Source organism: Flavobacterium chuncheonense, assembly GCF_042686145.1.
Classification (GTDB): Bacteria; Bacteroidota; Bacteroidia; order Flavobacteriales; family Flavobacteriaceae; genus Flavobacterium; species Flavobacterium chuncheonense.
Genome location: NZ_JBHUPC010000012.1, coordinates 1 through 57,671, shown reverse-complemented (window position 1 = coordinate 57,671; position 57,671 = coordinate 1). Strand labels below are relative to the sequence as shown.

Sequence of the window (57,671 nt, the reverse complement as noted above, 5' to 3'; positions counted from 1 at the left end):
ATGTTCGTACTTTTTTAGACCATAATAGAATTTGGGAAGAACCAAAAATAAAAACGAATGGAGTAAGCATTTCGTCAGGTGCATTTGCTCATAGAGGTAAAAGAATTTCAAATAATGATGTTGAAGCGAATTTATTTGAACATTTTCAAAAATGGGCACCTTATGTAGAACAATTCGGATTACTAATTATTGAGCTGCATACGATCTCACCTGATTTAGCAGTAGCTAATATGGGAAGTACCGCAGCCACAGCTTATGATGCAACACATGGTTTTTCCGACCAGTTTATTGTTGAAATTGAGGTTTTACAAAAAGTAGCCGAGCAAGCGGGATTACATCCTAATCCTATGTTTTTTAAAAAATTTCCCAATACCGATTATGCAACCATAAGTATTAATTTACTATCTGGAAATTGAAAAAATATGTCAGTAATTCATTTTTTTTAAGAATAAAGTATTAACATTTAATACGTTAGATTATGAAAGATCATCAGCAAAAAGTTAAAATTTCAAAAGGGAAGTTGCTTAAAATTTTTGCACTAACATTAAGTTTTAGTGTATTATTTTCAAGTTGTAAAAAGGACAAAGTAGAAGAAGTTGTTCATGAAGAGCAAATTGCTCAAGATTGGTTGCCTTCTTTTAATGAAGGAACTGCAAAAGCTTCTATTGTAAAGTTTGTTTCAGAGGTTACTGACTCGACGAGTTCAAAATTTGTAAAGCCAGAGGATCGTATAGCTTGTTTTGATAACGATGGTACTTTATGGGTGGAACAGCCTTTACCTTCTCAATTGTTTTTTGAATTGAAAAGAATCGAAGATATGGCTGCAGATCATCCAGAATGGAAAAATGAAATGCCATTTAAAGCGATTATAGAGAAAGACACGGCAGCTATGGGTAAATTTGGTATGCATGACTTTTTAAAAATTATCGGCACAGCAAATGCAGTTTCAAATGTTGACGATTTTGATGATATTGTAAATCAATGGTTGCAAACCGCACAACACCCTGTAAAAAAGCGCCCATATACCGAATTGGTTTACCAACCGATGTTAGAATTAATCGACTATTTAAAAGCGAATGATTTTAAAATCTATATTGTTTCAGGAGGTAGTATGGAATTTATGCGTGCTTGGGCACCAGAGGCTTATGGAATTCCAAAAGAAAATATTATAGGTAGTTCATTCAAAAGAGAGACCAAACAAGAAGGAGATAAAATTGTTGTCTCACAGACGGGTGAGTTTGAATTTAACGATGACCATTTCGGAAAAGTTATTAGTATTGATAAATTTATTGGTAAAAAACCAATTTTAATAGGAGGAAACTCTGATGGAGATTTGGAAATGATGGAATATGCAACAACCGATAATCCGTTACCAACTTTAATGTTATATGTAGATCATACGGATGGAGAGCGTGAATTTCGATATACTGATCAAACACCTATGGGAAGACTTGACAAAGGAAGAGAAGTTGCCAATAGAAAAGGTTGGACACTTATCAATATGAAAACAGATTGGAAAACGGTTTATCCAAATTAAACACAAAAGGGCTCAAACGAAATAAAAACAATTTATGAAGAAAATTGGTTTTTCATTAGCGGTATTATTATTTATCGCTTGCAAAACAAAAACAGAAGAAAAACAATTCGTAAACAATTTGGATAAGTATTCTTGTCATTTTGTTTCCGATTCATTGGTAGGAAAACAATATTTAAATGAAACCTACTTGAAAAATATTGACAACATAACTACCAACGAAGATTCTTTAAAGAGTAACAAGAACATGGTGTTTATAAAAGGAGGTGTTTTCAATATGGGAGCGGATAAGCCACCTGGATTTGAGCAAATGGAAGCTTCTGCACTTCCTCAAGCAGATGAATATCCAAAACATAAAGTTGAGCTTTTTGATTTTTTTATGGATACTCATGAAGTAACTGTTCGCGAATACGCAGCTTTTGTAAAGGCTACAGGCTATAAAACGGTTGCCGAATACGATATTGATTGGGAGGAAATAAAAAAGCAATTGCCTCCGGGGACTCCAAAACCAAACGAAGAAATGTTAAAAGCAGGAGCATTAGTTTTTAATTATGTGCCTGAGAATACGCCCAAGGACGATTTGGGGAATTGGTGGACTTTTACCCCCGGGGTAAATTGGAGAAATCCTGATGGGAGTATACCTGATTTGAATGCAATTTTGGATATGCCAGTAACGCAAATTTCATGGTATGATGCATTGGCCTATGCAAAATGGGTTGGAAAACGTTTACCTACTGAAGCAGAATTTGAGTACGCTATGCGTGGTGGAAAAGAAGAGGCGATGTACCCTTGGGGGAATGATAAACTTGTAGAAGAACGCATAAAGGGTAATTTTTTACAAGGCAGTTTTCCATATCACAACACTGGAAAAGACGGATTTTTATACACAGCACCGGTAAAATCATTTGAACCAAATGCATATGGTTTGTACGATATGGCTGGAAATGTTTGGGAGTGGACTATGGATTGGTATGGAGCCGATTATTATAATACTTTGAAAGGTGTAACAATTAACCCTACAGGGCCAATTAAAACTAATGAAGTCTACGACGCTAATGCTGTAAATAAAGTAGTTCGCGGTGGTTCTTTTTTATGTAATGATGGTTGGTGTTCAGGGTATCGAAATTCAAGAAGAATGCGTTTGAGTCCGGATACAGGTATGCAACATCTAGGATTTCGTTGTGTAAAAGATGCAACGAATTAAATTTTGAACAATGAATTTTCTGAGACGAAATATTATAATTGTTATATTTTGTTTTGCATTCTATGGGGTTCAAGTGTGGGGTCAAAAGGATTTTTTTCACGACATAAGTTTTCAAACTAATTTATTACATAATGAAAAAATAACAGTTTTGTCCGAGAGCAATTGGATGCATAATTATAGCGAATCACGTTGGCATCGCCTAGGGTTTAATGTTGAGGTTTTGCGAAAACTTGAAAATTGGACTTTTTTAGGTGGTCTAGTCAATAATTATACTTTTGATGAACAGATTGATAATTTTTATGAATTGCGACCGTGGTTAGGAATAGCTTTGCAAACCCCAATTACAGACAAACTCTTTTTAAAACAACGTTTAAGAATCGAGAATCGGAACATTTTTTATGGCGATAAAATAAAGTATCAATCGATTTTACGTACACGATTTGATGTAGCCTTGGAATATAATTTTCCGAAAAGCAAAGTAAGAACAGATATTGAATGGTTTATCCGAAAGGACCCTGCTTTATCCGATCGTTATAACAGCAGGAGATCTTATAGATTACAGTATAGCTATTTTGGGTTTAAGAAAATGATATTTTCAATAGGTTATAAATATCAACGCTTTAATAGGAAATATAACCCCGAAGCCAATGATGGGCACACCATTGAAATAATAGCTAAAATTTAAAAGTATTGTAGGTAGGTAGTAAAAAAGGTATCAATAATATTAAGTGATACCTTTTTTTATAGTCTTGTTTGCTAAATTCTTATTTTGCAATTGTTCTTCCCAATACAAACATAGTAGGTTGGTTGCTGTCGATTACAATTCTTTCGATATTGTTTTGCATGGCAATATCTAAAACGTCTCTAGCAGGAATTGAAGCAAAAGGTTTTGTTTCAGTAGCCCAAACCGTTAATGTAGCTTGCGAAGTAAAAGCGCCTAGCACTTTTTGCCCTTCAATTTCAAAAACAGAGGTAAAAGCCATTTTTGTTCCTTTTTCAATAGTTGACCAACCATTTTCATCTTTTTCGGCACCCATTACAGGTTCTGTAGTAGGAATGATTAAATAAGCATTATTGCCTTGTAATTCTTCTAAAACCGCCATAAAAGTTTCTTGATTTTGATTTTCTTGAAATGCATTTATAGTAGCTAATAAATTAGTATTATTAGGTTGAAATTCTATTTCCTGATTCTCCATAAATATTATTTTTTTGCATCGCAAATTTACACTTTTTTGATAAACCCTTTTAAAACATACTTGTTTGGATACCTGTTGAAGGAAATTGACTAAGGAAAGGGTATGATTTGATTACGTCAAATTGTTTTATTTCGGGATTAAAACGACGTAAGTAAATAGCATCACAAATAAATGATTCGTGAATCGACGTGAACATTTGCATGGCTTTTTTAAGTTGTTCCGGATTTAGTTTTCTGGCAATTGACAAATGAGGATCACTACTTTTATGTTGGTTTTTTACAGGTACTGATGTGGTAATCGATTTCATGATTTCTTTTAAAACCTTTTTAGATTCTATATCAGGAGTGATGTAGAAAGCACCATTTGGATAATGATCAAAACCGATGAGTTCTACATTGAAAGGAGTAAAAGTAGCAATAGTAGCACTAACTTTTTTCTCCATTTGTTCCCAAGTACTTTCATTTAGTGTAAACTCACAAATGGTAATATGAGCCAAAGAATTCTTACTGTTGAACCAACCTATTTTATCAGCCAAGTTGAGTTTCATTGTTTTTACTTTTTCAATGATTGGTGCATCCGGCATAAATGCTAAAGAATATACTGCTTCCATACTTTGGAGGGAATTTTTAATCAATGTTATGGTAAAATTACAGAAATTTTAAATAATGCTTATGGTCACAAATTTGAGTATTTTAAAAGAATTAATGACTACTTTAATAGATTTACTCAATTTAAAGTTTAGTTGGTCTAAATTATTAATTTTGATTTTTCAAATGAATTCGTAAGATTCAAATTAATCTAAAGAAACAAAAAGATGTATTCTGCTAAGTATATTTATTGTTTGGAAGCGGTACCAGATGTTACTAATGAACATAGAACCGCAATATTACCTGCCTTGGAAAAATTGGCTTTTAATTTTGGAATAACCAATGTTTACAATACTTGTGATAGTATTGAAGGGTTAGAGGAAAATTTGAGTACGTTACTTTATGAAGATAAGGATTTTAAAGATTATGAAGTATTGTATTTGGTTTTTAAAGGAGAAGGTAATTCAATAGTTATTGATCATTACAAGTATACTTTAGAAGAAATTGCAGAGTTTTTCGAAGGGAAACTTACAGGAAAAATTATTCATTTTGCCAATACTATGCGATTGGATTTAGATAGCGAATCGGCACAATATTTTTTAGATGTTACAGGAGCTAAAGCAATTTCGGGTTATGCAAAATCAGTACCGATTTTAAGTACAATATTAGACAATGTCTATTTTTCATTGTATCAAGAATATGATGACGTGGTGGAGTTAGTTGAAATACTATATGAAAAGCAATATACTTTGTGTAAGAGCATGGGATTTGAATTGTATTACTAAATATTTACACTAAAAATCTTTTTTAAGCATCCAATTTTAACTACAAAATTCTCTTTACTATTAAGTTATTTGGTTGAGGTTGAGATTGAATTCAAAATGTAGTATCTTTATAACAGGTTAATTTTTTACTAATCGTAAGATATCATGATAGATTTGCATGGATTTCTTAAGACAAGTACCAATTACAAAAAAATACAAGTAAACGAATTACTTTTTATCGAATACAAATGTTTGGTAGAAGAAACTAAAGCCGGTATTTGGTCAGATGCCAACTACTTTGTTTTTGTCACTTCAGGTAAAAAAATGTGGAGGAGTATTTACAAAGATTATGTAGTTGAAGCTGGAGATTCGTTGTTTGTTAAGAAAGGTGCTAATTTAGTTCATCAGTATTTTGATGAAGATTATTGTGCCTTAATGATTTTTATACCCGATGATTTCATAAAGAAGTTTACCTATAAATTTTCTGAAATTTCACAGCAAATAAATTCAATACCTGAAAATACTACAGATACGGTGATTCGAATTCAGTTGGATCAATATTTACAGGGCTACATTAATTCCTTGGAAAGTTTTTTCAACACACCAATTCAGCCAAACATAAATCTTTTAAAGTTGAAATTTGAAGAGCTTTTACTCACTATTCTGACCAATCCTATTCATGCTAAATTAGCCCAATATCTTTTATCAATACACAAAGAGCAAAGTGTTCATTTGCAACAGATAATGGAAGATAATTTTGCCTATTGTTTGAATTTGGACGAATATGCCAATTTGTGTCATATGAGTTTAAGTACTTTTAAGCGAAATTTTCAAGATATTTATAAAACTACTCCTGGTAAATGGTTGACGGCAAAACGTTTGGACTTAGCTTGTCATTTTCTTAGAACAAATGATAAGCCCATTAATGTAGTTGGCTTTGAATGTGGTTTTGATGAACCTTCTAGTTTTATAAGGGCCTTTAAACAAAAATTTTTAATTACTCCTTTACAATATAAAACAGCTACAGTTTGATGTCAATATGTTTAGGATTTTGATAAGTTCAGGCTGAAATAAGCTCCTTGAACTTAATTGCATATGATATGAGCTTTTGCGACTATCTCATAGGGTAATAACCGTAATACCTTTGTAATGTACAAATTAATAAACTTAAAATTATACATTATGAAAACGGTAAACAAAACAGTAAACGGATTTAGTCAAGAGGCAATTGCAGAAGTGGTAACTGCACTTCAATCAAACCCAGAAATTGGAAATTTTGAACTTCGTGCAACTAACCAATGGCTAGGAGGAGGGCATAACAGAAGTTATATTCAAGGTTTTTATGGAGCATGTCAAGAAGATACTTCTAGAACAGAACCTTTTGTTTATGATAACGATGAACCGCCAGTTTTACTTGGTGATAATAAAGGAGCAAATCCTGGTGAAGTATTATTGCATGGATTACTAGGTTGTATGACAACAGCAATGGTTCTTTTAGCAGCAGCAAATGGAATTGAAATTGGCGATGTTTCTTCTAGGATAGAAGGCGATATCGATATCAATGGATTTTTAGGATTAAATCCTAATGGTAAAAAAGGTTTTTCACAGATTAGAGTGTTTTTTGATATTCAAGGAGTAGATGAAGATTCCAAACAGGTATTGTTACAATTAGCCACACAATCACCACTTTTTAATTCATTAATTAATCCAACAGACGTACAAGTAGCATTACAACGTTAACAACAATAAAGAAAAGCCAGAGAACTTCTAAGATGTTTTCTTAAATGAACTTTATAAACAAACTAATGCTGTAATTTTTTAAATAGTGCAAGAATAGGTTCAGTATCTTAATCTACGTAATTTATTTAACACAAGGGAATAGGATGGGTTATTTAAACTGCATGTTTCACGTTCATGTTAATGAGCGTGAAATTTTATTTTTAGTCTGATTTTTAGTGTTTTATGTTTTTTAAATTGTAATTTGTAAGGATTTAAATGCATTAACATTTTTGTTAATACGCTTATTGTTGATAATGACTCACTTTTTAAAGGTATTTAGAAGAAAAGTAATTGCACAAAACAAGCTTGGTATATACCTAAAATATGCAATTGGAGAAATCGTATTATTAGTGATTGGGATACTTATTGCATTAAATTTGAACAGTTGGGATGCAAAAAAGAAATCACAAAAAGAAATTAATCGTTACTACGCTGAAATTTACAAGGAATTAAATGTGAATAAAAGTTTAATTGATACTACTTGCATAGAGTACTCCAAATACAAAATAGATATAAGTACTAGAATAATTAATATCGTTAATTCAAGAAGTGTCGATTCGCTTGAAGTTTTAAAAACGTATATTGGAGAGATTGCAATTAATCTTCCGCTTACTCCGGTTGAGTTTCTCACGGTTGATGAATTTATAGATCTAAAATATTTATCCCATACTCAAAATGATTCTATAAAATTTCTGTTTAATACTTTAGAGCAGTTTAGAACCTATAATTTGCAATTATTAGAAAAGGCCGAAAAATTTCAACGAGAGTTTATATATCCTTTTGTAATAAAGAGAATGAATTACAGTCGAATAGTACCGTCTAATATGCTTTTGCCAGTTGGAGGTCCTGAAGTTGAGGTTAAAGAATTATATGATGATTTGGAATTTTATAATCTTGTAATTCTCAACATTGAAACATACATGTATTTCAAAACCTTTTTTGAATATTATGAGCAACATCTTGAAAAAATGATAGTTTTTTTTGAACGCAATAATTTAGTTACCTTAGAAAAAGAGACACAATAGCGTTTTTTTTGTTTTTGATAAATAACTGATAGTTAAGTTGTTGCTTTTTTTTGTAGATGAATAAGTTTTTACTTGTTAATTGGTTTTTTTATAATAATTCAAATTTGAGAGTATTATGAAAATTAAATTCTTGTATTGTTTTGCTTTAATTTGATTTTTTTACTGCTTGTAAGAAAAAAGACGAATTAGCTGATAATGAAAAAAATGCAGAAATACTGTTTACCTAAAAACGTTTTATCAATAATTATTCTATCCGAATAAGTTTCATCTTGATTCTTTGGAGTTTCTGTAAGTTGCCTACTGTTTTTTTTGGATGTGATTTGTTTAAAATTAACTAACCAAAATAAGTTTAACAGTATTGTGAAAGCAATGTTAATTATTGGAATCGCATGGTTTTCGCTATTCGTAATTTGTATCGTCGTATTTTTTGAGTACCATCATGAAATTTCATTTTTATTTGGGGTTATAAGAATACTTTATGCCTTCTCCTTAGCCTTAGTTTGGTATTACACAATTTAGTAAAAGAATGTTCAACCATTATTTAAATGTTACTCCAGAGCTTTTTAAATTAAATGAGTTAAGAGGAAAATAAATTTCAAAATGGAAAAGTCAATTTTGTTAAATATGTAATCAAAATGTATTTGATAAAAAGAGCAGTAGTATCAATTCTACTGCTCTTTTTTACTTTATTGTTCATTCACAATTTGAACTTGCTTCACGATAGACAAAATTGGTAAGCGTTATATAGATTTTTCCATTTTCGGTATTATGACGTATTTTATATTTTGTTGGATAATAATTACTTTTTTGAAAATTTACGGGCTGTGTATACTCTCCCTCATAATCCACACCAGATTCCAAAAAAGGTAAAGAAACTTGTGTTTCTACAAATGCAATTTTATAATTATAGGTTCCATAAGTCATTAGGTGTGTAAGTTGTGGTGATGGAAGAGGTAGAGGAGGAACCCAGTGTTTACCTACTTTAGCATAATTACCACCATTAGGATTAACATTTATTGGTACTATAAAGTAGCCGTTAGGTAAAAAACAATTGTCTGGAAAATTATTAAAAAGTTGAATGCTTTCTACTGTGGTATCTTTGTAAATAGCTTCTCTCTCTGCAAACGATATGAAATAGAAATGAATATCAAAGTGTGGCACTTTAAAGAATCCAGTAGGGCTCATTCCTCCATATGGAGGTGGACCAAAATGTCCTTGTCCTTCCCAGTTAATTCCAATGTGATCCAAAGCCGTGATTTTTTTTGCTAACGGATGGGGAGTTGTATAAATAGGATTGATGTGTTCTTCTCCATCATTAGACAACCCTGTTAAAGCAGATGCAGTCATTTCGACACCCAATTCTTGTGGAGTATTAGTTTGTAAATTTAGTGTAAACCAAGATCTAATCATTCCGTTACCGATATGTCGTTCAGGGCCTCTTAAGATGGTAGCTCCTGAACTAGTTTTTTGTAACATCAAATCACTTTCAGAAGTTTGAACCGAAGTAGTGGCATTTTCTGAACCTTCAATAATTTCTGTTTCTTGACTACAAGAAAACATAAATAAAAATGCTGAAAAAGCAAGCATTTTTTTAGCGTGTAGTTTTGTTTTTTTCATAATAAAATTGTTAAATGGATACTATTGAGGTTAAGTTTTCCATCTGGGCTACTACGCAAAATAAACTGTGTAAAGTTAATTATTAATAAATTTATGTGTTATTTTTAACGGTTAATATATTGTTATATAGTGAGTTAATTTTTTTGTTTAAAAAATGTTACGATAACACATTAACGAAATAATTTGCCATTGATAATATTTTTGGAGCGAATTGAGTATATAGGACATCTTTAACTTAACGATACAGGAAATTAAGAAAGTCCTATTGGCGGGATGTGGCAAGTGGAGGTACACGCGAAATACAAAGTTGTAAAAACGACTGCGAATTACCCTAATAAAAATTAGCAATGATTTTTTACATCAGAACATCGTTGGATAATTCTCCAATAGTTTCTCCAAATGTATAAAAATATATTTTTTAATCACCTACTTTAATCACAATTAGAGTGTCCATAAGGGAGTATTTTTTATTATAAAAATGAAATTTTTTAGGATTAAACAATTTTTAAAAAGATTTATACAAATAAGTTTAATTTTTTTATTTAAACCGTTAAACGATAATATTGACACTTTGTCGATATTGTAAGGTTTTCGCTATAGTGCAAATACTTAAACGTTATATTTGAAATCCAATTTTTAGTAAATATGTTATATTTAATTGAAGATATTTACTAGTTGTAGCACATTTAACCGAACCAATGAAAATAGGAATTTTAATCATAATTGTAATCTTAATTTTGGTTGTTGCATTTTTAGTTTTGAGAAATAAATCAAAAAATCTTGAAAACACTATGACTGAATTTGTTCGACTTGATTCTCAATCTGAATCTACCCAACATCTTCCTTTATTGCCTGAAAATTGGATATCTGAAATTGAGCAAAAATGGAATGATAAAGAATGGGGAGTTTATGACAATGAACATTATGACATTTGTGAGAAAATTTGCAATGACATTTACTCAACAAATAAATATTGGGAAAAGAATCAAACTCACGCTGATTTTTTAAATGAGCTGACTAAAGAACAGAGGATTTATTTCACTCTAATAAACTTTGAATCTCAAGTCAACAACGGAGGAGTTTACCAATTTTTGTTTAATTACCCAGAATTGTCAATACTTGCATTAGAAGGAATGCAAGTAACTGGAATGGAAAAATTGGCTACGGATTATAAAATAGTTTTGAATGAATATTTTGGTAAGTTCGATACAATTCAAGATTTGTATTCAAAGTTTCAGAATAATAAAAGTGATTGGAATAAACGATTTACAGCATTCGCAGAAGGATACAAAGTACTTCCTTCGGCTGAAAAAATAGAAGATTATTTTTACGAGGAAAGTTTTGTCAAAACATATCAGCAGGACTTGACGAAATACGTAAAAGCGAATAGAGATAAATTTTATAAGACAAAATAAAAAAAACGTGCTACAACAACGGCTATAATTCATTGCTGCGGATTTTCCTATCGGAAAATCCTCTCGCTTTTGCTATCTTCGGTTTACGGCGGAAAATCCTCGCGGATTTTCACGCAACGAAACCATAGCCAAACCGTTAGCGGCAACCCTAACAAGACACAGCAACCAATAAACTGAAAATGAGAATTAGAAAAATACAACTAAAAAACGGCTACAAAAGATTTCACGACTTGACAATTGACTTAGGTTCTGAACCCAAAAGAATTATTGCTCTTGTTGGACCAAATGGTTGCGGAAAAAGTAGTGTTTTAGACGGTTTGCTATACATAAACAATGTTCACGGAATGCTTGGGAATCAAGACCGAAAAGACCATAATTATCATTCAATGACACAAACGCCAAATTTCAATTGGCAAAACATTCAAGTTGATTTTACCACAAACAACTTTCAATCTGTTAGACAGCAAAAACAACAATTAGGAAAAGAGAACACTATATTTTCATTCCGAAGTCCATACCGTTACAATAGTTATTTAAAAGTTACTCAGTCTCAAGCAACATCTGAGATTAGACTCAATAATTATGGTGCTTCAACATCATCTGACTTAGATGATAAAATGATTGAAAATTACAGACGCCTTTATATAAAATACAATAAATACCTAAATCAAACAGATTGTAAACCAAGTGAAGCAAAAGCTAAAATAATAGGAGACTTAAATAATTCCTTGAAAAATTGTCTTGACTTGGAAATAACAAGTATTGGAGATATTGAAGCCAATCAAGGAACATTATATTTCAAGAAAGCAGACCACCCAAAGGAATTTGAATTTAATGTATTATCGTCTGGCGAAAAGGAAGTTGTAGATATTTTACTCGACTTATACTTAAGACAAGATGAATATAACGATACGGTTTTTTTAATAGATGAACCCGAACTACACATTAATACTTCAATACAAAAAAAGTTACTTCTTGAAATAAATAAATTAGTTGGTGTAGACTGTCAAATTTGGATAACAACTCATAGCATTGGATTTTTAAGAGCACTTCAAGACGATTTAAAAGATGAATGCCAAATTATTCAATTCCAAAAAGGAATAAATTGGGCATCGACACCTCAAGTTCTTATTCCAATTAAGAAATCGTTAGCTAAATGGAAAGAGATTTTTGAAACTGCCTTAGACGACTTAACAGGATTAGTAAGTCCAAAACGTATTGTTTATTGTGAAGGTAAAGACAGACCTGGTGCGAGTGGAATGGAAAAAGGGTTTGATGCAAAGGTTTTCAACAATATTTACGGAGAGAAGTATCACGATACATTATTTATTTCAAGTGGCGGAAATACAGAACTCGACCAAAGAAGTGAAATAGCTTTAGCAATTCTCACAAAGGTATTTTCTGAAATTGAAATACTTGTTTTAAAAGACCGAGATGTTTCTTCTGGAAAGCAGAACAATGAAAACGATAGACAACTATACCTACAAAATAATCCACAGCATTTCAGAATTATGAAGCGTTGGGAAATTGAAAATTATCTTTATGACAAAGAAGTATTATTTGCTTATTGTGGCAAGAATGGACTGACATTCAATGAAACTGAATATGATAAATTCGTAACTAATATTACTGACCAAAATTTGAAAGACGAAACCGGACGAATTAAGAACTATTGCGGAATTACTACAAGTATAAATCCTGAAATATTCAAACTAACTTTATCACAATATGTGACAGAAGAGATGGAAGTTTACAAAGAATTAGAACAATGTATATTTCACAGACAGTAGAAAGAGCAACAAAAGAAAGGGCAGCCGCTAACAAGGTATTGCCAAAAGCGGGGTTGAGCGGCTTCGATTGGACATTTGTGCAAGGTTCAACTTTCGTTCTTCGATTGAACATTTGTGCTAAAAATCCCCGCCTTCGGCAATACCCAAACCGTTGTGCGTCATGCTAAAAAGACAGCGAACATGAATGAATTTAGAGAACAAATGCTAAAAGATAGAGAGAACAATGACATAGAATTGTTTGAAAAAATAAAGAACAATCCTAAGCCAGACATTCTTGACCTTTGGGCTTTATCAGAAGAGAGATTTATTGAATGGCGAAAGTTAAATGACTTTCCTGTCTTACTTGCTCATTTTGACAAGACTCTTTTGCTTTTCAAGGAATGGAAAGCAGACAACAAGTTAACAAACGAGATAATAATAAGCACAGGGACAATAACTCCTTTTCTCGAACGAAAGAAATTAGCGAAAAAGGATAAAAAACTCTACCTCACAAAGCAGACATGGGACGACAATGAAAGAACCATTGTAGCTTATGAAAAATTGGAAGGTGATAAAAAACACTTTGATACAACTTTTAATTATCAATGTATTCAAATCTTTACACCATACTTAGACTGGTTAAAAGCAAGAGGTAAAAATCAAGAGATACTTTATATAAACTCACGTCATGCTCCCAATCATGAAATGGAGAGGGTTTTTATACATGCTGATGTTTACGCAAATAAAAGTGATTTTGAACTTCTTAAAATGGGAGGAATTCAAATTCCAGTTAATGGATTTGGAATGCTCTATCGTGGTAAACGCTTAGAATTTGTAAACTTATGTGGACTTAAATTTTCAGGAGATATTGTTTTTGGTGAACTCGGCAATTTGAGTTGTTCATATTGTGCTTGTGACAATTGGGTAGCGACAGACTTTAGTATGCCTTTAGTTTCACTTGAACACTGCACAGTAACCAACTTCACATTGTTAAACTCTAAGTTGCAACAATGGAAATTCTATGACTGTAATGTATCGGGTGACTTCTTTAACACGAAACTTTATAGTAATCGCATATTTGGTGGCAATTTCAATCCAATTATGCAGGACTGCACTTTGGGACAAACCCACATAGAAGATGACCCAAACATTGAGGACAATAACTATCAAGGCTATAAAGCTTTCAAAATAATATATCAGCAGCAAGGTGATGACGATGTGGCAAAATTATACTTCATAAAAGAGAATGAATTTTTACGAAAAAGACTGAAAGGTTTTAACTACCTGACCAAAACTTTAAGTTATTACTATTGGGAGTATGGACGAAAACCACATAGAATCATTTATTACTCATTAGCAACAATTGTAATCTTCGGACTAATATTTTGGTTAAACAAAAACCTGATAAACTCAACAGCTATTGACATTAAAGACTTTCATTTTGGACATGGTCTTTATTTTAGCACAATTTCTTTTACGACAATGGGTTTTAGTGACTTAGTTCCTATTGGTTGGGCAAGACTCTTAGTTTCAATTGAAGGATTTTTAGGACTTTTAAATATGGGCTTTTTAATCGGAGGTTATGCAAACAATAAGTATTGACAAAGCACGAACGCACAACACGGGTTTTGCGTCAGGCGGGCTGAAGTGCATAATTCAACGGCAGTTTTTCAATTAAACATTAGTAATAAAACCAGCTTTTGTGCTTCGAAATCCCGCCCGAACGCAAAGCATGAAAACGTTATATGCCATTTTAAAATCCTGCTAAAAATGAAGAATCTAACAATATTGATGGTTATACTTTTCACAAGTATTTCATTTTGCCAGAAAACAATACTTTCAGGAGAATATGATTTTGAATTGAAACTTGCATTTAACTCAAGCACAAAGAAAGTAACTGGTTATTATGAAAATTCAACTGGAGAAGACAATAAATTTTCTTGCATATTTTACATTGAAGGTATAGTTTCAGGAAATCAATTTAAAATTCAAACCTATTTTCCAAACGACAAATCCGAAGATTTAATTGAAGGAACAATGGAAATAGTAAATTCTAAATCCATAAAAATAAAACTTCCCGAAGAACATGGAGGATGTTGGAATGTTGAACATTTTGCTGATAAACCTGTGGATTTTGAATTAAAGAAAGAGGCCAACTGGATTCAAATTAGTTATATTATTAAAGAGAAATCATATTTTTTCAAGGAGAAAAATGAAGGAAAAAAAATGAAATCATATTTGGTTAAAAATGACTTTGTTTGCGTGGAGAAAATTGAAAACGAATGGGCTTATTGCTCATACTTTGGCCAGAGAATAACAAAAGGTTGGATAAAAGTGAAAGACTTAAATCAACTCTAAAAAAAACGGCATATAACAGCCGTTTTGCCGCATTTGGGCTTTAGTGGAATTACCGTAAACCAAGAAAAAAAACATTTAACAGAAAATACTCAGCTATCAACTCCCAAACGCAGCAAAGCGGCGGGACGTTGGCAGTAATTTTACCAAAAAAACACGAAAATGATACAAAAAGGAAGTAGAGTTAGACACAGAAATGAAGAAATTGATAAAGTTAAAGGAATTATGCTAGTTTTTGAAATTAAAAACGGTTATGCAGTTTGCGGTTATGGAGATTTTGCAAGATTAGGTCAAGGAATGGAAACATATAGCATCGCAGATTTAAAGTTAAGCGAATAAACAAATGGTAGAATTTACACAAGAATTAGTTAATGAATACATCCAAAATTGGATTGGAGTTTCAGCGATAGCAAGAGAAAATAATACTCCAGGTTTTTTTAGATTATATTTTCCAAATCAACAATCTGCATTTAAGTCTTTTGTTTTCATAGACGGTTGGCAAGAATGGTTGCCTGAACACAAAATGGTTTTATCCATTGTAAAAGAAAACGAAAAAGAATATACTTTTTACATTTATAAAGAAACAAGAACAGAATTCATAAAAAGCACCTTCTCTAGTGAAATCAACTTAAATATAGAAAACTTGGAATCTTTTATGGCAAGTGAAAAAAACGGAAAGTTTGTTATTCTAACAAGTTATCCGAACGAAAACAATGATATTGTTGATGGTGTTTCTCAAAAAATTGTAGTTTTTGAAAAGTTAAAATTCGCAAATAGAAGCGAAATAAAAAGTTATGAAATAGAAAGTGTATAAAAACTACTGCCAACACACGTTTGGCGCAATTGCGAATTTTGTGGTAAATTCAAGTTAACGTTTCGCAAGAAATATTATATTAGTGGAAAATAATCAGTTCCGAAGTTCGCAACTGACGCCAAGCGCGGGAACGTAGGCAAGGCTGACACCGAAAAAAGACATCAAATCTCATAGAGAATATTTTCATATGTAAAATTCCATAAGCCTAGCCTACAACAGCAACTACAGTACGTTCAAACGAAAAATAAAGCTAACACTATTAAAATATATAAATGAAAATGATATTTTTAGAAGATAAAATAAGGAAATACTTTTTTTCCGAAAATTTGAAATCACCAAGTGACATTATTTATAAGGAAATTTTGGAATGTATAAGGAATCTAAAGACTAAGGAAGAGCTTTCTGGAGATTTAATATCAAGAAAGAAAACCGTTATATTAAATCACTTCTCATCTTTTTTTAATTTTAAAAGTGTTGAATCACAAAAGATTGAAATTGAAAAGGCCTTAAAAGTAATTAATGAAATTATTGAAAATTAGTTAACAGAAATATTTAATAAATAAAAGAGTAGTATGAATTATTTTGAGTTTTTAAAAAGTAAAGCTAAATTAATAGTTATTTGGTTTATAGTTAATGGATTAGCACTTTTTGTTAACATTTTTGAGATAAAGGGTAGAGTATATTTCAAAAATAGACATGGCGGATATTTATCTGGTAGAGATAACGATACAGTTAACTTTTTCACTACTAATACATATCAGAATGATTTTTGGCCATTTGTTGATTTTTTTGATAATGCTGATAATTTGAATAGAGGTTTTATTTTTAGAGGTATATTCTTAAATTATGATATTTCAGAATTTATCGCGTTTAGTTTGCTGATTTTCATTATACTGTATTTTAATTTCGAAGCTAAAAATAAAAAATAAAATCTTTAAAATGTTTTATTATTTTTATTGATAACGATGAATTTTTGAAAAAATAGAATCACATTTATTATGGTAAAGTAAATTTTAATATAGTTATGATAGATTGATATTTTTTTTAAATTTAATAATACATATTTAATTTTTACATTAAGCAATCACTAATTTTTTTTTATGCTATAAAAATGAGTTTATACCCAACAACATTATTTCATTTTACAAGTAAGGAGTTTTTATATCAAATCCTTGAAAGTACATTTAAAGTTTCTTATGCAAGAGAAAAAATAATTGGACCAGTAAATAATCGAGAGTTTGCAGTTCCTATGGTTTCATTCTGCGATTTGAAACTCTCGGAATTGAAGTTTTTCCTAAATTATGGTAAGTTTGGTATAGGATTGACAAAAGATTGGGCTAATAAAAATGGACTTAGTCCAGTCATGTATATAAATAGACATTGTCAATTAATGGATAATTTGATTTCAGGTATAACAGGGATTTATTCGCATCTAAGTTTAGTAGAAAATATTAATCAATTTAATAATCTGAATAAAAGCTATTTAAACGTTATGAATACGTATAGATATATTAAGAATTATGAAGGGGAACTGTGGAGGCAAGGAAGATTGGAAAATGAAAATTATAGATTTGCTGACGAGAGAGAATGGAGATTTGTTCCACAACTTGATACAGAAGGAGTTGCTCCCTTTGTGGGGATAAGCAAAATTAGGTCAAAAAAACAAAAAGAATTCTATAATAATAAAGTTAATCAAATAAGACTAAATTTTAGTCCCGATGATATTAAGTATCTTGTTGTAGAAAAAGATTCAGATATAACGGAGCTCATAAACTATTTACATAGTGTAAAAATTAGATTTGATGAAGAGACTAGAAATAGATTAGCAAGCAGGATATTAACTGTTGAGCAAATTGAAAAAGATATATAGCTAAAGTTATTAGTAATTTGTTTCAAATGTTTGAAGTATTAATTTCTTTACTTTTTTATAAAAACTTCAAAAACAAGTTGTAATAGTATTAAAAAAATAATTAGTGAATTTGATAAATGTTCACTATGAATTAAAATTTAAAGACATAAATCAATGTTACCATTTATAATAGGGGGAGTAGTTTTACTTGCGGGCATGGGGGTATTTAGATATTCACTTTTAAGTAGTAAGAAGAAAGAAATTTATGTTTCAGTACTAGGACCAAGTTCTTCAGGGAAAACTACGTTACATAATTTTTTGAGAAATACTAGTTATAGAGATGCTACGATTGGTCACAATGATCTAGACAAAGTAGTGATAAAAAAGGACTCAAAAAAAATAACAATTAAAAAAGGAAAAGATATTGCTGGAACTGAACAAGCTGTTAAGGCTTATTATAAAGATGAAATTAAATTAAGTGATTTTTGTTTCTTCATTTTTGATTCCTACTTGGTTTTAAGAAATGAAACATACTCTAAAGAAGTAAATGCTAGATTAAACTTTATTAATAAATTTTGTAGAAATATTAATAAAGAAGACATCAAAATAATACTTATTGCATCTCATTTTGATAAATTAAGAGATGAACAAACAAATAAGAAATTAATTTGGGAAAAAATAAGTAAAATTGCTTCGGAAGGGAAAATTAACAAGCCTATTTATATTGATTTAACTAATAAAAATCAATTGGATATTCTTAAAAAAGAACTTTTTAAATAGATGGAAAATAATTTGTTAATGTGGATACAAAATGAAGCGAATGGTGAATTTGACTATATGTTTTATGGAAGTCAACTTTTAATGAAAAGTGATTTACAAAAAGTAAAAATCGTTAGAGAAATGGTTTTTAATAATCCAAATGCTAAAACAATTTGGAAAGATAAAAACTATTCTCAATCATCTGTTTTAAAAATAAATAGTAATTATATTATTACTGGAGTTTTAAAAAGTGAGGATTGTAATAATAGGAAATTACCATTTATGTTTTATTTGCCATCTAGCATGGAGAAAATAGAAGATAATATTTATCTAAACCTGAAATTAATCGATAAAGAAATTGATGAAGAATTACTGAATCAATTATTATCAAAAGCCAATTCAAATGATGTATTCATTAAATTTACATTTATTACTAATTATAAAAAAAAAGTAATTTTAAGTAGTATTTTAATGCTTATATTAATATTGCTTTACAAAATATTTTATTCAAAATGAAAAAAATAACTTCAAAAGTTGTAGTTTTTGCTAGAGAGGAAGATGTTATGGCCTCAAGGTATGAAGATAATTACGAGGAAGTAATGTCTAAAGATATCATTATGTTACCTAATGATAAAATTTCGGAATTTAGTAGAAATTATAAAATATTAGGAAATAAAAAAGTAGCTAATAATTCAGTGTTAATTGCACACCCATATAAAGAGAATTATTTTATAAATATTGAAGATAGTGATGAAATCATTCAAAGAGAAAAACTAAATAATACTGCTGATTTAGCTAGACTTCTAGGAGCGAAAAAAGTAGAGGTGCTTAGTATATCTCAACATGAAATTAATAAACATTATGATTTTAGTTTCGATGGTAAACTTAAAGTTAATACTTTAAAAATTGATGTTGTTAAAAGCTTAGACGAAGATACAAAGAAAGCCTTTTCCTTAATTAATAAATATCCTGGAGCAATTCCAGACTATCCAAAAGCTTTGGAAAAATTAGATGAATATGGTTTGGAAATAGATCCAGAAGTCAAAGCTTTAGTGGAATCTAGAAATCCTGATGATAGAAACCTTTTATCAAGTCAACAAATTAAGTTAATGACTACAAGTGAGATAAATGAGAGTTTAGACGTTGCTTCTAGTTTAATAGCTTTAGGGGGAATTTTAGATATTTCTGTAAATTTTAAAAGTAGAATATCTTATCGTAAATCGGTAGAATTAACAATTAATATAGAGTTCTAAAAATAGAAGAAATTATTAATTTATTTCCATTAAAGTCATGTAACGTTATATTTAGTAAAATTTTAATTTAAAATTAATCTCGGGTTATTTTTTTCTTAATATTTCTTATAGATTTACATTTTATTATGGTTTTCCTCAATTTTAATCACATTGTTTTTCGTATTATTGTAATTCATTTAAAAAGTTATGCAGATTTATTATTTCGATAATGCTTCAACTACAAAAATTGATAAAAGAGTTCTTGAAGTCATGTTGCCTTACTTTAATGATTTTTTTGGAAATGCATCTAGCATCCATGAATTTGGCAAAAAAGCAAATCAAGCGATTGAAATAGCACGAAATCAAGTTTCTGATTTAATCAACAGTATGCCTAGTGAAATCATATTTACATCTGGAGCTACAGAATCTATTAACATGGCAATCAAAGGATTCGTAGAATCAAATTTTGGAAAAGGAAATCATATTATTACTGTAAAAACCGAACACAAAGCAGTTTTAGATACCTGTAAATATTTGGAAGAACGAGGCGTCGAAGTTACTTACCTTGAAGTTGATCATGGTGGTTTAATTTCTTTGGAGGATTTAAAAAAAGCAATTAAACCAGAAACCTTTTTAATTGCAATAATGTATGTGAATAATGAAACTGGGGTTATACAACCAATCAAGCAAATAGGTGCTATTGCAAGTGAAAATAACATTCCTTTTTTCTGTGATGCTACACAAGCAGTAGGTAGAATACCTGTTGATGTAGTTGTTGATAATATAGATATGCTTTGTATAAGCGCACACAAACTAAATGGCCCAAAAGGAGTAGGAGTGTTGTTCAAGAAGAAAAATATTGAACTGACTCCTCTGATGCATGGAGGTGGACAAGAAAATGGTCTCAGAGCTGGTACATATAATACTCCACTTATAGTTGGACTAGGTAAAGCTTGTCAAATTGCGAAAGAAGAGTCAGAATCAAATTCACGAATAACAGAAGTTCTTCATAAATATTTGATCACTAAGCTAGAAGAAATTAAAGGTGCTTTTATAATTGGTACTCCTAATTCAAAAGTAAATAGCATTTTAGATATTTTTATTCCAGGTTTAAATGCGAATGTTTTTATTCCTAAGATGACAAATATAGCGTTAAGCAATGGTTCCGCTTGTACCTCTCAAATCATTCAAAGTTCCCATGTGTTAAAAGCAATGGGTTTAACGGATATCGAATGTAACCAGTGTATTAGAATTTCACTAGATAAATCAACATCAGAAAACCAAATTGACCAACTAATAACCACATTAATAACCGAAATAAAATAATGATTTATCCTGCTACCTACCAAAATAATAACAGTGCCGAGGAAAAAGTCTATAATGCATTAGCCAAATTACCGGATGAGGATTTTACAATTTTTTACAACCAACAATTTACTTCAATACATCCTGCTGAGAAAAATGAATATGAATTAGATTTCATAATTGCTGACCATAGAAATGGAAAGTTAAATGCGATTATCGTCGTTGAGGTAAAAGGGGGAAATATGGCATACGATGGTGTAAACAAAGTATGGACCCAGAATGCTAGACCAATGACCAAAGCACCAAACGATCAAGCTTCCTCAAGTATGAATAGTTTGGTTAAGCGATTTAAGTTTTTGTCCCAAAATGTAACTTTTCATTGGGTTTTATGGTTTCCAGATGTAACAATAAGAGAAAATGAATGGTTGCCTACCAATGTGTCTAAGGACCGTTTGTTAGATGCTCACTCTTTAAGTTATGTCGATAAAGCAATACCACATCTATGTAATGAACTGTTGCAAAAAAGTACTAGAGCAGGAGCTCCTATGGCTGATTTTCTTAAGTTTCAAACCAATTTACTTCGAAGTGTGGGCTTCTTTAAACCCTTACACAAAGAATTTGAAGAGAATGAATTGACGTTTAAAAAGCTTACAAATGCACAAGCTAAGATTTTTAAATACATAGATAAAAACCAGAATATTTGTGTACAAGGACCGGCCGGTTCAGGTAAAACATTTATTGCTTATAATAAGGCGCTGGAGTATGCCGAGCAAGGATTAAAGGTAATGTATGTTTGTTTTAATAAAGCGCTAGCTACTGAGTTAAGACACCGTTCACGCAACCAAAATATTCCACAAGACTATAAAGTTGAATTTACCAATTTCCACTATTGGGCAAAACGTATAGCCGAAACCAATCCCTCATTCAATAACACTAAAGAAAGTGATGACTTTTTCATAACCTATATTCCTAACAAAGCCAAAGAAATGATTGTTGAACCTATGTATGATGTGTTAATCATAGATGAAGGTCAGGACTTTAGAGAAAATTGGTTGGAGTTGTTAAATAAGGTATTAAAGAAGGAAGGACGCTTTTTGTTTTTAATGGATGAAAATCAAAACATATTCGAGACTTTTAAAGGAGTGCCACATCACCGTGATATTACAAAATGTCATTTAGAAGAAAATTGTAGAAATACAAAGTTGATTATCGATAAGCTAAAAGAAGCCTTACCAGAGGCAACGATGATTCCAATGGAAGGATCTCCCGATGGGCAACCAGTAAAATACATACAGTTTGAGGATAATGAAGGGCAAATTGCCGAATTAGACAATCAAATCCATAAGTTGTTGAATAAAGGAATTAGACCCAATCAAATTATGGTTTTAACCAATAATGGAGAAAACGGTTCTAGTTTAAAAGGAGTAAAAACATTAGGGGATAAAAGATTGATAACCACCTTTGATCGAGAATATGGTAAGGACGAAAATTGTGTAGCTCAAACTACCATTAATGTCTTTAAAGGGCTTGAAGCCGATGTGGTGTTTATTTTAGACGCACAAAACATTCCGAGTAAAAAGAACTTGTATACACAGGCAAGTAGAGCAAAACAATTACTATACGTGTTTAATGAGAACTTACTAAATTAAAACTTACTAAAAAGATTGATAGCATAGTAGGGTGGGGTTAATTGATTAAAAATTAACGATGTATTTGGTTTTTGTTTATGCTGTTTTGACCAAAATTCAATAAATAATGGATATTAATAAATTAATTGATAAAATTGATGAAGGTTGCCTTCAAGATATACTCGGTGAATCACTAACTATTATAACTGGTTTAAGTGATCAAACTATTACGATTCCTAAACTCAAAGCAGCTTTATTAAATGTTTATGGATATGAAGGCATTTTAACTGAGCCTACGGTATTCAAGAAAATAGTACCAAAAATTGCTAAGGAGGATGCAATTATTCTTTGTGAATTTTTGTCATTAAAATTCGTAAAAGACCATCCTTGGCAAGCTTTAGAAGACTTGAAATTTAATGATTTAGTAAAAAGTAGATTATGTCAGTTTTTTGGATTAGAATACAAGCCAATTACAAAAGAAAGCGTTGAACCATTTAAAGATGTATCCCCTGCGTATCCTTCATTTCTACATCAAATAATAGCATTAAATAAAGTAAAGGAAATTCTATTTGTAAATAATAAAACCAAAGTATTATTACACATGCCAACTGGTTCTGGTAAAACTAGAACTAGTATGAATTTAATATGCGAATACCTTCGAAATAATTTAGATAAAAAAGTTATCTGGTTTGCCAATACTGAAGAATTATGCAGACAAGCTTCAGATGAATTCGACAAAGCATGGAGTAAACTAGGGAATAGACAAATTCAAAAACAGAATATTTGGGGAGGAAATCAATTTGATCCAGCAATAAAAAACTGTTTTATTATATTCAGTTTGCAATCATTTATTAATTTGTATTCTATAAAATCTGAAATTGCTACAAAACTTTCAGGTGAATGTGGTTTGGTAATTATGGACGAGGCACACATGTCTATTGCACCAAAATACAAATTAGCAATAGATATTCTACTCTTTAAAGATGCTAAGCTTCTTGGACTATCTGCTACCCCTGGAAGAACTTGGAATAATCCTGAAGAAGACTTGTTGTTAAGTAACTATTTTGAAAAGCAAAAAGTTACGCTTATGGTGGAAGGTTATGATAACCCGGTTGATTACCTAATTCAAGAAGGATACCTAGCGAAAACTATAAATAGTTCATTGTTATATGATGGGGGGATTGCTCCAACGCAAAATGATTTAAATTTTCTTAAAGATGAACTTCAATTATCTAAAACATTCTTAGATCGTCTTTCTGTAGATAGTGCACGTAATATCTTGATTTGCTCCAAAATCAAATCGTTAATTAATAAGCACAACAGAATTATAGTTTTTGCAATGAATGTAAAGCATTCAAATGTTTTAGCTTTAACTCTCTCTGCTTTTGATATAGAAGTTTATTCAATTTCATCTGAAACAGATAATCAAGTTAGAAAAAATGCAATAAGCAGATTTAAATCAGACGAAGATAAACCAATTATATTATGTAATTATGGAGTTTTGACTACTGGTTTTGACGCCCCTAAGACAAGTTGTGCTGTTATAACTAGGCCAACTGATTCTTTAGTGTTATATAGCCAAATGGTGGGACGAGTGATACGTGGTCCAAAAGCAGGTGGAAACGAAGAAGCTGAAATTGTAACTGTAGTTGATACAAAACTCCCTGGATTTGATAAAGTTTCAGAAGCATTTTTCAATTGGGAAGATGTTTGGTAAATAAAATTTAACCTTTAAAAATATGATTATACCTCCTAATTTAGCTATTAGATCTCTTAGGGACAATGGTTATAAGAACGCCGCTTCGGCAATTGCAGAATTAATAGATAATTCCATTCAGCACAAATCAAAAAATGTTGAATTAGTTTGTTTAGAGCAGGATATACAATTAAAAAGCAGTGTTCGTTCTCAATTACATCGAATAGCAGTAATTGATAATGGTTCGGGGATGAACGAAGATGTGCTTTACAGAGCTTTACAATTTGGAAATGGAACGAATTTGAATCCTGAAAACCAAAAAGGAATGGGAAAATTTGGGATGGGCTTACCATCTTCTTCTATCTCGCAAGCTAAAAAAGTTGAAGTTTGGACTTGGAAAAATGGTCTAAATAGTGCTATTTATAGTTATTTATGCGTAACGGAAATTGAGAAAGGAATAATGACTGATGTTCCTGAGCCAATTTCGAAAGAAATTCCTAGCGAATATATTAAAATAAGCAACTTAATGAAAGATTCACAAAGTGGAACTCTCGTTTTATGGTCAAATTTAGATCGTTGTAATTGGAAAACTGCAACCAGTATTTTTAAACACTCGGAAAGTTTAATAGGTAGAATGTATAGGTATTTCATTGATTCAAAAAAAGCTGAAATTAAGTTTTTAGCCTATAATACCTCAAATTATGACAAACCGACGATTAATGTTTTAGCTAAACCAAATGATCCTCTGTATTTAATGTCAAATACAGCTTGTCCTGATCCATTTCACGACAAACCAATGTTTGAAAAATGGGGAAATGACATTATTTATCCTGTTAAATATGGTGAGATAGAATCTCAAATTAAAGTTAGATTTTCATATTCAAAACCAGAATCAAGAGCAAATGTCAGAAACGCGGGTGATTTACCTTATGGTAAACACGCAAAGACAAATATTGGTATTTCAATATTGAGAGCCAATAGAGAGCTACTTTTAGACAAATCATTAACCATTGGACATAATACAAGAGAACGATGGTGGGGTTGTGAAGTAGAATTTGAACCTGAATTAGATGAAGTTTTTGGGGTTACAAATAACAAACAATATGCCTCAAATTTTACCGAAGTAGCTTCAATTGTTAAAGGTGTTGAGGATAATTTGATTTCAAAAGAGGAGATAAATGATGAATTTGACGAAGAAGATCCAAAAAAAGTTTTAGTAAATATTATATTAGACATAAATAGTAAATTATCAACTATTAGGAGCCTAATCCAAAGTCAAAAAGAAGGAAGTGGTGGAGAAAAAGCAAGACATACTAAAGATTCAAATACTCCAGAAAGCATAGCTACTGATGCTTCAGAAAAAAGGGAAAGTGAAGGAAAAAAATCTGTTAGTGATAATAACCCTCATATAAAAGATCAAGATATTGATATAGTAACTGAAGAACTAAAGGACGAGGGATTATCTGAAGAAGAAATTGAAAATTTAATAAAGTTCGATGAAAAGTATGTCATAAGTAGTACCTCCCTAGACTCAGATGCATTTTTTTCAGTAAATGTGAAGTACGATAAAGTGCTTGTTCAATTAAATGTAAACCATCCCGCTTATAGAAATTTAATGGAAATCTTAGATGACAACGAACTTAGTACTGAAATGTCATATGAAGAAAGATTGAAAAAAGCATCTTTAGGAATCAAGCTTTTACTTTTATCGTGGGCTCGATATGAGGACGAGCAAATAGGTAATTTCAAAGAAAGAGCCCAACAATTTAGACGTGAGTGGGGGAAAGTAGCCAGAGATTTTATGGACATTGAAGACTAAATATGCTTTACAAAAGCCAACATAATTTAAATAAAGGAGTAATGGATTTCATTAATGATAGTGAATCCATTACTTTATTTTCAGCTTATATAAAGTTGCAAGAGCTTAAAGCAATAAACCATTTAGAACGGATCAAACAAATTGTGGTACGTTGGGAAATCGAAGACCTGTGTAAAGGAGTTTCTGACTTAGAATTATATAAATATTGCCTAGACAATAATATTGCTTTGTATAGGAATACAAGGCTTCATATGAAGGCTTTTTGGAATAATGAAGACAAAGTTCTTTTTGGTTCCGCAAATGTTACGGGTAAAGGAGTTGGAGAAGCTGCCAATTGTAATTTTGAATTAAATGGTTTAGCTGAAGGAATTAAAATCGAAGATCTGTATTATTTAAACAAAGTAATCGCTTCAAGTGAATATGTTGATAATGAATTGTACGGTAAGATCAAAGAGGTAGTTGATAAAACGGTACAGCCAATTATAGAATTTCCTGAATTGACTACAAAAAAAGGTACTGTTGATCATTTTTTGATGTCGCAGCTTCCAATGTGTAAATCTCCTGATGATTTATACGATATAGCACGCAAAGACGATGAGTACGATACTTTTGAACAAAATTGTGCCGCTCACGATTTAGCAATTTATAATATAAATCCTTTAATAGAGTATCCTTTATTTAAAGAAGAATTAAAAGCAAAGTTCAATAGCCACCCTTTTATATTAGCTTTAAAGGAATATATTAAAGCGCAGGAATTTAGTTCGCTTCGTTATGGTGGTGTGGTGGATTGGATTCAAATCAATACGACCACCGTGCCTACTCCACAAAGATGGGAAATTAAAAAGGAAGAAATAGTAAACAATTTGTATAATTGGATTTGTGAATTTGATTCCAATTTTACTTGGGATGTGCCAGGAGCTAGAAGTCAAGTGATATTTTATAAAAAGGAATTTTTAAATTCATAAAAAAAGGCATCTAGTTTTAACCAAATACCTTTTTTTATATATAGTTATGAAATGCTACTTTGATAGGTTGTTGATGAAAATACTTTTAATATAATTAATCTTTAATTCAACGTATGCCGCTGCATCCTTCTCAGCTTCTGCCTCATTATTATCCTTTGCCTTTTGATAATCATTCATGATTAATCCTTTTATTCTAGATTTAAACTCATTTAACTGCAAAGAGTTTAGTTTTTCGATTTCTTCTTTACTATTGAATGTTTTACATTCAATACAAAATTTTAGAATTTTAGATATAGCTCTAACGCCTATTGAATTATACTTTATATTGCTTCCATAAAATAATATATCTGACCAAAAATTAGTTGATAAGCCAGGGTATTTGGTTGTTAATTCTTTATATTCTGTATTTATAAAGTTTGTATAATTTTCATTCTTTTGATCTTCACCAAATAACTTATAACCACTTTTGTTAATTATTTTAATAGTAGAGTTGTATTCAGCTAAAAATTCGTTAGTTAATTGGAGATGTCTTTCGTTTGTTATTTGGGAACCTCTGTTAGTTGTAAGAAAGTTGTAGAATAGATCAATTATAGCTTTTTGGCCTACAACAGACATGAGAATAAAATAGTCCTTATTCAAATGTTCCTCACATTCACGTTTTAATTTACTGAATTGTGTTTCCTCTTTCGAGAATCTGTTTACAGGAGATTTTAATACGATATCACTTAATTCAGAATTTCTATCAAATATTGATTTTTCCCTTAAAAAACTTATCAGTAAAGAGTATGGTTGTAAATTATTAAAAAAGCATATAAATGATTCTCTGTAAATTTTTTCAAAATTTTCTTTTGCAACTAAAAGTGTTTGTCTATCGAAACTAAAGAGTTCAAATTCGTCATCCTTCCAAATTTCTTTATATTCATTAAAGCTGTCTTTTAGTTTTTTTATAGGAAGTCCCTTTTCATCAATTGTATCGTCTATAAAAAAATAATCATTAAGTCTAGAAATCCATTGACGTACTTTTTCTTCGTCATTTAATTCGGTAATCTTCGAAATGTCTTTTTTATTTAATAGTTTTTCATGAAAAATACTATGAAGATTTAACACACTTGTTACATATGGTAATTCATGTTTTGAAGCAGTCGTATGCCAGTCAATTAGTTCTGGTTTAATATATTTTGATTCTTCACATTGATCATCATCAACTATTGATTGTACGAACAAAGAGGCTAAATCGTTGTCATCCATAATGATTTGTTTAGCTTTTGAAACTTGGACAGGGTGTTTATTAATATCGATAAAAATTTTTCGATAAAAATTAATTGGATTAAGTTCTCTATCTTCTGATGAGATAGAAAGATTACTGCCATCAATAAAAATAACCTCTTGCTTCCATAAATTATATTCTGAGCTAGGGTCTTTTGAAGCTTTTTTTAATGATTCAAATCTATGCTGTCCATCTATAACAATGGCAAAATATTTAGATTTGTCCCAAGCGAACAGATTGAAATTAATTGATTCGAAAGGTCTCGCAATAAAAAGTCCTTTTGCATTAGATAATCTTTCCCCTTCTAATATTTCTTTTTCTAAACCTTTATTTGAAAAATTTGAATTGGACAGCAATTTTGCAAGAGCAGCTGTGGTATAATCATCTTCAATAGATTCAGTATATTTTTCAGCCATATTTTCACCGTCCCTAGGCAATAATGCGACCACTATTGGAGGGAAATATTTAACTTTATCATTACCTTGAATAAATTTTCTAGCTATTTCATCAACTCTGGGTATACTTACTTCCCGTTGTAAAATTTTAGAAACAGGCCATTTCTTAATCTTTAATAATTTTTCAAATGTTATAAGATCATCGGATAATTCTTTAACTGTCGTGCTTGATATATATGAGCCAATTTCACTTCCAGTTGCCCCAAATCCACCTTGATATACCTCGTAAACATTTGATAAATCTATGCTAGATTTATTAAATTGGTTATTAAGACTCTTTAATTTTTCTATATCCATTATCCAAATTTTTTTGTTAATCCTGGTTTTACAAATCGTTGATATATCTCTTCATGTATTTTGATTAATTTAGAATCAAATTCTTCTGGAAATATTGAGTAAGATATCCATATGTTGTTTTTCTTTATGTTAAGACTTTCGATATTTGTTAATATATCAGAGCCGGTACCTGCCAAATGTGAAGAAAGTCTCGTTTTAAGATTTTCGGTCATTCCTACATAAAATGGTCTGGAAAAACATAGATTTTTGAAAAAATCGACAAAGTTCTTTCTGTTATGTTCTGATAAATTTAGGTATTCTATTAATTGTGCAGAACGTTTTCTTGATAAACCAAATACAGAATTTTCGTCGGTGTGATCAAACCAAATCTCATTAATCATACCATGGAATTTTTGATCACTAAAATATTCGGGTAAACTCAAACTAACTTCAGAATATTTTTTTAGATCTTCTACAAATTTATCACCAGATAATTTAGGGTCAATATCAGGATAATATACCCAATAATAAATTCCTTTTTCTTGCGGTATTTCATTGTAGTTGTTATCTGAGTAGTATAAGAAAGTTTGATAGTCTAGATCTTTAATTTTCATATTTACTATCTATATAAAACAACTCGCGCAACCTTCGCCTTCCGACTCTAAAATTTCATCTTGCCAGCTAGTTGACGTTTTTGCGTTAGCTTTAGTTTTTTGTGTTCGTAAATAGTGTTCTTTTTTAATGGCCATAACACGCTCCGGACGTTTTAAGTCCTCCAAATGTTCTTCCATCCAGCTATAACCATCTTTTTCATAAGTAATAGCGGCTTCAAACAAATCAGGATGCTGTTCTAATAGCCACACCCATTCAATTTTTTGTTGGTAGAAACAAAAGAAACAGCCCGAACGGCTTCTAGAGTAACTTCCCTTTTTAAGTTCACCATTAATTTCTACCTCATATTCTAAGGGTAAATAATAGGCGGGAATACCCACTCCTGAATCATCAAGTATTTTAAAGATTTCATTAATGCCCAAAACCTCATCATTCTCAATTAACGAAAAGCTTTCCAGCTTACCTACAGGATAATCTGTCGTTTTTAAAAACTCAAAAACAACTTTGTTAAACAACTTGACATTGCTATCGAGTAAAGCATTAAGCTTTTGCTTTTGCGTAAAACGCATAGAAATGGGTTGTTCTACATATTGTAAAATAATCGCCAATTGTCCTTCTGGTGCCAATTTTTCATACTGTTCTTTTACAAAAGGCATATTGTTGTTGGCAAGGAACTTTTTGATTACATCTTCACTCCAAATGTTTTTACGGAAGGGAAAGATCGATTGAATGTTTTCCTTTTTTGAGATATAACCTTCACGGTTTTCGTCACCTCGTATACCAACATAAGAAATGGTAGGGGTATTTCCAATCTCATTTTCAAAAGGCTCTAACTTCATTTTTCCGGTACACCATCTTGCAGTAGCAGAGGGTAAATAGCCGCCATACATCGCTAAAAAGTGATCGAACGGATTTTTCTCCGGCGAGTTCAATTCATCGATTGACTTGTAAAGGCGAATGTTTTTCCCTAAAACTGAATTCAATTTATTGATAAGATCATACGTTTCAGTAAGCTCTTTTCCGGTATCACAGGTATAATATTCCACATTAATATCAGGATGCTTTCGGCTCATATAAATAGCCAAGGCAGCACTGTCTTTACCTCCAGAGATTCCTAATACATGTTTTATTTCGCTCATAATACTACGTTTTCATTTAGTTCCGTAGTCAATAACTCCATGAGTAATTGCTTACGTCTATGTGTGTCTAAGGTGGTTAATTTTTCTAATAATTGATTTTTAATAATTTCAACCTCAGCATTGGGCTCATTGCTTACAATGATTTTATCATCTAAAATCTTTCCTGCCGAACTAATCATTTGAATAGATACCATTTTACGGTGATCAGTTGCGTCAAATTTGTGAAGTTCAGAAGCCTTAATTAATCCTAGTAAATATTCTTCTAAGTTAGTAACCAATAACAATTCTTCCTCATCGATCATCTTGTCAATTGGTTTGCCTAGTGCTGCATCTGCAACCGATTTCAACCATGAAGCGCGATCATCCAAAGGAGATACTAGTCGTTTGTAGAAAATAGATTGCTCAGTACCTAGTAAGCTTAAGTTGATGTTTTTTAATCGACTTTGAATCTCAAATTTGTAACCAACAAACTCAGAAGATTCACAGTAAAAAGTTTTTACAATTTTTTCTTCAATGCGGTCAAGCAAAGCATCATAAGCAGTTCGTATTTCTCGAATAGCATTTTGTATGTGATCCGTGTACGACTTTAGTTTTGATTCGTCATCGTTAATTGAAATTGAATGAAATCCTAAAGCGTTAGGGAATTGTTGAAACAAAGCATCTTCAGGATCCTTAGCGTTTTTAATAGCTTCACGCAAACTTATGGCAGTATTAGATAGTTTTCGTGTGTTTAATGTGTATTCATTCAGGCCGCGATAAAATCGTAGGAAATTACCAAAAATAGCCAAGAAGGTACTTTTGGTTCCTAATTCATCGTTATTGGTTTGAACCAATTCCTTATAACTCTCTAGTAGGTTTACTTTCAATCCCGAAACATCGTAGCTCTTTATAGAGTAGTTTGCTGGCGACTTATGAATCAAATCCAATACGTCTTCAGTAATGTACGGAACAAATCCATTTACATCATGAAACAAAGCAAAATCTTCTCTATTGATAATTAAAAAAGTAGGAATCCAAAATTCAACAAATCCCTTTTTTAATTTATAAGGAGCTTTACTTAATAAAGTGTAAAGTTCACCTAAGTTCCTTCTAGAAGAACTAGCAGATTTGACAAAGTCATTACATTCCTTCCAAAGCGGTAAAAAGCTTGTATCTGTTGGAGTAGTAAATCCAAAATGGTGTAACGAATCTATTTCACGGTGAATACCAGTATCTTTTAGTAAAGTAATATAGATAGATTTTTCAGGTGGAAATTTTTCTGCAGGAAAACCTAAATTCTCTTCGCGTTCTTTATGCAGTAAGTGACGAATAAACGACTTTCTAGCAGTTGCAATTTGCGAACTTATAAACTCTTTGTTTACCAATTCATTGCGGTAATGAGGGGCATTAATATAAACCTCATCACAAATAGTAGATAGCGTAGCATTAAGTTGTTTCTTCGAGCTTATAGATAAGACTTTTCCATTGTAATACCATACATTTTCATTACCACTGATAAATAAGTTAGCCAAAACTAATTTTTCAAGTTCTTGGGTATGGAATTTTAATTCTTGTGCCAACAAGCGGGTAGCATTAATATCTTCAGCATGTTTTTTAATTAAAAACTGAAGCTTATTAATGGTAAAAATCTCGTTGTGTATTTCTTTTGAGTTTTTGTAAAGTACAAATAAATTACTACCTGAATTTTTAGCAGCAGCTTTAATCGCTTTTTCTTTTATTTCAGTATCAAAAACCAAGTTAATGTACCCATCTATTGGTCCTTCTGCTTGAGTGATTTCGTTGAGATCTGTTAGAATTTTAAATTCAAAAAAGCGGGGCGTACCTTTTTCTATAGAGTTCTTTTTTACCGGAATAACAGGAAACTGCACCAAATCAGAAATCGCTTCATTAACCGAAAAGTCATGGTTGATTTCCTTAGAAACATCTGCTAACTCTTGTTCAATATCAATATCCGTTCCTTCTAAAAAGTTAAGTTTATTGTTGTGCTTGTAAAAGCGAATGATTCCGGTTTTTTCTAATTTGTCTACACCTTTTTCAAATTCCGATTGAGCAATATCAGTGGTACGCGCTAAATAATTTGAAATAGTTTTTTTGTCAAATTTACTCCCAGCTTTAGTGAAGATATTAGCCAAGCAAATGGTTTTAATTAATGAGGCTAAAAGTTCGTAATTGCTGTCTTCAATCAATTCAATGCGCTCGAGTGCTCTAAAACAAGTTTGCCATTGTGCACGGTGCGGATTATTGAAACTATAAATTTCACTTCCTAAGGTGTTAATCAAATAATCAAAAACCTGAGATATAGCATAAAACTTCCCTTCAAATTTATTGATGGAATATTTAGTAGTATCGTTTAAAAAAGTAAATAACGAACGCTCATTTTGCCCATAGCGTTGTAAAGCATTCATTAAAACATTGGCTGACAACCAATCTAAAGGATACAACGATCGTGCTAAGTCACGAGTGGTTTCATCACTAAAAGGAACAAGTTTACTACTCTTGATTAACTTGATAAGTTCATTAAAACAACTATCAAAATTGTCTGGAATTTCAAAATGATGAAGTCGTTTAGATGCAAAAAACAACAACTGTTCAACCGGCTCATTAAATAGGAGCTCTATAAAACGTCCTTTAATTTTTTCCCATTCCAATTTCTCAGATTGATCTAAGGAACTAGAGTAGGAAATAAAGCTTTGGTGTAAGGTGATGATAAAAAAGACATTCTTGCTGTCATCGTTAGCCCATTCAGAAATCATTTGCAATAAATACAAATCATTTTGCTGCTTGTTCTTTGAGATGTATTCCAAAAACTTACCAAACTCATCAATGACAAGAACTAATCCTTTGTTCTTTTTAGCCGCTTTTACTCTTCGTAGTTCAAGTGCTTCAAGTATTGTTTTAGAGTCACCGCTTTCGAGTTTCAGGCTTTTAAGTAATGCATCGGTTAACGAATTAGAATCACCAATTAATTTAATGAATTCAAAGGAGTTAACTCCTGTTTCGTAGTTATTACTGAAATAAATCTTTTCTTTTAATAAGTTTTTTTCTAATGCCCACAAAAAGGTTGATTTACCTGTCCCATAGTTTCCAATTAAGGTAAATGATTTATTACCTCGCCCGCTATTACTAACAATTCGTTCATAAATTTGAATAGCATTAGGGGTAACTACATAATTCAAGTCTTTCGACTCGTCTCTTAATATATTTGTTGAGATATTATTATACTCCATAATACGATGCTAATAAATTGCTTGGGTAATCTGTTGTGGTTCCTTTTATTTGAAGTTGTCTAACACCTGCGTCGTCCTTGTAGATAAATTCCGGATAAGAACTACACAAAGATTCAATTTGTTGATCTAACCCGTCATTAGATAGGCAGAAATAAGACCCAATAGTTCTTCGTAGCTCATCATAACCAATTTCGTTTCGGTCAGATAAGTAATCAAGTAAACAATAGGCAAATATTGCTGTAGGTAGAGAATCTCGTTGCACTTTGTTAATGCGGTAAACAGTTTGCCCATTTTCATTTTTGCTATCCAGTGAAGAAATTAAATCAAGCTCCAACAAAGGCGCATTAAAGTCATCTTCGATAGTTTTTAATGATTTTGTAGGGGTCGCATACGATTTTGTAAAAGCTTTGTAGTCCGAGATTAAAGTATTCTTACTTACTTCACGTTCGTTATTGTCGCGTATTTGTTTTTCAAGAAAATTAACGATCTGTGATTCCGAAAATTCTAAGGTTACTTTATCTTGAAAATATTCCGAAAAAATCAAATGGTAAATACTTGCGTATTGTGTGTTACAAATTTTATATTGCAACAACCATAATGTACCTTCGTCTTCTAAATAAGGGTCATAAGCTTTTTCCCCTAAAAAGAGTTGATGAGCAAAATCAACAACCGCATGTTCTTCATTTAATAGTCCAAACGACTTCAACCAATGTTGTATCGATTGTACCATATTCTTTCCTACTCCCAATTTTGAAATAGCAATATCAGGTCTATTTAAAACGGTAATGCCTTCTGATTCAATTAGTTTGACTCCTTTTGCAAGCCATTGTTGTCTACAATGAAAAGTGTCGTGACCCGAAAATTTAAAATTACTCATACATTTATATTGATAATGCAATTTACTTTAAATGGATGAAGTTCTCCAATTATAATATTAAAAATTATCAACAATAATTTAATTACTTGTAAATCAGTAGTTTATATAATTATGTTGATTTTTCTAATAAAATCCTCTAAATCATAATTGTAAATACCTTCTTTTTTTAATTCTTCATCTGATTTACCTTCAGTCATATCACAAAGGCTTATATTTATCCCTTGTTGACGAAGTTCATATACTTTTTTAGCCGCAATTGCTACAGCATTTTCACTAAGATCAGGTACAAGTATAACATTAAAGCTTGTTAATACTTGCGCCTTTTCTGCTGTAAGCCCATTGATACCACCATAAGCAAGCCACGCATATTGAGGCATGTTAATATAACCATCTATTGCAGTTTTCTCACTTTCAACTAATACTACTTTACTATTTTTATAGTTAGGGTAACTCAGAAGGTGCTCTCCATATAAACACGAAAGATATCCATCTTCGTTTTTAAAAGGAACTTTAAACTTATTTGTTCTTCTGCCTTCTTCATTATAATAGGAAATTTTATTTTTCTGCACCTGTAATTCAATGTTGATATTCCAAAATATTGTTCCACCATCATTTGAAGTACCGATTGCATATATTTCTTTAGCATCTTGAGTTTTAATATCACCATATTTCTTTCGAAAATATTGCAACAAATTATTCTCAGGTAGAAGATGAAATCCTTTCCAAATTTCATCTTCTGGTATATACTTTTGTTCTATTGTATTTTCGTTGCAACTTGTTGCAACAGTATTTTTTCTGTGTATATGATTATTTTTTATAATCCCATATTCAGATTTTTTTTTATTTGATATAGGAGGTAAAGTTGCAATTCCACAAGAATGACAATAACCATATTTTTTTGATAGATTTTTATAATTAACAAATTTTCCATCTTTATTTTTTTTGTTGCAACAAGGTGTAATCAAAGAATAATCTCTTTTTGTGTCAAATGATAATTTATGATTGTTTTTTATTAGCATAATCTAAAGTGTTATGAAACATGAAACTTGAAAAAGCAGCTTGAAACTTCGTTAAGTATTGAAAACACATTTGCTAAGCGATGATTAGCTCTTAGTTTCAGGTTTCACGTTATTCAATTCTTCACGAAATCTCCTTGAAATTGTTGGAGTACTTAGTTCAGTTAACTTTGCTATTATGTTTTGAGGAACTCTATTTTTAATTGCTAAACGAATAATTTGTGTTATATCAAGACGACTACTATCTTTTTTATTATTCATTGCATTAACAATTTTGAAATTGGTTAGATAAAAATTATTTATTTCAATTGCTAGTGAAACAGTTTCTTTTGTTATTGAATTTTGAAAAGTACTAGACGCAGCATTTTTCATTAGATGTACGATTATTATAAGTTTATGGATTGATATTTGTGATTTGGAAAGATATTCCTTAATGTTTTCAGGAGCTTTTTCCTGTTCGTAAACCAAACTTTGTACATATTCCAATAAAATTGTATTTGCATCATTTTCAAATTTTAGGTCTAATTGTTCTACTTCCTGGGATTCTTCAATTGATTTTCTACATTTGATTAAATTTTCAATGGAGTTCTCATAAGCAGAAATTACTTTATCTGGAATGCTTTCTGTAGTAATTTTTGGATTTGAAGTTAATTTAACAGTAAATAATAGTCTATCAATAAATCCACTCTCTAGGTTACCATTTCCGAATAAAATTGGAATAAATTGCTCTTGAATAGTACCAATTAATGTTACATAGCTCTTATTGATTCTAAAACATTCGCTAGTTCTTCTAGTTACTTCAATTGAACCATTTGTAAAAGCCTCTAAAAAAAAGCTACGGTATATAATACCATCAGCACTATTACTTGACATTTTAGTTATGATTGAGTAGAGTTCATCAATGATTAGACCGATTGAGGTTTGATTATGATAATGAGCAAATTGTAGTGCTTGTATTGTAGCATCTTGAATTAAGAATTTTTTGTTTTTAATGTTTTCAAATTCATCTGAATTTGAATTTTTATATGATTCTGAATCATGCTCATTTAAAATTTTTGTTGCAATTTTTAACCCCTCAGATTTTACATCACCACGACTACCAACTAAAGCAAAATATAAATTACCATAATTTTTATAACCTAATGCCTCAAGTCTAAATACAAGTCCAGCTGTACTGCTAAACGAAAACAATATAGCCCCTAATTGATATTCTTTAGGAACTCGTTTATGTTTGAATGCATTTTCTATTAAATCATGAATTTCAGTTGGAAGTTTATTTAGGATAGAGTTTAATTGATTAGTAGCAAGTTCTTTTAAGTCTTGATTTTGTGACAGAATATTATTAATGTCGTTTATATTATTTATTTTCATGGCTTTATTTTTTAAGGTTTAAAAAAGGGTTATTGGCTAAATATTGATCTACTGTTGCATCTAGTTGATTTTTAGATTGGCTTTTACCTTCTTTCAACCAATTCAAAATATCGCTTTTAGAAAAGCGTAACATTTTTCCTTTTTTGATAAATGGAATAGAATTTCGGTGTACATGACCGTAGATAGTAGGTTTGGTTAAACCGATGAACTTTGATAATTCATCAATGTTTAAAAATTTCTCTTCAGGAGTTACAGTTGTAGTGTTTTGTAACTCTATTTTGACCTTCTCTGCGATTTGCTCTGCAAGTACTTTAATACCTTCGTCACAGAGCATATAGATTTTTGGGTTCATGATTTAATGATTTTGATTAATAATGAGCCAAAACTATAAATGAAAAATCCCCAAATGAATAGTTTGGGGATGGCTTGGGGACGGTTGGGGACGGTGTAATTACTTTGAAAACAATTGTTTATGATTTGTTTTTTCAATCAATTTTTATTGGTTTTCTTCAGATTTTAATTTATAACTGTGCTTTTTTAATGTTTGTATTGTGATTTTATAAATTTTAGAATCGAGCTTATTGATAATATTTTCGATAATAATTCTAGTGTTAATAGAACTCCCTTTACGTTCATATCCTGAAGATATTTTTTTATAACTATTTGAATTATCGGAACTCTTTTCAAAGAGATCGGTTCCATCAAATGGACCTAATAGACATGTCAATTTTGCTCTTTCGGTAAGTGGAATTCCATATTTGTCGACTAAACAATAATGTAATAGTAGTAGTTTTTCATCTAATTCGAAATTAGGTTTCTGTAGTTGTTCTTTTATGACAAGATTTTGTTCTTCTTTCGAAAGAATAGGAGTTTGATCTATTTCGTAAGTTTCATTATTCCAGTTATTAATCTTTTTAATTGCAACAGGAATAGTTGAATTAGGATTAAATTTTGAATAGGTTTTTCTATAGAGATCACTATTGACTATATGGCCGTCAAATTTTTCAAAAGTAAATTCCTCGTAGTAATCATTTGTATAAAATAGTTTGTATAGTTGACTATTTCTGAGTAACAGACTCTCTGTTTTTTTTGCCGCATCATATTTTAGAAGGCAGCTTACAAATCCTTCAAAAGTAAGGTTGTCAAAATCTTCGTCATATTGCCTATTATTTAGCTTTTTTTTTAAATCGGTCTCTCGATATTTATTAAAAATTTCATTTTTAAGAACTAAATAAGGTACATCCGCATTTGAGTCATAGTTGTCGAATGATCGCCAAAATAATGTATAAAAGGATTCGAAATGGCTACTGTATTTATTGATAAAATTTGGCTCTATGAAATTTTCCCAAATTAGAGATCTAGTATTTTCTATAGCGTATTCAGGAGATCGTCCTTCTGATTTATAATTTTGAAAAGTTTTTATTGCGAATTCTTTTAATTTTTTATTTTCTTGGTTTGTAATTTGTTTATGGTTTTTAAGAAATTCCATCTAAATCTAAGTTTAAGCGGTTAGCGGCTTCAATTTTATTTTTATCTAATACCTTTGCATATATCTGCGTGGTAGAAACATTTTTATGTCCCAACAATTTAGAAACCGTGTAAATATCAGTTCCTTTGGCTAGTTGTAGTGTTGCATAACTATGACGGAAATTATGAAACGAAATTTTTTTGTTGATTCCTGCTGCTTTAAGCCATTCTTTCAAAGGACTTGAAATTTGAGAATATTTAATATCTCCAAAAACAATTCCTGTTGTAGTGTTTTGTTTTTTTAAAATTTCGTAAGCCGTTTTTGAAATAGGGTGATTTTGAATCGATTTTGTTTTTTGCTCCCTAAGTTGAATGTAATATCCTTGGTGTTTATCTTCATATACATTTTTCCAGTCCAAATTGTTTACATCTACAAAGCGCAATCCTGTTAAAGCTGAAAAGAGTGCCATATGTTTCACTTTCTCATTTTTAATAGGGGTTTTCCAAAGCAGTTTTAATTCTGTCTCTGATAAATATTCTCTATGGGTTTCTTCTTCTTTAATGAATTCTGCATCTTCTGCAAGATTCTCTTCAATTAAGTTTCTTTTGTAGGCTTGTTTCAAGACTGCAATAAATTGTTTAAAATAGGTAGAAGCGGTATTTCTTGAAATCGTTTTAGATTTATCTATATTTCGTAAAGTTTCTACGTTAAGCAAATAGTTGCGGTAACGTGTAACAAATAGACTATTCAATTGACCAGTATAGAATCCTTCACTACAGAAATTTTTGAAGTGATTTAATGAAGAATTCCAACTTCCATAATTAGATTTTGACCCATTGTTGTAATATCCGTCAACGATTTCTTGATAGAATTTAATAAAATCTACATTTAAACTGACATTGTCTTTGAAACCGAATTCTTTGTTGCGGATTTGAACCTCACGTTTTGAACGAATTAAGTTTGCAACAGATAAGGTTTCTTTATTGAATTTTCTCTCATCTGGAGTTTTTGGAGTTTTATAGATGTGTAGGTTCAAGAATTCTCTCCTTGTACTCTTGCCTGTATCAGGACTTACAATAGGAGGGTAGTAATCAAGATATAAACTTATTTTATCTGATTTTAATTGTTTCTCCCTCAATTTAACTTTAGTCATCATGATTCGAAAATATTTTGTCGATGTCCGATTTTTTTACCAATGTAAATTTTCCTTGCTGTTTTTTAGGGATTTCTAAACGCTTAATTACTTTATATAGTGCCGACTCTGAAATATTGTACTTTTCAGTTACTTCCTTTAAAGTGTAAGAATTTTCTAAAGTAATCATATTTTTTAAATTATCCTTGTTGATATTCTGATTCTCCCAACTCATATCAAAATAGCTATCAATATCCTTTCTACGAATCATTGTTTTTCTAGCTGAAAAATTATAAGCATTCAGATTCTTTGATTCTATTAATCGATATATCGTTCTTGAAGACATGTTTAATATTGTTGCCACTTCTTTCACTGTTAGAAAATCTTTTTCTTGTATGGTTTGAAAATTAGGATTGGTTTTATTTTTAATGCTCTCTGCAGATGCGATTATTTTGGCTTCTCTTAATTTTCTTTTATAGTCTTTTCTATTACAGTCATGAGAGCAATATCGAGTTATTAATGTTTTTGCGATGTACTCTTTTTTACAATATTCACATGTTTTATTTATTCTAATATTCGAACTCATATCGTTATTGTTTTAATCCTTATTATTTTTAGCTGAAAAAAGGTAAGTGTAAATAGTGCGAAATAAGCGACACGATTTTTGGTATTTTCAAAATTATGAAAAAAAATATTTTTGGAGGTACAAGTCATGCACAAAAGATTAAAAAAAATAGAAAAATATTAAAAAAATGGAATGAGTTGTAAACAAAGAAAAACCCGCGTATTTTGCGGGTTTGTTTTGTTTTTTTATGTAATATTTTGTGATTATTTTCTTACATTATTTGCCGATACAAAAATTAGCAAATATATTTCCTAATAATTCGTCATTCGTTACTTCGCCCGTAATTTCGCCAAAGTAATGCAAGGCTTCTCTAATGTCCAAGGCAATCAAATCCGACGATAATCCGCTGTCTAATCCCCATTTCACCTTTTGTATTTCTTCCAACGCTTTCAATAGCGAATCGTAGTGGCGCGTATTGGTAACTATGGTTTCATTGTTGCGCAAGGCACCCGTATTTACAAACGATAACAATTCGTTTTGCAATACATCAATTCCTTCTTTATTTTTAGCTGAAATGAAAATGGAATTTTCAATTTGCTCTTGTAAATCTGCCAGCAAACTCGGTTCTAGTTTGTCTTTTTTATTGAAAAGTGTCAGTAAAGCTTTTTGTGGATATTTGTTTTTAATTTTTTCAACTTCCACTTTTAAACTTTCCAAGCTGTCCATGGTAAGGGTAGTGCTGTCTACTAAAAATAACACTACTTGCGCTTGTTCAATTTTTTCAAAAGTTTTTTGAATACCGATGCTCTCTACATGGTCTTTCGTTTCGCGAATTCCAGCCGTATCAATAAAACGGAAACCAATGCCGTTAATCACCAATTCGTCTTCTATGGTATCGCGTGTTGTTCCGGCAATGTCCGATACTATGGCGCGTTCTTCATTCAACAAAGCGTTCAATAAAGTCGATTTCCCTACATTGGGTTCACCCACAATCGCTACCGGAATTCCGTTTTTAATCACATTTCCCACAGCAAATGAATCAATCAAACGTTTCAATACAAATTCAATGCGGTTCAGTAATTCGTAAAAGGCACTGCGGTCGGCAAATTCAACATCTTCTTCTGCAAAATCCAATTCCAACTCAATAAGTGAGGCAAAGTTCAATAACTCCTCACGCAATTTGGCAATTTCATTGCTAAAGCCACCACGCATTTGTTGCATCGCAATTTGATGACTCGCTTCGTTGTCACTCGCAATTAAATCGGCTACCGCTTCTGCCTGTGATAAATCCAATTTCCCGTTCAAAAAAGCACGTAAGGTAAATTCACCAGCCTGTGCCATTTTTGCCCCTTTACGCAGCAGTAATTGAATAATTTGTTGCTGTATGAAAGTAGACCCGTGACACGAAATCTCCACTACATTTTCTCCCGTATACGAATTCGGTCCTTTGAAAATGGATAACAATACTTGATCGTATGTTTTCCCGTTGTCAACAATGTGCCCCAGGTGAATCGTATGCGTTTTTTGTTGGCTTATGTCCTTGCCTGAAACTGATTGAAACACTGCTGCCGCTATGGTAATAGCGTTTTTACCCGATAAGCGAATAACAGCAATAGCACCAGCTCCAGATGGCGTGGCCAAAGCAACAATAGTTTCGTGTGGAATCATTGTAATTGAATTTAAGACTGCAAATATACAAAAGAAAATACTTAGGGCGTGCCCTTCATTGCATTACGGTCGGGCTGTTCGCTGTATCTTTTTAAAACCTTCAAATAGAAAAGGGGAATCTGGTTTTAAAAAGGATGCCGCTACCATCCCTCACGCAAACTCCGGTAAATAAAAAACCGCAGTTACTTTGCAGCACTTGCGGTTTTTTGGGTTAAGGGTTGGTTATAGTTGTTGCAGTCTTTAAGTACCCCCCAAAAGGGGAGTGTTAACGACTGTAAAAGTTTTGTAAAGTATTAGTTGCTTAACATTACTGGCATTACAAGCATCGTTAGGGTTTCACCGTCATCTAATCCATCAACAGGTGTTAAAATACCCGCTCTGTTTGGCATCGACATTTCCAGTTGGATTTCGTCACTTGTTAAGTTGTTCAACATTTCCGTTAAGAAACGTGAGTTGAAACCTATTTGTAAATCATCACCCTGGTAATCACATGTCAAACGCTCGTCTGCTTTGTTTGAGTAATCGATATCCTCAGCAGAAATGTTCAATTCAGTACCTGCAATTTTCAAACGGATTTGGTGTGTAGTCTTGTTGGCAAAGATAGCCACACGACGCACCGAACTTAAAAATTGAACGCGATTGATTAATAATTTATTAGGGTTTTCTTTTGGAATTACCGCTTCGTAGTTAGGGTATTTTCCGTCAATCAAACGACATGTTAAAACGTAGTTTTCAAAAGAAAAAGTAGCGTTTGAATCGTTATAATCAATAGTAACTTCTGCATCAGAAGCACCTAAAATTCCTTTTAAAATGTTCAAAGGTTTCTTTGGCATGATAAAGTCTGCTACTTGTGAGGCTTTAACATCAGCACGTGCATATTTTACCAATTTGTGAGCATCAGTAGCTACAAAAATTAAACCTTCTGGAGAAAACTGGAAAAATACACCACTCATCACTGGGCGTAAATCGTCATTTCCAGCAGCAAAAATAGTTTTGCTAATTGCTGTTGCTAATACTTCAGCAGGCACTAGAGTAGAAGATGGGTCTTCTAAAACTACTGCTTTTGGGAACTCTTCTCCTGGAGCGTAGGCAATAGCATATTTACCAGAGTTTGAACTGATTTCAATTGTACTGTTTTCTTCAACAGTGAAAGTAAGCGGTTGCTCAGGAAAAGTTTTTAAAATGTCTAAAAGTAATTTTGCAGGAACTGCAACACTACCTTGACTTGAAGAATCAATTTCTAATGTAGCCGACATGGTTGTCTCTAAATCAGAAGCCGAAACCGTTAATACATTATTATTTAATTCGAATAAGAAATTATCTAAAATAGGTAAAGTGTTGCTACTGTTGATAACACTACCTAAAACTTGTAATTGTTTTAATAAATACGAACTCGATACAATAAACTTCATCATCTTTAATTTTAAAATCGTTTATGATTTTATTTTCACAAATATATTCTAATTATCAGCAATACCAAAAACTATTTATTAACATCTATTTGGTATACACTCTTTTACGCAAATAGGTAAAAAGTAATCCGAATAGTATTAAAATAAGTATTGGTAATCCGATAGTTAGTGTTTGTGCCCAAGTGTAGTTTTGGTACACTTTTTCTTTGTCCAATAATGGTAAATCTACGTCTTTGCTGCGAATGTTAATAAGTCCGGTATCATCGAGTAAATAATTAACGCAGTTCATTAAAAACTCTTTGTTACCGTATAAATTATTGGTCCATTTGTCAAAACCTAATTCTAGTGGGACACCGTTTTCCAATTGGTTTTTAATTACATCGCCATCAGAAACTACAATCATTTTACTAGTAACACCGTCGGCTTTGTAATCCTGCTCTTTAAAAGGTAAGACACGGTTTTTATACATTGAAGTAAAGTTACCTTCAAGCAATACCGCCACTGGTAACAACCCCTTTCCTTTGTATTCTTCTGGCGTAGTTTCCTCCGCAATCATATCCAGTGCTATGGTCGTAGGAGTCCCGACTGTTTTTGAGTATTCAGAACTCGTTAACAAAACGGTTTTGTCAATTTTGTTTTTCAACAACTCAATTGGTGAAGTGAATTCAAACTTGATTCCTTCCATATTCTTAACCAGCGGGTGGTTGGATTCTGCATAAATAAAAGGGGAATATTTCCAAAAATATTGTTCGTACTGTGTTTCACTACCTTGTCTGCCCGTAGCAAGTTTTATGGGTGTGGCTTGTTCGTCTTTTATCAATAACGGATTCAAACGAATACCATATGAGAAAAATAAATCATCTAAATTCAATTGACGGTTGTACGCTAATAAAGCACCATTTTCGTTGTACAAATCTTCATAATCAGCCGCTACAGGATCTACCAACCATAACGTTTTTCCACCGTTTATGATGTATTGGTCTAAAACTTGTTTTTCCGCTTCAGTAAATGCTTCCGTAGGTTTGGCAATAATGGCTAAATCGTATTTTTTTAAAGCGTCTAATGTTTCTGTAGGCTGTTGTTTGGCAATAGAATCTAAAGTGAATGGTCCTATATAATAGCTCTCTCTAACTGTTTGTAGAAAATCAGCAATATAACGTTCTTCAAGTTCTCCATTTCCTTTGATGATGGCGATTTTCTTTTCTTTTTCTTTGACTACTTTATTGAATGCTTCCGCAAAAGCAAATTCCAAATGCTGCACCGAACTGATGACTTTTTGTTCGGTTGAAGCACCCATTAAGTTTTTCAGTAAGGCTACTTTTGCACCTCTGTCGCCATAATTAGCAACTGCCCAAGGGAACACAACTTGTTGGCTTTGTTTTCCTTTATCTTCTACTGTAATGCTCAAAGGTTGTAAGCCTCGCTCGGTGAATTGCTTCATAATTGGCACCATTTCGGCTTCGTCTTCAATAGGATTCACAAATTGAAAAACAATATTCGAATTGTATGCAGTAAACTCTTCTAGAAGCTGTTTGGTTTCGTCTTGCAAACGTTTGAATTCCGGAGGAAAATTTCCTTCAAGGAATACATCAACATATAAGGGGCTGTCAACTTCTTTTATAATGTTTAAAGTAGTTTCCGATAATGTATAACGTTTGTCTTGTGTTAAGTCAAATCGTTTAAAAGAATAGCGTCCTACTAGGTTTATACTGATTAAAACCAAAAGCATAAGGACTAGGTTCTTCAAGTGTTTTTTGTTGGCTTTCATTAGGCTTTTGAAGTTTTAAGTTTATAAACAGTAATCGATAAAAATAAAACGGTGGTACTTATAAAATAGATGATATCTCGTGTGTCAATTACGCCACGACTCATACTTTTAAAGTGATAATCCATTCCTAAAGCAGCAATAAAAGCGCTGTTTTCTTTAAAAATTGAAGTCAAGCCATCAAAGCCAAAGTAAAAGAAGAAACAACCGAAAACGGCTAAAATAAAAGCAACAATTTGATTGTCGGAAAGGGTAGAAGTGAAAATACCAATAGCTGTATAAGTCCCAATTAAAAATAACAATCCAAAATAAGAACCCATAGTGCTACCCATGTCAATATTCCCTGGCGTTAAGCCAAACATAGAAATAACATATACATATACAAAAGTGGGTAAAATGGCAATTACAATAAGTAAAAAAGCTCCAAAAAATTTACCCCCAACAATCTCCCAAACACTCATGGGTTTGGTAAACAGTAATTCAATAGTACCTTGCTTTTTTTCATCGGAAAAGCTACGCATGGTTACCGCAGGAATTAAGAAAATTAAAATCCAAGGTGATAACTTAAAAAACGGACTCAAATCGGCAAAACCAGAGTTTAGAATATTAAAGTCACCATCAAATACCCATAAAAATAGACCGTTCAGTAATAGAAAAATGGCGATAACCAAATAGCCTATTGGTGAACCAAAGAAGGATTTTATTTCTCGTAAGAGTAATGCTTTCATAAAAAGGCAGTATGTTTAATTTTTGATATGTTTAAAGTTGAAACGCAAATTTAATTTTTTTATTGAAAATGATTTGCAACTTACTTTAAGGTAGCTATTTTGTCTACACTCCAGGCTTCAGGCTTATCGCTAAATAAAGTTTTGGTATATGTCCATACCTCACCAAATAGTGCTGATTTTCGGTAAGCTTCCAAATGCGCTTCAGTTTCCCAGTAGCTATAGGTGAAAAAAATTCGAGAATCATTTTTATCTTGGTAGAGTTCCAAAAATCGGTTGCCTTCAAAACCTCTTATTTTTTCTTTAACCTCGTTGAAATTTTCTAAGAAAGCCTCTATTTTGTCTTCTTGAAAACGCATTTTTACAATTCGTACAAACATTTATTCTTTAAATTTTATGGTCACTACATCACGAAACTTTAAGCCTAGTAAGGTAGAAGCAGCGCCTACAGTTTTTGGGTTACTTTTATAGATAGCAATTTCTAAAAAGCCATTTTCATTGAACAAAGCCAAACGCTCTCCTTCAAAATCTTTCAAGGAAAATCGGTCATTTGTTTTGAAATCGGAATAGCTTTTTTTAATTGCGTTTATTTTTTTATTGTGAAATGTAATTTCATATTTTCGACCTAAAGCGACATCAGAAAACATTTTTTTGGAAATATTGGTAACACAATTGCCAAAATGATCAATGTAAACCACATGTCCCTTAATTAGGGTTTTGTTTTCTGTTATTTGTGCATTCAGTTCATTTACTACTTTTAATTCTGAAATTTCTTTGCCTACAACATTCAAAAGACCTCCTCGTGCAATGTGACAAGCAACTGCGACAAAAACATCCATGTCGGTAGCATCGGTGTTCAATCGATCGTGAATGTTGATAGCTACAATTTTTTGTGCCACTTTCTTCTGCGTTAAAGTACTCAAAATGCCATTATCTGCACAAATAAAGTAATGGTCATCCCACTGCATTGCTATATGTTGGGTGTCTTTTGTGCGCTCGCTATCAACGCCTATAATGTGAATGCTACCCTTTGGGAAGTTTGAATATGCCGCTGAAATGCAGTAACTGGCTTCAAGTGTGTTAAACAAATCAATATCATGTGAAATGTCAATTATAGTTGCTTCTTTGTACCCCGAAATTAGCTTTCCTTTAAGCGCACCTACAAAGTGGTCTTTCGTTCCAAAATCGGTAGTAAGCGTAATTATTGACATAATTTTGTTTATAACTTATTCTTAAAGCAAATGTAGTTTTTCTTAAATTTGAAATAGCCACTCAGTAGTAGATTTTACTAACACTATTGAGTATTTGTTCTATTTTTAATACGAATACTATGTAAAAATAGAGATACAAAGCTAATGTATTTTAAGCATTTCAAAAATAATTTAAATAGAAAGCCTTTGAACGAGAGATTTATTGAATTAGTAGGAATTACTCCAAAAGATTTTTGGGGTGCACAAGATGTTCATTTAGAAGCGATTAAAAAATATTACCCAAAACTAAAAATTGTTGCAAGGGGAACAACTTTGAAAGCTTATGGAGAAGAAGAAATTTTAGATGAATTTGAAACCCGTTTTAATCGTTTAATGTTGCACTTTACACGTTATAATAGCATTGATGAAAATGTAATTATGCGTGTTTTAGAAGGTGATGCGCAGAGTGCTACCGAACACATGCACGACAGAGATAAAATTTTAGTGCACGGCGTAAGTGGTAAGTTGATAAAAGCCATGACACCAAATCAACAAAAATTAGTTGATATGGTAATGAAAAACGATATGGTTTTTGCTATTGGACCGGCTGGAACGGGTAAAACCTATACTGGGGTAGCTATGGCGGTTAAAGCTTTGAAAGAAAAACAAGTTAAGCGAATTATTTTAACGCGTCCAGCAGTAGAAGCAGGTGAAAACTTAGGTTTCCTTCCGGGTGATATGAAAGAAAAGTTAGATCCATACATGCAGCCGCTATATGATGCGCTACGAGATATGATTCCACCAGAAAAGTTAGAAGATTATATTTTAAAAGGAATTATTCAAATAGCGCCATTGGCTTTTATGCGTGGTCGTACACTAGACAATGCATTTGTGATTTTGGATGAAGCACAAAACACTACTCATAATCAAATGAAAATGTTTTTAACACGTATGGGGCGAAATGCAAAATTCATGATTACGGGAGATCCGGGTCAGGTGGATTTGCCAAGACGAACCATTTCGGGATTAAAAGAAGCTATTTTGGTATTGAAAGATGTAGAAGGTGTAGGTATTTTATACTTAGATGATAAAGATATCGTACGTCATAAATTGGTGAAAAAGATTATTGATGCTTATAAAAGTATTGAAAACAACGATTAATTTGGATTAATCATATGCTAAAATACCTCGAAACGTTGTAGTTTTCTACAGAAAAGTTTTTATTTGCATGGATTAAAAAAAGAATAGATTTGAAAAATGTACTGATAACTGGTGCTTCAGGAGGATTAGGGAAATTATTAGCGAAACATTTTGCTACAAATGGCTGGCATGTTATTGCAACAATGATTAGTGTTGATTTAGCAGATGAATTAAACGGTATGCCTAATGTTAGTTGTTATGAGCTTGATGTTACTTCAACTGAGAGTATTGAAGCGGCTAAGGAGAAAATTTTGAATGATTTTTCAGAGATTCATTTGGTAATCAATAATGCTGGTCTTGGATACAGAAGTTTTGTTGAACTTTCGGAAGACAGTGAAATTGAAAAAATTGTAAATGTTAATTGGTTGGGAACCGTTAAAGTTTGCAGAGCGTTTATCCCTCAATTCAGAGCACAACGTTTTGGGCAGTTTATCAATATTACCTCTATTGCCGGTTTGGTAAATCTCCCATTGGGAAATTTTTATCATTCTACAAAGCAAGCGGTTGAAAGTTTTTCGGAATGTATGTCGTACGAATTACTCGATTTCAATGTGAGTGTTTGTACGGTTCAATTTGGTAATGCTCCTACAGATTTTCAAAAAAATGTCAAAAAGAGCGAGCAAACAGCTATTGCTTCTTATAATAAGATGATGGAGACGATTAATGGTATTTTGAACAAGAAAACCAACAAGAATAAAAATTTAATTAACGATATTGTAAATACGATATTTAACATAGCAGAAAATCCAAAGCGTAGTTTTAGAAAGTACACGATTGGATTTGACGCAAATTTCATGAAAACTTTGAGACGTTTATTGGGTTACAGAGCTTTTAATCATGTTATTAAGAAAAAGGTTTTAAAAAATTAAACTTCTTGTTTATAAAACGAAAACGAATTACTTTTGCAAAAACATCACATCGCGAAATAAATGAACACAATTACTTCGACCAATTTTAATTTTCCTGGTCAAAAATCAGTTTATAACGGAAAAGTTAGAGAAGTTTACAATATAAATGATGAGCTATTGGTAATGATTGCTACGGATAGACTTTCTGCTTTTGATGTTGTAATGCCAAAGGGAATTCCTTACAAAGGACAAATCTTGAATCAAATTGCAACTCGTTTTATGCAAATGACAGAAGATATTGTTCCAAATTGGTTAATTGCAACTCCAGATCCCAATGTGGCTGTAGGTCATTTGTGTGAGCCATTTAAAGTTGAAATGGTGATTCGCGGTTATTTATCGGGTCATGCTGCAAGAGAGTATGCATTAGGTAAAAGAATGTTATGTGGTGTTGCGATGCCAGAAGGTTTAAAAGAAAATGATAAATTTCCAGAACCGATAATAACACCTTCTACAAAAGCTGACAATGGTGAACATGATGAAGATATTTCGCGTGAAGCAATTTTAGCAAATGGTATTGTATCTGAGGAAGACTATTTGGTTTTAGAAAAATATACGCGTGCTTTGTTTCAAAGAGGAACGGAGATTGCAGCTTCTCGAGGATTAATATTAGTAGATACTAAATATGAATTTGGAAAAACAAAAGAAGGAAAAATTGTTTTGATTGACGAGATTCATACACCAGACTCTTCTCGTTATTTCTACGCAGACGGTTATCAAGAGCGCCAAGATAAAGGAGAAGCACAAAAACAATTATCAAAAGAGTTTGTACGTCAATGGTTAATTGCCAATGGTTTTCAAGGAAAAGAAGGGCAAGTAATTCCTGAAATGACAGATGAGTATATCGCTTCAGTTTCTGAGCGCTATATTGAGTTGTACGAAAATATTTTAGGAGAGCCATTTGTAAAGGCAGATATTTCAAACTTACATAATAGAATAGAAGAAAATGTTGTTACATATTTAACAAAGTAACGTTTAATAACATATTTTTAATACTATATTAACCACGCTTTGCGTGGTTTTTTTGTTATTTGTACTTGTAATTCAATTAGTTAAAAAAATGTTATAATTTCTAAAGAGTGTAACATATTGAAACGAAACTCGTCTATTCAAATATCAATCATTAATCATTAAAATTCTATTATCATGAAAAAAACGATCAGTTATTTAGCGCTAGCTTTAGTAATGTTGGGTAATGTTACAATGGCTTCAAACAACGAAATTATTTCTGAAACAACTTCAATAAATGAAGTATTTGACGCAACTCCTTTATGTGTAGCAATCAGTAAAGGAGATTTTTCTTTAGTAAAAAAAATAATCGACTATGGTGCAGATGTTAATGAAACGACAAACAGAGGAATGACGCCTTTGATGTTTGCTGCGCGATATGGACATGTTGAGATTGTAAATTTATTATTGGATAAAGGGGCAAAATTGGATAAAAAAGATAGTAGTGGTTTTACGGCTTTGGATCACGCTAAATCAAGTCATTCAGATAATATTGTTACCATACTAAAGGAAGCAGAAAAGAAATAATTTTTTTTAATAAATTTGATGAAAACAAAGCCCTGAATAACAGGGCTTTTTTATGGTAATAATTTGTATTTTCTTTGTTAGACTTTGGTCAATATAAAAAAGTACACTCATTTTCTAATTGGTAATAAACAAATCAAAGTAAAATTGACCAGCCCAGCATGCTGCCGCTGCATTATTTCCGAACAAGTCGGTTCTAGCAATATTCACAACAATTTTATCAGCCGCTTTTGATGCATAGTTTAAAGCAAAAACATCGGGTAATGAACCACTATTGTTAACTGTAAACATAATGGTATTTGGGACAAAAGGGAGCGGTGGGTTAAATGAATATTCTACTTGTAAACGTTCTGCATTTATAGGGCCTGATGCTACTTGAGCTGTTCCTGTTGGTGTACTAGCAGTAATTGTAGTTGTAGCTATTTGTTTTTGTAAAACTTTCCAAGAAATAGTAGTGTTTACTCCGTTAATTGTTTTGGTTAAACTTCCTGTAGCGTTAACACTTGTAAAGTCACAAATAGGAATAGTTATTCCACCAACAGCAATTATTTGAGGTAAATTAGGAATTGAAGTGTTACTTAAGGTTTGCCAAGTAGCATTTCCATTGGCATCCGAAGTAAGTACTTTTCCTGTTCCTTCACTTCCATCTACTATTCGTAATGCTGGATTTAATGAAACTCCTGCAATTAAAATATCGTCTATATAAGCTTTGTCATCTAAACTATTTTGACTTCCATCTTTTGTATATCGCCAAGTTAGAGTGTGGTTACCAGCAGTTAGATTATAGGTTACAGTAACCCAACCCGAGCCACCTGACCAAGCATTTTGTTGAACACCATCAATTAGAAAGCGAAGAAAATCATAGTTGAATTCTGAACTTATTCGGTATTTAAAGCTTAGTGTTGCAGGAGCTGATAACGTTACGTTGGCAATTAAGTTGGTTTGTTGGTTGTGTGAAATTGTTCCAGAGGCAGCTGTATAAGTCCCGCCACCAACTTGCGTACTTTGGACGTACCACGGTTGGCTTCCAGAGGTAGTTAATGTTCCTAATGAGTTGCTTTCAAAGTTTTCATCTAAAATGTTTGAAGCTGTTCCTGCTCCTTCAATATGTAATTTTGTTGATGGAGTAGTAGTTCCTATTCCAACATTTCCTGTATTTCCGTTGTACATTTCATTTCCCGATATAATCCAATCATTATCAGCGCCTCCTCCAATAAAGGGAGTCCATTGTGTACCATTCCAATAATAAAAACCTTTTCCAGTCGTAATATTGGTATTATATACCAATAAGCTTTCAGCGGGATTTGTAATAGGTGATGAAGCGTTTAAATCGGTAATGGAAATTCTTGGAATTAATAGTCCCTTGTCAGTAGCATTAATATCAAGCATTGAACTTGCATCGGGCGTTGTAGTATTGATGCCAACTTGAGCTTGGGAGGTAAGATAAAAACAACAAAGTAATAAAATAAATTTGTTCATTGAATTTGGTTTTATGGTGTAATACTGTAAAAGTATTGGTGCCATAAAAAAAAAGTATTCAAATGGGATGAATCAAAGTTTTTTAGGGACGAAGCTTTGATGTTCTTAGGATGAAAAATTACTAAAGGCTATAAAAACTCTTTTAGACTATTTTTATATGATGTTGAAATAGGAATTTTATATTCGTCGATTTCTAATGTTGTTTTTGAAATTGTAGTTATTTTGTCTGTATTGATAAAAAAACTTTTATGAGTTTGTATAAAATTTGAAGGAAGTATTTTCGAGAACTCTTGTAGAGTGTTACGGTATTTATAAATTCCTTTTTTTGTAAATATATTCAAATAGTTCTTATCGCTTTCAATAAATAAAATGGCATCTAAATTTAATTTTATATTCTTATCACTATGTTTTATGATGATGAAATCCTCATTAGTATTAATATTTTCTTTTTTAAAATTGAGTAATGCAATTTCAATTGAAGTAACGATGTCGTGTTGCTGAAAAGGTTTGACTATGTAGCCATAGGGTTCAGTGTTTATGGCTGAAGAAATTGTTTTTTTGTCTGCATATGCTGTTAAATATATAAAGGGAATTTTTATGTGATTGGCAATGTAAGCTCCCAAATCTATTCCTGATTTATCTCCTCTAATGTTGATGTCAATAATAGCAAAATCAATTTTCTCATTTGTTAATATCGAAACTGCTTTCTCATAATCCATTGCTCGTCCTAAAACATGATGCCCTAAAGCATTTAAATTTTTCTCAATGCTTTTTTGAGTAATGTATTCGTCTTCCACTATTAAAAAATTCAAGTTACGTTCTTTCATAATTAGAAAAGTTAATTTTAAACTTCGTTCCTTTATTTATACTTGATTTCACAGTTAGTTTGCCGTTTATTTGTTCTGTGAGGCCACATATTAAGTCTAATCCAAGAGAATTACTATTATTATATAATTCAGGATTAAATCCACAACCGTTATCGGATATTTTTAAAGTATAATTTTTGTTGTGTTTGTTTTTAATAACGAGTTTTATTTTTTTATCTATTTGATTGTCAAACGCATGTTTGTAGGAATTACTAATGATTTCTGTTATAATCAAACTTAATGGAATGGCTATATCTAATGGAAGTAAAGTTGAATCAATATAAAAGTCAACTTTTACATCACTGTTTTTAGAAAATGAAGATTGAATTTGAGGCATTAGCTCTTCAAGATATTCTTTTAAATTAATTTCACTATATAACTCTTTTTGATACATGCTTCTGTGAAGTAATGCAATAGTTTGAATCCTGTTTTTTCCTTCTTGTAATATATTTTTAAGTTGGATATTATCAGTGTTTAGTTGTTGTAAATCAAGTATGCTAGAGATAATTTGTAAGTTGTTTTTTACTCTATGATGTATCTCTTTTAGTAGAAAATCTTTTTCTTTTAGTGATTGCTCAATTTTAGAGTTTTGAGATAGAATAGATTGATGCATTGTTTCAATCTGCTTTTTTTTTCTGTAAATATTGATATATAATATAAGGATTAAAGCAATAATACAGCCTGAAAAAATTACAATATAACGTAATGTTTTCTTTTGTTTTTGTTCAAATTCTTTGTTTTTTTCACGTAAAGTATTTTCATTTTCATCTAATAGATAATTGATTTCTACACTATTGTTTTTTTTTATTTTTTCGGATTCAAACTCATCAGTCCTATACTTATAGAGTTTCTTATACATTTCTAAAGCCTCTCTGTATTTGTTTGCTTTTATCAAATACCGAACCTCATAATTTAAGAACATGTGTTTGTAAATAGGGTAGTCATCTTTATGAAGAATATTGATTTTTTTTATGTCTAAATATTTGTCGAGCTGATTTGAATTTAGATAAGCATCAGCCAAGATGAAACAAGCTTCAGTATAAATTTCACTAGTGTCAGTAGTATTAGGAAAAACGCTATCTTTTATTATACTTATGGCTTCTTTATTATTGTTTTCAAAAGTTTTCAGCCGAGCTAAATTGTTATTAATAGTAAGATATAAAGTTTTATAATCAGAGGACAAATGGTCTAATGACTTTTTAGCTAATTGTAAAGATTTATGATAAAACTTTTCACTGTTTTTGAAGTCTTTAACAATAAAATAGTAAAACCCCAGGTCGTTTAAAGCTGAAGGAATTATAAGCGAGTCTCTTTTTGGCGAATTTTGTAAAACTCTAATTTCTTTTTTTAATAAATCTATTGCTTTATCATATTTATTCATATTGAAGTAAAGACGACTTTGAAAATTGTAGTTCCAAAGAGGGTATTCGATGCCTTTTGAGTGTAGTTTTTCAATTTCTGAATTAATCTCAATTACTTTTGAAAAGATATTTAATTTTAAATATGATTCTTGCAAGGAAAAATAAACTATCATTAAATAGTCTTCTTTTATGGGATTTTTATTCGAATTTTCAATTAAAATTTTGTTTAAAGTCAATATAGACTGAACGTTATTGCCTTTAATTTTTTCGATTAGTCCTATACTGATGTTAATGTTCAATAAAGAATTCGAGTCATTCGTTTTATTTTTAAGTATTTGAACTTCTTTATTAAAGTAATCAATATACTTGATTTTATCGTTTTCAGGTAATAGGATAAAATATGAACTTTTTTGAAAATTGTTTAATTTTTTAAATTCAGTAATAGGTGAACTTTCTCCATAAACTTTTAATGTTATGAGAGTCATTAGTAAGAAATAGACGTACGTTTTAAATGATTTTGTTTTCAACCCTATTGTTAATTTTTAATAAAAAATTTAAATAATAAGGGTGCTAAGGTATAAAAATGAAAATTTTTATATTACAAAGTAGTAAATTATTATATAAAAAGCTCCAAAAATAGGAGCTTTTTATGTTTAAGATATTTTGAGATTGATTATTTAAAATAAGAAAATGTTTCGTTATTCTCGATTTTTAATAAAGTTTCGTAAATTAATTTAATCACGTTTTCAACATCTTCACGGTGTACCATTTCAACAGTTGTATGCATATAACGAAGGGGTAACGAAATTAATGCAGAAGCAACACCACCATTGCTGTAGGCGAAAGCATCGGTATCAGTTCCAGTTACTCTTGAAGATGCATGGCGTTGGAATGGAATTTTATTTGCTTCAGCAGTATCAACAATCATCTCGCGTAATACGTTTTGAGTTGCTGGCGCATAAGCAATAACAGGACCACGTCCCATTTTTAAATCACCTTCAATTTTTTTGTCAATCATTGGAGTAGTGGTGTCATGACAAACATCAGTAACAATGGCAACATTTGGTTTAATGGTTTGTGTTATCATTTCAGCACCACGTAAACCAATTTCCTCCTGAACCGAATTCACTACATATAATCCAAAAGGCAATTCTTTTTTATTTTCATGCAATAAACGAGCTACTTCAGCAATCATAAAACCACCCATACGATTATCAATGGCTCTACATACAAATTTATTACCGTTTAAAACCTCAAAAGTGTCTGGATAAGTAATAACACAACCTACGTGTATTCCTAAATCTTCCACTTCTTTTTTAGTTTCGCATCCACAGTCAATAAAGATGTTGCTTATTTTTGCAGGTTCTTCTTTATCTCTGTTTCTAGTGTGGATTGCTGGCCAGCCAAATACTCCTCTTACGATTCCTTTTTTGGTATGGATGTTTACTCGTTTTGAAGGTGCAATCATATGATCGCTACCACCATTTCGAATTACATAGATTAGCCCATCATCGGTAATATAATTTACATACCACGAAATTTCATCAGCATGTCCTTCAATAACTACTTTATATGGGGCATCTGGATTGATAACTCCAACGGCAGATCCATAAGTGTCCGTAATAAAAGTGTCTACATATGGTTTTAAATATTCCATCCATATTTTTTGCCCTTCTGCTTCATAACCCGTTGGAGAGGTGTTATTCAAATAACGCTCTAAAAAAGTGAGTGAATTTTCATTCAATATTGATTTTGTACTCATTGTTTCAATTTTTTTGCTAAATTATAAAAATGGTATAAGAATTGTTTTATTATTTACTTATTTTTGAATACTATTTTTTTGAAATGAAGCACTATTTGAGTACATTTTTTTTAGTTGTTGGGTTGTGTACAAATGCGCAAATCCAAGATACGGTAAAGGTAACACCGCAGGATTCTGCTGTTTTATATTCTATTGAATTAAAAGAGATTGTTGTTGGAAATGATAGAATGGAGGAAGAAAGAAGAAAGCTGTTAATTTTAAAACGAAGAGTTTATAAAACTTATCCTTATGCAAAAGTAACTGCAGATAAATTAGTTCAGATGAATGCTACTATGGCTAAGTTAAAAACTAAAAAGGAGAAGAAAAAGTATTTTAAAATAGTAGAGAAGTATTTGACCGACGAATTTGAGCCGCGTTTAAAAAAATTATCACGTAAGGATGGACAAATATTGGTAAAGTTGATTTACCGTCAAACTGGAGAAACTACTTTTGATCTTATTAAAGATTATAAAAGTGGATGGAAAGCTTTTTGGTCCAATAATACTGCTAAACTTTTTGATATAGATATTAAGGAAGATTATAACCCTTATGATGAATTAGAAGACTTTCAAATCGAAAGTATATTGGTTACAGCATTTCGTCAAGGACATCTTTCAAGACAAGAACCGGCTAAACCAATTGATTTAAAGGACTTGGCAAATTCTTGGCGTGAAAAATTAGCTGTTTCAAGAAAAGCACGTGAGAATAAGCAAGGAGAAAATTAAATACACCTATAATATATAAGGTCATATTTTGAAATTTATGGGAGTTGTTGTTAAAGAGGATGTTTTAATTGGTTTTGCTCTGATATAGTAGTAAGGCTTATTGTGGTGATATTAGGAATTACTAACTTTTTCTTTTTTACGATACACGATTATAAAACATTTCGATTTGTAAGTGCTTTATAATCAAATAGTAGAAAAATACTTTTAAAAATAGTTGGATTAAGTCTTGTTAATGGTAAAAAAGATACTACTTTTGCACCCGCAATACAGGCAAGTTCATACAGATATTTTGGTTTAAGGGATGAGAATAAAAAAAGAATTTTT

At 31.4% G+C, this 57,671-nt stretch carries 54 protein-coding genes (1 of these 54 running past the window's edge); 30 read left to right on the top strand and 24 right to left on the bottom strand.

Annotated elements, in window-relative coordinates:
- From ACFS5J_RS04210 to ACFS5J_RS04195, 4 genes are all read left to right on the top strand, one after another.
- Nucleotides 1-416 carry the 3' end of a class I SAM-dependent methyltransferase gene (locus tag ACFS5J_RS04210; protein WP_379810770.1) on the top strand. The gene continues 1,189 nt to the left of window position 1, outside the view, so 416 of the gene's 1,605 nt are visible here — the last part of the coding sequence; its start codon lies beyond the left edge, outside the window; its stop codon occupies nt 414-416.
- Nucleotides 417-478: 62 nt separating this feature from the next.
- The gene (locus tag ACFS5J_RS04205) at nt 479-1,537 is read left to right on the top strand and encodes an HAD family hydrolase (protein ID WP_379810769.1); all 1,059 of its coding nucleotides are present in this window, start codon (nt 479-481) and stop codon (nt 1,535-1,537) included.
- A 34-nt stretch (nt 1,538-1,571) separates the two neighbouring features.
- Entirely contained in the window at nt 1,572-2,738 is a 1,167-nt protein-coding gene (locus ACFS5J_RS04200; protein ID WP_379810768.1) for a formylglycine-generating enzyme family protein, read from the top strand.
- Nucleotides 2,739-2,748: 10 nt separating this feature from the next.
- Nucleotides 2,749-3,423, top strand: a complete 675-nt coding sequence (locus tag ACFS5J_RS04195; RefSeq protein WP_379810767.1) for a hypothetical protein — start codon at nt 2,749-2,751, stop codon at nt 3,421-3,423.
- 79 nt (nt 3,424-3,502) lie between these two features.
- Here the strand turns inward: ACFS5J_RS04195 and ACFS5J_RS04190 are convergent, their stop codons facing one another.
- Entirely contained in the window at nt 3,503-3,934 is a 432-nt protein-coding gene (locus tag ACFS5J_RS04190; protein ID WP_379810766.1) for an SseB family protein, read from the bottom strand.
- A gap of 49 nt (nt 3,935-3,983) precedes the next feature.
- Nucleotides 3,984-4,544 (bottom strand): 2'-5' RNA ligase family protein, encoded by a 561-nt coding sequence (locus tag ACFS5J_RS04185; protein WP_379810765.1) that lies wholly within the window; start codon nt 4,542-4,544, stop codon nt 3,984-3,986.
- A gap of 204 nt (nt 4,545-4,748) precedes the next feature.
- On the opposite strand from ACFS5J_RS04185, the gene ACFS5J_RS04180 reads away from it, so the two are divergent.
- The 4 genes from ACFS5J_RS04180 to ACFS5J_RS04165 all read left to right on the top strand — a co-directional run bounded on the left by ACFS5J_RS04180 (nt 4,749) and on the right by ACFS5J_RS04165 (nt 8,089).
- Nucleotides 4,749-5,306 carry a DUF6642 family protein gene (locus ACFS5J_RS04180; protein WP_379810764.1) on the top strand — a complete coding sequence of 186 codons (558 nt, stop codon included), beginning with the start codon at nt 4,749-4,751 and terminating at the stop codon, nt 5,304-5,306.
- 144 nt (nt 5,307-5,450) lie between these two features.
- Complete coding sequence (locus ACFS5J_RS04175) at nt 5,451-6,317, top strand: helix-turn-helix domain-containing protein (protein WP_379810762.1); 867 nt, start codon at nt 5,451-5,453, stop codon at nt 6,315-6,317.
- A 150-nt stretch (nt 6,318-6,467) separates the two neighbouring features.
- Nucleotides 6,468-7,025: an OsmC family protein gene (locus tag ACFS5J_RS04170; RefSeq protein WP_379810761.1), complete on the top strand. Its 558-nt coding sequence runs from the start codon at nt 6,468-6,470 to the stop codon at nt 7,023-7,025.
- 293 nt (nt 7,026-7,318) lie between these two features.
- A complete protein-coding gene (locus ACFS5J_RS04165) occupies nt 7,319-8,089 on the top strand; it encodes a hypothetical protein (protein WP_379810760.1) in 771 nt (256 codons plus the stop codon).
- A 693-nt stretch (nt 8,090-8,782) separates the two neighbouring features.
- On the opposite strand, the gene ACFS5J_RS04160 is transcribed toward ACFS5J_RS04165, so the two are convergent.
- On the bottom strand, nt 8,783-9,706 hold the full coding sequence (locus tag ACFS5J_RS04160) for a hypothetical protein (RefSeq protein ID WP_379810759.1): 924 nt from the start codon (nt 9,704-9,706) through the stop codon (nt 8,783-8,785).
- 698 nt (nt 9,707-10,404) lie between these two features.
- Between ACFS5J_RS04160 and ACFS5J_RS04155 the strand changes: the two genes are divergently transcribed.
- The 17 genes from ACFS5J_RS04155 (at nt 10,405) to ACFS5J_RS04075 (ending at nt 27,312) form a co-directional block, all read left to right on the top strand.
- On the top strand, nt 10,405-11,121 hold the full coding sequence (locus ACFS5J_RS04155) for a DMP19 family protein (RefSeq protein ID WP_379810758.1): 717 nt from the start codon (nt 10,405-10,407) through the stop codon (nt 11,119-11,121).
- A gap of 179 nt (nt 11,122-11,300) precedes the next feature.
- Nucleotides 11,301-12,911, top strand: a complete 1,611-nt coding sequence (locus ACFS5J_RS04150; protein ID WP_379810757.1) for an AAA family ATPase — start codon at nt 11,301-11,303, stop codon at nt 12,909-12,911.
- A 180-nt stretch (nt 12,912-13,091) separates the two neighbouring features.
- Nucleotides 13,092-14,492 (top strand): potassium channel family protein, encoded by a 1,401-nt coding sequence (locus ACFS5J_RS04145; RefSeq protein ID WP_379810756.1) that lies wholly within the window; start codon nt 13,092-13,094, stop codon nt 14,490-14,492.
- A gap of 168 nt (nt 14,493-14,660) precedes the next feature.
- Nucleotides 14,661-15,248, top strand: a complete 588-nt coding sequence (locus ACFS5J_RS04140; RefSeq protein WP_379810755.1) for a hypothetical protein — start codon at nt 14,661-14,663, stop codon at nt 15,246-15,248.
- Nucleotides 15,249-15,407: 159 nt separating this feature from the next.
- Complete coding sequence (locus ACFS5J_RS04135) at nt 15,408-15,584, top strand: hypothetical protein (protein ID WP_379810754.1); 177 nt, start codon at nt 15,408-15,410, stop codon at nt 15,582-15,584.
- A 4-nt stretch (nt 15,585-15,588) separates the two neighbouring features.
- Nucleotides 15,589-16,059, top strand: coding sequence for a hypothetical protein (locus ACFS5J_RS04130; RefSeq protein ID WP_379810752.1), 471 nt, complete (start codon nt 15,589-15,591; stop codon nt 16,057-16,059).
- Between the two features lie 272 nt (nt 16,060-16,331).
- Nucleotides 16,332-16,598, top strand: coding sequence for a hypothetical protein (locus tag ACFS5J_RS04125; protein ID WP_379810751.1), 267 nt, complete (start codon nt 16,332-16,334; stop codon nt 16,596-16,598).
- Nucleotides 16,599-16,631: 33 nt separating this feature from the next.
- The gene (locus ACFS5J_RS04120) at nt 16,632-16,988 is read left to right on the top strand and encodes a hypothetical protein (protein ID WP_379810750.1); all 357 of its coding nucleotides are present in this window, start codon (nt 16,632-16,634) and stop codon (nt 16,986-16,988) included.
- Between the two features lie 182 nt (nt 16,989-17,170).
- Entirely contained in the window at nt 17,171-17,929 is a 759-nt protein-coding gene (locus ACFS5J_RS04115) for an abortive infection system antitoxin AbiGi family protein (RefSeq protein WP_379810749.1), read from the top strand.
- A 153-nt stretch (nt 17,930-18,082) separates the two neighbouring features.
- Entirely contained in the window at nt 18,083-18,688 is a 606-nt protein-coding gene (locus ACFS5J_RS04110) for a GTPase domain-containing protein (protein ID WP_379810748.1), read from the top strand.
- Nucleotides 18,689-19,183 carry a hypothetical protein gene (locus ACFS5J_RS04105; RefSeq protein ID WP_379810747.1) on the top strand — a complete coding sequence of 165 codons (495 nt, stop codon included), beginning with the start codon at nt 18,689-18,691 and terminating at the stop codon, nt 19,181-19,183.
- On the top strand, nt 19,180-19,920 hold the full coding sequence (locus ACFS5J_RS04100; protein WP_379810746.1) for a hypothetical protein: 741 nt from the start codon (nt 19,180-19,182) through the stop codon (nt 19,918-19,920). The genes ACFS5J_RS04105 and ACFS5J_RS04100 overlap by 4 nt, the downstream gene beginning before the upstream one ends.
- 186 nt (nt 19,921-20,106) lie before the next feature.
- Nucleotides 20,107-21,225, top strand: a complete 1,119-nt coding sequence (locus ACFS5J_RS04095) for a cysteine desulfurase family protein (RefSeq protein WP_379810745.1) — start codon at nt 20,107-20,109, stop codon at nt 21,223-21,225.
- Nucleotides 21,225-22,853 (top strand): UvrD-helicase domain-containing protein, encoded by a 1,629-nt coding sequence (locus ACFS5J_RS04090; RefSeq protein ID WP_379810744.1) that lies wholly within the window; start codon nt 21,225-21,227, stop codon nt 22,851-22,853. The genes ACFS5J_RS04095 and ACFS5J_RS04090 overlap by 1 nt, the downstream gene beginning before the upstream one ends.
- Nucleotides 22,854-22,959: 106 nt before the next feature.
- The gene (locus ACFS5J_RS04085; protein ID WP_379810743.1) at nt 22,960-24,549 is read left to right on the top strand and encodes a DEAD/DEAH box helicase; all 1,590 of its coding nucleotides are present in this window, start codon (nt 22,960-22,962) and stop codon (nt 24,547-24,549) included.
- 22 nt (nt 24,550-24,571) lie between these two features.
- The gene (locus tag ACFS5J_RS04080; protein ID WP_379810742.1) at nt 24,572-26,347 is read left to right on the top strand and encodes an ATP-binding protein; all 1,776 of its coding nucleotides are present in this window, start codon (nt 24,572-24,574) and stop codon (nt 26,345-26,347) included.
- Nucleotides 26,348-26,388: 41 nt separating this feature from the next.
- The gene (locus ACFS5J_RS04075; protein ID WP_379810741.1) at nt 26,389-27,312 is read left to right on the top strand and encodes a hypothetical protein; all 924 of its coding nucleotides are present in this window, start codon (nt 26,389-26,391) and stop codon (nt 27,310-27,312) included.
- Nucleotides 27,313-27,366: 54 nt separating this feature from the next.
- Here ACFS5J_RS04075 and ACFS5J_RS04070 read toward each other — a convergent pair whose 3' ends face one another.
- From ACFS5J_RS04070 to ACFS5J_RS03990, 17 genes are all read right to left on the bottom strand, one after another.
- Nucleotides 27,367-29,331: a hypothetical protein gene (locus ACFS5J_RS04070; RefSeq protein ID WP_379810740.1), complete on the bottom strand. Its 1,965-nt coding sequence runs from the start codon at nt 29,329-29,331 to the stop codon at nt 27,367-27,369.
- The gene (locus ACFS5J_RS04065; protein WP_379810739.1) at nt 29,331-29,924 is read right to left on the bottom strand and encodes a hypothetical protein; all 594 of its coding nucleotides are present in this window, start codon (nt 29,922-29,924) and stop codon (nt 29,331-29,333) included. Before ACFS5J_RS04065 ends, ACFS5J_RS04070 begins: the two co-directional genes overlap by 1 nt.
- A 9-nt stretch (nt 29,925-29,933) precedes the next feature.
- Nucleotides 29,934-31,061, bottom strand: a complete 1,128-nt coding sequence (locus tag ACFS5J_RS04060) for a phosphoadenosine phosphosulfate reductase domain-containing protein (protein ID WP_379810738.1) — start codon at nt 31,059-31,061, stop codon at nt 29,934-29,936.
- On the bottom strand, nt 31,058-34,288 hold the full coding sequence (locus ACFS5J_RS04055; RefSeq protein ID WP_379810737.1) for an ATP-binding protein: 3,231 nt from the start codon (nt 34,286-34,288) through the stop codon (nt 31,058-31,060). Before ACFS5J_RS04055 ends, ACFS5J_RS04060 begins: the two co-directional genes overlap by 4 nt.
- Nucleotides 34,278-35,165 carry a DUF4007 family protein gene (locus tag ACFS5J_RS04050; RefSeq protein WP_379810735.1) on the bottom strand — a complete coding sequence of 296 codons (888 nt, stop codon included), beginning with the start codon at nt 35,163-35,165 and terminating at the stop codon, nt 34,278-34,280. Before ACFS5J_RS04050 ends, ACFS5J_RS04055 begins: the two co-directional genes overlap by 11 nt.
- Before the next feature lie 101 nt (nt 35,166-35,266).
- Nucleotides 35,267-36,184, bottom strand: a complete 918-nt coding sequence (locus tag ACFS5J_RS04045; protein WP_379810733.1) for a DUF6371 domain-containing protein — start codon at nt 36,182-36,184, stop codon at nt 35,267-35,269.
- 84 nt (nt 36,185-36,268) lie between these two features.
- Nucleotides 36,269-37,552 (bottom strand): DUF3987 domain-containing protein, encoded by a 1,284-nt coding sequence (locus ACFS5J_RS04040; RefSeq protein WP_379810732.1) that lies wholly within the window; start codon nt 37,550-37,552, stop codon nt 36,269-36,271.
- Between the two features lie 4 nt (nt 37,553-37,556).
- Complete coding sequence (locus ACFS5J_RS04035) at nt 37,557-37,904, bottom strand: helix-turn-helix domain-containing protein (RefSeq protein ID WP_379810731.1); 348 nt, start codon at nt 37,902-37,904, stop codon at nt 37,557-37,559.
- 144 nt (nt 37,905-38,048) lie between these two features.
- Nucleotides 38,049-39,041 (bottom strand): hypothetical protein, encoded by a 993-nt coding sequence (locus ACFS5J_RS04030; RefSeq protein WP_379810730.1) that lies wholly within the window; start codon nt 39,039-39,041, stop codon nt 38,049-38,051.
- Nucleotides 39,028-40,176 (bottom strand): tyrosine-type recombinase/integrase, encoded by a 1,149-nt coding sequence (locus ACFS5J_RS04025; RefSeq protein WP_379810729.1) that lies wholly within the window; start codon nt 40,174-40,176, stop codon nt 39,028-39,030. The genes ACFS5J_RS04030 and ACFS5J_RS04025 overlap by 14 nt, the downstream gene beginning before the upstream one ends.
- Nucleotides 40,166-40,738: a helix-turn-helix domain-containing protein gene (locus ACFS5J_RS04020; protein WP_379810728.1), complete on the bottom strand. Its 573-nt coding sequence runs from the start codon at nt 40,736-40,738 to the stop codon at nt 40,166-40,168. Before ACFS5J_RS04020 ends, ACFS5J_RS04025 begins: the two co-directional genes overlap by 11 nt.
- Nucleotides 40,739-40,993: 255 nt before the next feature.
- Nucleotides 40,994-42,385 carry a tRNA uridine-5-carboxymethylaminomethyl(34) synthesis GTPase MnmE gene (mnmE, locus tag ACFS5J_RS04015; protein WP_379810727.1) on the bottom strand — a complete coding sequence of 464 codons (1,392 nt, stop codon included), beginning with the start codon at nt 42,383-42,385 and terminating at the stop codon, nt 40,994-40,996.
- Nucleotides 42,386-42,678: 293 nt separating this feature from the next.
- Nucleotides 42,679-43,797 (bottom strand): DNA polymerase III subunit beta, encoded by a 1,119-nt coding sequence (gene dnaN, locus ACFS5J_RS04010; RefSeq protein ID WP_379811470.1) that lies wholly within the window; start codon nt 43,795-43,797, stop codon nt 42,679-42,681.
- Nucleotides 43,798-43,882: 85 nt separating this feature from the next.
- The gene (gldG, locus tag ACFS5J_RS04005) at nt 43,883-45,565 is read right to left on the bottom strand and encodes a gliding motility-associated ABC transporter substrate-binding protein GldG (protein WP_379810726.1); all 1,683 of its coding nucleotides are present in this window, start codon (nt 45,563-45,565) and stop codon (nt 43,883-43,885) included.
- Nucleotides 45,565-46,290 carry a gliding motility-associated ABC transporter permease subunit GldF gene (gldF, locus tag ACFS5J_RS04000; RefSeq protein ID WP_379810725.1) on the bottom strand — a complete coding sequence of 242 codons (726 nt, stop codon included), beginning with the start codon at nt 46,288-46,290 and terminating at the stop codon, nt 45,565-45,567. Before gldF ends, gldG begins: the two co-directional genes overlap by 1 nt.
- A gap of 80 nt (nt 46,291-46,370) precedes the next feature.
- On the bottom strand, nt 46,371-46,667 hold the full coding sequence (locus ACFS5J_RS03995) for a putative quinol monooxygenase (protein WP_379810724.1): 297 nt from the start codon (nt 46,665-46,667) through the stop codon (nt 46,371-46,373).
- The gene (locus ACFS5J_RS03990; RefSeq protein ID WP_379810723.1) at nt 46,668-47,498 is read right to left on the bottom strand and encodes an SAM hydrolase/SAM-dependent halogenase family protein; all 831 of its coding nucleotides are present in this window, start codon (nt 47,496-47,498) and stop codon (nt 46,668-46,670) included. It abuts the gene before it with no gap.
- A 186-nt stretch (nt 47,499-47,684) separates the two neighbouring features.
- Between ACFS5J_RS03990 and ACFS5J_RS03985 the strand changes: the two genes are divergently transcribed.
- From ACFS5J_RS03985 to ACFS5J_RS03970, 4 genes are all read left to right on the top strand, one after another.
- Nucleotides 47,685-48,638 (top strand): PhoH family protein, encoded by a 954-nt coding sequence (locus ACFS5J_RS03985; RefSeq protein ID WP_379810722.1) that lies wholly within the window; start codon nt 47,685-47,687, stop codon nt 48,636-48,638.
- Between the two features lie 89 nt (nt 48,639-48,727).
- Nucleotides 48,728-49,546, top strand: a complete 819-nt coding sequence (locus ACFS5J_RS03980; protein ID WP_379810720.1) for an SDR family oxidoreductase — start codon at nt 48,728-48,730, stop codon at nt 49,544-49,546.
- Nucleotides 49,547-49,606: 60 nt separating this feature from the next.
- The gene (locus ACFS5J_RS03975; RefSeq protein ID WP_379810719.1) at nt 49,607-50,554 is read left to right on the top strand and encodes a phosphoribosylaminoimidazolesuccinocarboxamide synthase; all 948 of its coding nucleotides are present in this window, start codon (nt 49,607-49,609) and stop codon (nt 50,552-50,554) included.
- 174 nt (nt 50,555-50,728) lie between these two features.
- Entirely contained in the window at nt 50,729-51,118 is a 390-nt protein-coding gene (locus ACFS5J_RS03970; RefSeq protein WP_379810718.1) for an ankyrin repeat domain-containing protein, read from the top strand.
- 114 nt (nt 51,119-51,232) lie between these two features.
- Here the strand turns inward: ACFS5J_RS03970 and ACFS5J_RS03965 are convergent, their stop codons facing one another.
- The 4 genes from ACFS5J_RS03965 to ACFS5J_RS03950 form a co-directional block, all read right to left on the bottom strand.
- Nucleotides 51,233-52,594 carry a hypothetical protein gene (locus ACFS5J_RS03965; RefSeq protein ID WP_379810717.1) on the bottom strand — a complete coding sequence of 454 codons (1,362 nt, stop codon included), beginning with the start codon at nt 52,592-52,594 and terminating at the stop codon, nt 51,233-51,235.
- Between the two features lie 128 nt (nt 52,595-52,722).
- Complete coding sequence (locus ACFS5J_RS03960; RefSeq protein ID WP_379810716.1) at nt 52,723-53,421, bottom strand: LytR/AlgR family response regulator transcription factor; 699 nt, start codon at nt 53,419-53,421, stop codon at nt 52,723-52,725.
- Entirely contained in the window at nt 53,408-55,306 is a 1,899-nt protein-coding gene (locus ACFS5J_RS03955) for a tetratricopeptide repeat-containing sensor histidine kinase (protein WP_379810715.1), read from the bottom strand. Before ACFS5J_RS03955 ends, ACFS5J_RS03960 begins: the two co-directional genes overlap by 14 nt.
- 188 nt (nt 55,307-55,494) lie before the next feature.
- The gene (locus ACFS5J_RS03950; RefSeq protein WP_379810714.1) at nt 55,495-56,583 is read right to left on the bottom strand and encodes a M42 family metallopeptidase; all 1,089 of its coding nucleotides are present in this window, start codon (nt 56,581-56,583) and stop codon (nt 55,495-55,497) included.
- A 95-nt stretch (nt 56,584-56,678) separates the two neighbouring features.
- Between ACFS5J_RS03950 and ACFS5J_RS03945 the strand changes: the two genes are divergently transcribed.
- The gene (locus ACFS5J_RS03945; protein WP_379810713.1) at nt 56,679-57,347 is read left to right on the top strand and encodes a DUF4294 domain-containing protein; all 669 of its coding nucleotides are present in this window, start codon (nt 56,679-56,681) and stop codon (nt 57,345-57,347) included.
- The last annotated feature ends 324 nt before the right edge of the window (nt 57,348-57,671 follow it).

Coding starts and splice junctions, on each gene's coding strand:
- ACFS5J_RS04205 (WP_379810769.1), top strand. CDS start 479: ATGAAAGATCATCAGCAAAAAGTTAAAATTTCAAAAGGGAAGTTGCTT.
- ACFS5J_RS04200 (WP_379810768.1), top strand. CDS start 1,572: ATGAAGAAAATTGGTTTTTCATTAGCGGTATTATTATTTATCGCTTGC.
- ACFS5J_RS04195 (WP_379810767.1), top strand. CDS start 2,749: ATGAATTTTCTGAGACGAAATATTATAATTGTTATATTTTGTTTTGCA.
- ACFS5J_RS04190 (WP_379810766.1), bottom strand. CDS start 3,934: ATGGAGAATCAGGAAATAGAATTTCAACCTAATAATACTAATTTATTA.
- ACFS5J_RS04185 (WP_379810765.1), bottom strand. CDS start 4,544: ATGGAAGCAGTATATTCTTTAGCATTTATGCCGGATGCACCAATCATT.
- ACFS5J_RS04180 (WP_379810764.1), top strand. CDS start 4,749: ATGTATTCTGCTAAGTATATTTATTGTTTGGAAGCGGTACCAGATGTT.
- ACFS5J_RS04175 (WP_379810762.1), top strand. CDS start 5,451: ATGATAGATTTGCATGGATTTCTTAAGACAAGTACCAATTACAAAAAA.
- ACFS5J_RS04170 (WP_379810761.1), top strand. CDS start 6,468: ATGAAAACGGTAAACAAAACAGTAAACGGATTTAGTCAAGAGGCAATT.
- ACFS5J_RS04165 (WP_379810760.1), top strand. CDS start 7,319: ATGACTCACTTTTTAAAGGTATTTAGAAGAAAAGTAATTGCACAAAAC.
- ACFS5J_RS04160 (WP_379810759.1), bottom strand. CDS start 9,706: ATGAAAAAAACAAAACTACACGCTAAAAAAATGCTTGCTTTTTCAGCA.
- ACFS5J_RS04155 (WP_379810758.1), top strand. CDS start 10,405: ATGAAAATAGGAATTTTAATCATAATTGTAATCTTAATTTTGGTTGTT.
- ACFS5J_RS04150 (WP_379810757.1), top strand. CDS start 11,301: ATGAGAATTAGAAAAATACAACTAAAAAACGGCTACAAAAGATTTCAC.
- ACFS5J_RS04145 (WP_379810756.1), top strand. CDS start 13,092: ATGAATGAATTTAGAGAACAAATGCTAAAAGATAGAGAGAACAATGAC.
- ACFS5J_RS04140 (WP_379810755.1), top strand. CDS start 14,661: ATGAAGAATCTAACAATATTGATGGTTATACTTTTCACAAGTATTTCA.
- ACFS5J_RS04135 (WP_379810754.1), top strand. CDS start 15,408: ATGATACAAAAAGGAAGTAGAGTTAGACACAGAAATGAAGAAATTGAT.
- ACFS5J_RS04130 (WP_379810752.1), top strand. CDS start 15,589: ATGGTAGAATTTACACAAGAATTAGTTAATGAATACATCCAAAATTGG.
- ACFS5J_RS04125 (WP_379810751.1), top strand. CDS start 16,332: ATGAAAATGATATTTTTAGAAGATAAAATAAGGAAATACTTTTTTTCC.
- ACFS5J_RS04120 (WP_379810750.1), top strand. CDS start 16,632: ATGAATTATTTTGAGTTTTTAAAAAGTAAAGCTAAATTAATAGTTATT.
- ACFS5J_RS04115 (WP_379810749.1), top strand. CDS start 17,171: ATGAGTTTATACCCAACAACATTATTTCATTTTACAAGTAAGGAGTTT.
- ACFS5J_RS04110 (WP_379810748.1), top strand. CDS start 18,083: ATGTTACCATTTATAATAGGGGGAGTAGTTTTACTTGCGGGCATGGGG.
- ACFS5J_RS04105 (WP_379810747.1), top strand. CDS start 18,689: ATGGAAAATAATTTGTTAATGTGGATACAAAATGAAGCGAATGGTGAA.
- ACFS5J_RS04100 (WP_379810746.1), top strand. CDS start 19,180: ATGAAAAAAATAACTTCAAAAGTTGTAGTTTTTGCTAGAGAGGAAGAT.
- ACFS5J_RS04095 (WP_379810745.1), top strand. CDS start 20,107: ATGCAGATTTATTATTTCGATAATGCTTCAACTACAAAAATTGATAAA.
- ACFS5J_RS04090 (WP_379810744.1), top strand. CDS start 21,225: ATGATTTATCCTGCTACCTACCAAAATAATAACAGTGCCGAGGAAAAA.
- ACFS5J_RS04085 (WP_379810743.1), top strand. CDS start 22,960: ATGGATATTAATAAATTAATTGATAAAATTGATGAAGGTTGCCTTCAA.
- ACFS5J_RS04080 (WP_379810742.1), top strand. CDS start 24,572: ATGATTATACCTCCTAATTTAGCTATTAGATCTCTTAGGGACAATGGT.
- ACFS5J_RS04075 (WP_379810741.1), top strand. CDS start 26,389: ATGGATTTCATTAATGATAGTGAATCCATTACTTTATTTTCAGCTTAT.
- ACFS5J_RS04070 (WP_379810740.1), bottom strand. CDS start 29,331: ATGGATATAGAAAAATTAAAGAGTCTTAATAACCAATTTAATAAATCT.
- ACFS5J_RS04065 (WP_379810739.1), bottom strand. CDS start 29,924: ATGAAAATTAAAGATCTAGACTATCAAACTTTCTTATACTACTCAGAT.
- ACFS5J_RS04060 (WP_379810738.1), bottom strand. CDS start 31,061: ATGAGCGAAATAAAACATGTATTAGGAATCTCTGGAGGTAAAGACAGT.
- ACFS5J_RS04055 (WP_379810737.1), bottom strand. CDS start 34,288: ATGGAGTATAATAATATCTCAACAAATATATTAAGAGACGAGTCGAAA.
- ACFS5J_RS04050 (WP_379810735.1), bottom strand. CDS start 35,165: ATGAGTAATTTTAAATTTTCGGGTCACGACACTTTTCATTGTAGACAA.
- ACFS5J_RS04045 (WP_379810733.1), bottom strand. CDS start 36,184: ATGCTAATAAAAAACAATCATAAATTATCATTTGACACAAAAAGAGAT.
- ACFS5J_RS04040 (WP_379810732.1), bottom strand. CDS start 37,552: ATGAAAATAAATAATATAAACGACATTAATAATATTCTGTCACAAAAT.
- ACFS5J_RS04035 (WP_379810731.1), bottom strand. CDS start 37,904: ATGAACCCAAAAATCTATATGCTCTGTGACGAAGGTATTAAAGTACTT.
- ACFS5J_RS04030 (WP_379810730.1), bottom strand. CDS start 39,041: ATGGAATTTCTTAAAAACCATAAACAAATTACAAACCAAGAAAATAAA.
- ACFS5J_RS04025 (WP_379810729.1), bottom strand. CDS start 40,176: ATGATGACTAAAGTTAAATTGAGGGAGAAACAATTAAAATCAGATAAA.
- ACFS5J_RS04020 (WP_379810728.1), bottom strand. CDS start 40,738: ATGAGTTCGAATATTAGAATAAATAAAACATGTGAATATTGTAAAAAA.
- mnmE (WP_379810727.1), bottom strand. CDS start 42,385: ATGATTCCACACGAAACTATTGTTGCTTTGGCCACGCCATCTGGAGCT.
- dnaN (WP_379811470.1), bottom strand. CDS start 43,797: ATGAAGTTTATTGTATCGAGTTCGTATTTATTAAAACAATTACAAGTT.
- gldG (WP_379810726.1), bottom strand. CDS start 45,565: ATGAAAGCCAACAAAAAACACTTGAAGAACCTAGTCCTTATGCTTTTG.
- gldF (WP_379810725.1), bottom strand. CDS start 46,290: ATGAAAGCATTACTCTTACGAGAAATAAAATCCTTCTTTGGTTCACCA.
- ACFS5J_RS03995 (WP_379810724.1), bottom strand. CDS start 46,667: ATGTTTGTACGAATTGTAAAAATGCGTTTTCAAGAAGACAAAATAGAG.
- ACFS5J_RS03990 (WP_379810723.1), bottom strand. CDS start 47,498: ATGTCAATAATTACGCTTACTACCGATTTTGGAACGAAAGACCACTTT.
- ACFS5J_RS03975 (WP_379810719.1), top strand. CDS start 49,607: ATGAACACAATTACTTCGACCAATTTTAATTTTCCTGGTCAAAAATCA.
- ACFS5J_RS03970 (WP_379810718.1), top strand. CDS start 50,729: ATGAAAAAAACGATCAGTTATTTAGCGCTAGCTTTAGTAATGTTGGGT.
- ACFS5J_RS03965 (WP_379810717.1), bottom strand. CDS start 52,594: ATGAACAAATTTATTTTATTACTTTGTTGTTTTTATCTTACCTCCCAA.
- ACFS5J_RS03960 (WP_379810716.1), bottom strand. CDS start 53,421: ATGAAAGAACGTAACTTGAATTTTTTAATAGTGGAAGACGAATACATT.
- ACFS5J_RS03955 (WP_379810715.1), bottom strand. CDS start 55,306: ATGACTCTCATAACATTAAAAGTTTATGGAGAAAGTTCACCTATTACT.
- ACFS5J_RS03950 (WP_379810714.1), bottom strand. CDS start 56,583: ATGAGTACAAAATCAATATTGAATGAAAATTCACTCACTTTTTTAGAG.